Source organism: Bowmanella denitrificans (assembly GCF_002887595.1).
Lineage (GTDB): Bacteria > Pseudomonadota > Gammaproteobacteria > Enterobacterales > Alteromonadaceae > Bowmanella > Bowmanella denitrificans.
This window is the reverse complement of sequence record NZ_PEBU01000013.1, coordinates 57,672-115,342: the sequence shown is the minus strand read 5'-3', so window position 1 is coordinate 115,342 and position 57,671 is coordinate 57,672. Positions and strand designations below refer to the sequence as shown.

Below are 57,671 nucleotides of genomic sequence, written 5' to 3'. Positions count from 1 at the left end.
TATCGCCATGAATCTGATGGTTGCAATCATGGTGCTGGCATCCGGCCTGTATCAAAGACAAAACCAGGCTTATCTGTCTTTCTTCTTTCTGTGTCTGGTTGTCTCTCTCTATCAATGGTCAACCATTCATTACCACGAAGCACAACCTGTTGAATCCGCAGTCTATTGGTTAAAACTGCAAACCGCCTGTTATATAGCGGTAATGCCCACCGCATTCTATTGTTTTGCCGTCTGGACAAAACAGCATGGTATTAATGTTTGGCTCAAACTGTTGCTTATCTGGTCACTGATCTTGGCCATACTTAACTTTATGCAGCCATATGGCCTCAAATTCAGTCAGATTAACGCAGTAATCACCTGGCAAAGTGCAGCAGGGCAGCAGTTGCAAAACTTTGTCGGCCCCTTGCATTGGTCCGGGATCCTCTTACACCTGACGGGTCTGGTGATGATTATCTGGTTACTGTGGCGCTGCTGGGAGTTAAAGAAGCAGGGCAAGAGCGTAATGGCGATATCTATTCTGATATTTGTGCTTCTGCTGTTTGCCAGTTGGATGGTGGCGGCGGCCATTCAGACCGGTCGCATCAACTCAGTACAATTGGTTGGTTTTACCTTTAATTATTTTATGTTGCTGGTGTGCATCAATGTGGCATCACAGCTGCACCGACAACGCAATCAACTACAACAAGCGCTGACAACCAGCAAACGTGTCGCCGGCGCCTTGCGTGGTTTGGTAAAGAGCATGGAAGCACAACAAGGCTGCAGCTTCTATGACAGCCAGGTCATGCAATTGCAAAAGCTCTACCAGGCAGATTTATGCTTTGTCGGTCTGTATAAAACCGACAGTACCGATGATGCGGTAGTACAGGCGTTGTCAATGTACAAAGACGGGGAAAAATCGGAAGGGTATATTTACCCGCTTAAAAACACCCCCTGCCAATCCATTAAGGACAAACGTATTTGCGCGCACTACCGGGATGTACAAAAACAGTTTCCCCATGACGCCATGTTAGTAGAGCAAAATTTCCAATCCTATATCGGCGCACCAATATTGGATACAGATGGCCAGCCGTTAGGTTTAATCGCTTTACTGTTCAGACGAGAGCTGGAAGCGATCCCGGAATATGAACAAACCCTGATGATTTTTGCCCAGCGTACGGCGGCAGAGTTACGCCGCGAACGAGCAGAACTGAGCCTGAAACAAGCGGCCTTTACTGATGGTTTGACCGGGCTGGCCAATCGCAAAACATTGTGGGAGTGGTTAACCTGCCAGCCAAAGGAAGTCTGGCGAGGTTACCCAACCTTACAAGTATTGATTGTTGATATTGACGGTTTTCGAGAGATCAACAAACTACATGGCCAGGCCGTTGGTGACAAAGTGCTACAAGCTATCAGCAAACAGCTTAAGGCCTACGTGAAACAAGGGGATTTGCTTGCCCGTTATACCAGTAACAGCTTTGTGGTGATTAAAGAGGGTATCGAAAGCCCCGATGATCCGATGCTGAAGTTGCATGGTGAAATGCTTGCCAGTCTGGTCCGCACGCCCATACGTCTGGCCAACCGACAACTTAAACTGAGTGCCAGTATCGGCTCTGTACTGGCATGCCAGGCCAGAAATATTGAAGAGCTGCTGCGTTATGCAGAATCGGCCAAACAGCAGGCCAAGCAACAGGGGCCTGGCAGTATACGGCGTTTTGATCCGGCTCTGCAGACATTGCTGGATAGCCGTCAGTCGTTAGAAAAGGAATTGGCTGACTCCATAAAAGAAGGCCAGTTTTTTCTGCTTTTTCAGCCTCAGACCAGTGCTGATGGTCAACTGCTTGGTGCAGAAACGCTGATCCGCTGGGCTCATCCAGTCAAAGGCATGATCCGACCTGACCTGTTTATCAGCGTAGCAGAAGAGACCGGCTTAATTCGTCAACTAGGTCAGTGGTTGTTTGAAGCGGTATTCAGGCAAATTCAGATTTGGCGGCGACAGAAGGTAAATTATCCCCATCACTTAGCCATCAACGTGTCCCCTTTGCAGTTTGTTGATCCTTCCTTTGTTGAGAACCTGAAAAAGCAGGTGCTGTATTACGATATAGAACCCTCAGAGATCGTATTGGAACTGGTTGAGACAGGGTTACTGGATAACAAACATGAGACATTGGACAAGCTACATAAACTGCGGGCAATGGGCTTTAAACTGGCCCTGGATGACTTTGGTACCGGTTATTCGTCCTTGTCTTATTTGAAGGATCTGCCGCTGGATATTCTCAAGATAGACAAATCCTTCGTCGATGACTTACAAACACCCAGCACACTCAAGCTGGTGCATGCCATAGTTGACATCAGTCACAACCTTAATCTGGACGTAGTTTGTGAAGGTGTTGAGCACCAGTGGCAGGTTAACACGCTCAAAGAAATGGGTTGCCGCCGGTTTCAGGGCTATTATTTTGCCCGTCCGCTGCAGGCTGACACTCTGGTCGACTGGCAGTTTACGCCAGCAGAGCAGACTCAGAACCAGCGCGCATAGGACAGGTTAAGAAAGTCCATGCCGGGATTATGATCGTTCAACCCACCATTGGAATAGTGCATATAGCGCAATGCAACAGATTGTTGAGAGTCGGTTTGCAGTACCAGCCCCAATCTGTCCTCAAACTGATAATGGGAGCCGATATCTTTGCCAGCAAAACGTGTGTCATCCACAAGGGATACACCAATACCAAATTCCCACTTCAGCGGATAACCATAAAGGGTCGCAAACTGCTGGCTGATAACGGGCGACAAAGCCAGCGCCAAATTAGTCTCATGACGGTTTTGCGCACCGTATTCCCAAAAGTTCAGGCTGAATTCGAAATACACTTCCACATCGCCTAACCACTGCACTTTGCTTAAGTGCCCCTGGTAGGGCCGATATGCCAAGCGCAGGCCAGTTAAATCGCCCTCTCCCAAAAGCAGGTCCAGTGCTGCGCCTTGCCTTGCCTGAGTGGCGGATGACAAGGTTAACGTCAAGCAAAAAAATAAAAACACCAAATACTTCATAGCAAATAGCATCACTAAAATGAATGTTTACTGGATAATGGTGACGACCTTTAAATATTCAATAATCAAATGAATAAATATTTTTATCATCACCACTAGTGATGCGAGTGAGAGTAACCGTCAATGAAAGAGATGAATATGGGATTTTTTTGGCAAAATCATTCTATTTAATTGAATGACCCGGCCTTACCTTAATGTGATGGGCAGTGGACAAGCGTAACAAGCAAGAGAATAGATTAACTACCATCAGCCAATAGCTGACGGTAGCTGATGGCATAGCGAAGGGGTGCAGACAGGTGACAAGGGTGCGCTGCTTTACGCGTTAGTTATCAACCCAACGGGACTTGATCTGCAGGATTTCGTCCAGTTCCTGCTCAAGCAAGGGCACCAGCGCGGGATCGAAATGCTTGCCTTGCTGCTCACGAATATACTCAAGCGCCTCTTCAACCGGCCAGGCTTCCTTATAGGGCCTTTTGCTGGTCAGTGCGTCAAACACATCAGCCAGTGCCACAATTCTGGCTTCAATGGGAATAGCATCACCTTGTAATCCGTGAGGGTAACCACTACCATCCCACTTTTCATGATGGTACAGCGCGACAATACGTGCCAGCTTTAACAGGCTTGAATCACAATCACCAAGGATTTCCGCACCGATTTGCGGATGGTTCTGCATCTCTGCGTATTCTTCTTTGGTCAGCTTGCCCGGTTTAAGCAGGATTCTGTCGGGAATGCCAATTTTGCCAATATCATGCATCGGCGCCGCATGTAACAGCTCGTCAGCATGAGGTTGGCTAAAGCCGTACGCCAGGGCAATGGTTTTAGCATAGTGACTCATGCGCAATACATGGGTACCTGTTTCATTGTCTTTATATTCAGCGGCACGCCCCAAGCGCTGAATCACCTGCAAACGACTTCGCTTTACTTCATCAGCTTGTACCAAAGATAAATGGGTTTTGACCCTGGCCCTGACCACCGCGGGGGTCACAGGTTTGGTAATGTAATCCACCGCGCCCAGTTCAAACCCTCTGGTTTCATCCACTTCCTCTTTCAGAGCGGTGACAAAAATCACCGGAATGCGTTTCAGGCTGTGGTCAGATTTAAGCTGCTGGCATACCTCAAAGCCGGTCATACCTGGCATCATCACATCCAGTAAAATAAGGTCCGGAAACTCTCGCCTGGCGATGGTCAGGGCTTCTTCACCGGATTTGGCAAAAATCAACCGATATTGTTCCTGCAATACCAACTTAAGCACTTTGAGGTTGGCTGGTTCATCATCCACCAGCAAAACACTGGCTTTATCTGTCGCATTCATTTGGACTCCTTGCTTAAGGTTGCCATTAGCTGCTCCAGCAAGTTGTTGGCGACAGCAAAATCAAAATCATTGAAGGCATCAACAATGGCATCAAGATCCTGATCCGCCATATTGGCACAATACCCGGATAACAGCTCCAGCGCCTCATCATCCAGCTCATTGGCTTGGGCAGCTGTTTGCAGCCGCACTAACAGTGCCATACAGGCATGGCTATCCGCTTTGGCAACAGACGCTGACTGATCCTCTGGGTTGGATTGCCGTTCCCCCAGCCAGGATGCCACACCGGCAATACCGTCACGAAGGTCAGTATACAAAGGCTGCCACTGCAGATCCTGTGTCTGTCGGGCACCTCGTTCCACCTGACTGAACAGGTCTGCCAGTTGTATCAAGGCGAGGTTGCCACACAGGCCTTTAAGCGAATGAGCTCGCTCCGCCAACGCGGTGTAATCGCCTTTTTGCACAAGTTGCTGCATTAATTCGGGTACTTGCTCATAACGTTCAAGGAACCGTTGCAGCTCTTTACAGTAAACGGGTTCGGTGCCCCACAGTTGCAGCGCCTTATCCAGATTTACCCCTTGTGCTGGTAAAACCTGGGCTAAAACTTCGGTTTGCGGCAACGCAACATCCAGTTCCAGCACCCTGGCAATTTCCTGTATCAACACCGGCATATCTACAGGTTTACTGGCAAATCCCTGCATGCCTGCTTCCCTGGCAGCCTGCTTGTCTTCTTCCAGCACACTGGCCGTCAGGGCTATAACAGGTAACTTGTCCCTGCCCTGCAGCCGCTCCCATTCCCGAATCGCCTTTGTCGCGGCCAGGCCATCAAGCTCGGGCATTTGAATATCCATCAATACCAGATCGAAAGCTTGCTGCTTAACCCTATCAACGGCCTCTAATCCGTTGCCAGCCAAGTCAACCTGATGGCCTGCATTGCCCAATAACAGCGCCAGCAGATCCTGGTTTTGCTGAATATCATCGGCCACCAATATCCTTAACTTTGGTAACTGCAGGTAGCTGTTTTTGTCAGTGCTGAGTACTGGCTGACCAGGCTTTAGCGGCAAATGAAAGCAAAATTCGCTGCCACGGCCTGGTTCACTGCTGGCCCAGATACGTCCGCCCATCAACTCCACCAGTTGTTTGCTGATAGTCGTGCCCAGTCCCGTGCCACCAAATCGCCGGCTCATCGACGCATCAGCCTGAGTAAAGGGGTCAAAAATACGCTCCAGACGCTCTGCATCTATGCCCATGCCGGTATCTTCGATGCAGAATTGGATTAGGTCTTCTTGCGTCTGACGCACTTCCACCCTGACAATCCCCTGTTCGGTGAACTTAATCGCATTGCCAACCAGATTGGTCAGTACCTGGCGTATTCTATCCGGCGCCCCGCGATAAAATTCGCTAAGGCCGGGTTCCAGGTGCAGTGCCAGTTCCAGTCCTTTTTTACGCGCCTGTAACCAGAGTGTGGATACCACCTCATCCATTAATTCGGTCAGTGAAAAGTCCCGCCACTCCAGCTCAAGTTTGCCTTTTTCAAGCTTGGCGCTATCGAGGATATCGTTCAGCAAATGCAGTAACGAACGTGCCGACTGGTTAATCGTCAACAGATGTTTGCGCTGGTCCTGCTCCAGTTTGCTATTCATCAGCACTTCACTAAAGCCAATAATGGCATTCATCGGAGTACGAATTTCGTGGCTCATGTTGGCCAGAAAGGCGGAACGTGCCGCCGCAGCCTGCTCGGCACGCTCTTTGGCAAGCACCAATTCCTGTTCCATTTGCTTACGGCTGCTGATATCCATCAAAAAGCCGTCAAGCCACAGTACTTCCCCTTGTTCGTCCCGCACGGCACCACCGTTATCCAGGATCCAACGGATGTTGCCAAACTTATCGATAATACGGTATTCAACACAGAAATGGCTTTGATACGCGGCCATTTCCAACAACCTGTCGCGATCTTCTGGATGAAACAGCTCAGCAAAATAGCGATTTGGCTCAGGCAACATAAAGTCACTGGCCGGGTAGCCGGTTATCTGTTCCACGGCTTCACTGATAAACAGCATGGGAAAGTCGGTGCTGGGCTGGCATCGGTATGCAGCCCCTGGAATATTGCTGATGAGTGAACGGTATTTGGCCTCATTTTCTTTAAGCGCCTTTTCCATCTTGAGGCGCTGACTTATATCAGTGACAAAGGCAACAAACACATCCTCATCAGGCAATCTGGCATGGCCGATGGCCAGTCGCACCGGCACATGCCAGCCACTTTTGTGTAATGCCTGTACATCGCGACCGGTGCCGATAATCTTCGCCACACCGGTTTGCAGATAACGCGTCAGATAATCATCGTGTTCAGTTTGAAAAGGCTCGGGCATTAACATGCTGACATTTTTGCCCAGGACTTCTGTTGCCTGCCAACCAAAGATGCGCTCTGCCGCCTGATTTAATCCCATTAATTTTCCGTCGGCACTGATGGTAACCACACCATCCACAGCGGTGTCCATCATGGCCTGCAAACGCGTTTCATTGCGTCTGGCCACCTGACTGATATCCCGATACTTAAACAACAGGTTGGCAATCACCACCAAGGTTGTTATCAGCACTGTCATAATCGCGATACCCAGTGCCAGAACTTCGGATTGGTGAGTTTGCGCGGTATTTTGCATATCGGTTGGCGGAACAAAACGCGCTGCGGCCATTCCGGTATAATGCATTCCACAAATGGCCAGCCCCATCACTGTGCCCCCAGCCAGGTTCAGCGTTAAGGAAGAAAGCTTGCCAGCCTTTAAGGCCTTAATACCAAAACGTACCCACAAAGACAGCCAGGCCAGCAAGACCGCGACAAGGATAGACAGGGCAAACAGCCAGAGATCGTATCTTAGTGCTGGTGCCATCTGCATGGCCGCCATACCGACATAATGCATCGTGCCGATACCAGCCCCCATCAGCACAGCGCCAAGGCTAAGTTGTCCAATACTGACCTGTCGCCGACCAATAAGGGACAATGCTACCCACGACGCGCCAATACTGGGCAGCATAGAAAATAGCGTCAGATCGGTGGCGTAATCCACTTGCGTGCAAAGGTCAAAGGCCAGCATACCGATAAAGTGCATCGACCACACACCGGTGCCCAGCGCCAGACTGCCTACCAGCAATACCAAAGCACGTCGCGAGCTTGCCTGCGCTGCCTGACCAGCCATCTGCATCGCCATAGTGGAAGAGAACACCGCCACCAGAATAGATAGCAACACCAACCAGATATCGTAAGTGCCATACAGCAGCAGATTGTCTGAGGGATAGGTAAAAATTTGCTTCAGCCAGTCCAATTGCATGACATCTCGTAACCCGTGTTACTGCAAATCATACGCACCCAAGTCAATCTGGCAAGCAAGGTTTGGTGCCAGTGGGATGAATACCGGACGAAATTCTGCCAATCACAGTTTAAACTTTGATGCTTTCGTCTATTCTGAATTCAGGCAAACTATCTGATTGGAAACATGTTCTTATGCAAGCTACAGACTACGCCCTGGCAGTAACGGATTCTTTTGCCCTGCCCGACGCCTGCACCCGTATCAAAGAACTTCTTGAAGACCCCAGCTCCACTGCCAGTGATATCGCAGAAGTGGTGTCGCTGGACCCGTCCTTAAGCAGTAAACTGCTCAAGCTGGCTAACAGCGCGCTTTATAATCTCAGCACGGAGATCAGTACCATCAGTCGTGCGGTTAATGTTATTGGCGGAAAAGCTCTGTATAGCCTGGTGATGACAGAAACCGCCCGCAGTGCATTCAAACATTTTGAAAATAATGCCATTGACCTGGAACGATTCTGGCAGCAGTCCGTATTTGCCGGCCTGATTGCAAAACAATTGGCCCAGGAAACCGGTCAGAAAGATGCAGAACGCTTCTTTTTGCTGGGACTGCTGCACAACTTTGGCGAACTGGCAGTGGCAAACCGTTCTCCCGAATTAGCCAGCCAGTGCCAGGACGTCGCTGCAGATATTTTGCCCTGGGATTGGCAACAACAACAGTTGGGTTTCACCTACGCCGAATGCAGTGGACAGATTCTGATGCTTTGGAATCTACCCTCGACATTGTTCACCCCAATAGCAAACCAGCATAATCTGGATTTGTCACTGCAACAGACCGACGTAGCCATTGTCTATCTGGCGGTAAGACTGGCGTTAATGACCATCTTCAAAGACCAATATAGTTACGCCAGACTCATTAATGCAGACATACTGCGAAATTTGAAACTGACCGAGGCGGAATTGGAAAATGCCATGCTGAGTGCCCGGGTTGAAGCTTACAAAATTCTGGTAGTGATGAACCCTGAGCTGTTTGTTATCCCTTAGAGCCTGTCGACTTTTTGAATAGGGAGTTTGTTCAAATCCAGCCCTTTTCAATTTCGGCATAACTGACAGGCCTGGCAAACAGGTAACCCTGCCCCAGGTCACAGCCCATTTTTAGCAGAATGTCCCGTTGCCGCTCGGTTTCTATGCCCTCGGCCAGCACCTGCATACCTACTGCATCGGCCATGGCAATCATGGCGTTCACTAAGCCAAAATTTTTCGGATGCTCTATGTCCTGAATAAATGCGCGGTCAATTTTCAGCAGTTGCACTGGTAAGTCTTTGAGATATGCCAGCGACGAGTAGCCGGTGCCAAAATCGTCAATGGCAATATTGACTCCTTTGTTTTTAAACGCCTGTAAATTGTCCAGGATCACCTGGGAATTCCCCATTGCCACGCCTTCGGTAATCTCCAGTTCGATACAGTCCATGCTGAGATCCAGGTGGCTGACCATCTCAGCAACCCGGTTAAAGAGTTCCGGCTGCGAAAAGTGCGCCGCAGTAATATTCACGGCAATGGGTTTCACCTGGTAACCGGCCTGACGCCAAGTGGCAATCTGTTGCAACACATTGGACAACACCCACAGATCCAACTCTTCTCCCAGGTTGACCCGCTCCGCAATGGCGACAAACACGTCGGGCGGTACAGTGCCCAATTCCGGATCATGCCAGCGAATCAGGGCTTCATAACCATTCAGGTGCATGTCTTCCAGGTTGTATTTCGCTTGCAACACCACTTCAAACAGATTTTGATCCAGCGCCCGGCGTATACCCTGTTCTATTTCCAGCCGTTGTGTCAGTTGCTGGTGAATGTCCTGATGAAATACTCTAATCGCTTGGTTGCTGGCTTTAGCTTCAAACATAGCGGACTCGGCCTGACGAATCAGCAGCGGTAATTCTGTTGCACCATCGGGGTAAAAACTGATGCCAATGGCTGCTGAAGGCACCAGTTTCTCACCGGCCAGATAATAGGGCTGAACAAAGCTTTGCAGCAGTTGCTCGGCGAGCAGCAAAGCATCTGCTTGCTCACGTAATGGCAGCACCAGCACAAAGTCATCGGCCCCAGGGCGACATGCCAGACAATCAGCCGGCATCACGGATTTAATGCGCTGAGCCGCTTCCATCAGCATCAAATCCCCAACGTCCTGACCATATTTCTCGTTAATCAACCGGAAGCGGTAGCAATCACTGAAAAAAACCGCATACAGGCGCTGCGGAACATGGCTTTTGGCAAAAGCCTGCATTAACCCGTCTTTGTTAAAAAAGCCGGTCAGGCTGTCGTACTCAGCCAAAAAACGAGCATGTTGTTTGGCTTTTACCTGCTCGGTAATATTATTGCCAATAACTTGTATTTCATGATGAAACTCCGAGCTTGCTGGCACAGTTCTGAAGGTCCATTCGATAAAGTGTGTGCCGCCCATGTTGTCCAACACCGCACTGGCAACACTCAGACTTGCTTCACCACGTTCATGGCGCAGCGTCTGCAATAATCTGTCGACTTTGCTTCTGTCATCTTCATGAATAAATTCAGCCAGCGACACGCCGATAACTTCGGATTCCTGATAGCCCAGTTGCTGGCAAAATGCATTGTTGACAAAACTCAGTCTGAAGCTGCTGGTGAGCCTGCAAATAAACTCTCGCTGATATTGAACGATATCTTTGTAGCGTCTTTCTGCTGAGCTGAGTTGTTCCATCAGCGCCTTATATTCGCTGAGATCATGACAAATTCCGACAAACAGCCGCCCTTGCTCTGTTTGTGCTTCGCCAACACTTAAATGCATGGAGAAGGTACTGCCGTCCTTGCGACGCCCCTGCACATCGCGGCCGATACCAATCACTTTGGCTCGGCCACTGCTTTTATAACTTTGGATATAGCCATCATGCAGTTTGGCATCTTTGGCTGGCATCAGCATATTGATATTGTTGCCGATCACCTCTGCCCGGTTAAAGCCGAACAATCGCTCGGCCGAGGGCGAGAAAAAACGCACTATTCCCCGGTCGTCAATAATGACAATGGCATCGACTGCGGCATCGGTGATGGCCTGTTGAATAGCGTCGAATCTGAGTTGCAGAGTGGTCAAATGTCCTCCTGAATGTCCAGTCTGACGGCTCCCTGAGGGGATCTATCGGGAAAACCCATAATTTTACCCACACAAAAGATATGGGTAAGTATGAGTGCGACGGATGAAGTACCTGACGCGTCAAGATGGTGCTGTTGCCTGAAGTTTATTCAGGTGGTGCCCCCCATTAATTGCACCGGTAAGCTGTAAAGTATAGAAGCGACTATAATTACAACAACTTCGCTTCTTTACGCCTGTGCTCCGTCACAACCACCACGGCGCACAAAAGGAGGAAATGTCATGTTACGGTATTATTATCTGAGCAATGATTTGCATGATCTGGCCAAGGTCGAGGAGGACATGCAGCGCCGGGGATTCAGTAAGCCACACTTTCATGTTCTCAGTGAACATGATGCAGAGGTGGAACAGCATCACCTGAATGCCATTGAGCCGGTATTAAAGAAAGATGTGGTGCATTCTACTGAAACCGGTGCACTGTTTGGCATATTGGCCGCGGTGTTTATTCTCGCCATGGCCTATTGGCTGGGTTGGACAGATACGGCTGCAGGCTGGCTGCCTTTTGTGTTTCTGGCCGTTGTGGTACTGGGCTTTTGTACCTGGGAAGGTGGCCTGATAGGTATTCAGGTGCCGAATCGTCGTTTCAAACGTTTCCAGACATTACTGGCCAAAGGGCATCACATATTGTTTGTCGATGTGGATCAGAGCCAGGAATTGGTTCTGTCGGAAATACTTCAGCAACATCCCGGGCTGAAGCAAATTGGTACGGGTGAAACAGCGCCAAGATGGGTAGTCAAGGGGCAGGAAAAGTTTGACCGTTTTATGAAGGCCATGCCCTGAATATTTGCGCTGATGCAGGAGCGGTTGACACCGCTCCTGTGTTCAAAAATGCCATTTCACCAACAAGTTGGCATTGCGCTCATGCACGCCCTGAATACCGTATTTATTATTCCAGTACGCATACTCCATGCCCAGGTACAAAGGCGACTTGAGCCCCAGATAAGTCGCCAGATTCCATTTAAGTTGCGACGTCCAGTTCATGCTGGCTGCGGTTCCCTGTTCGCCTATGGCCGAGCTCCAGTCCAGAAAGCCATCGAACAGCCATTGGCTGGAAGCCAGTTTAAACGGCACTGCCCAGGTGATGGTGGTTTGCCAGTTGTCTTTACCACTGTCGTTATTGCGGCGATATAGATCAACATTCAGATAGTTAAAACCAGCGGGCTTTAAGCCAATACCTGCCCCATAAAGGTAATGGGTGAATTCTTCTCCCACTTCGATAGTGGCTGCCGCAGATAGGCGCTTTACCCAGCCAGTTCCAGCAAATTCATGCAATGTAAATTTTGGGGAAAACTCCCCGTAGGTTTCTTTATCGCCATTATCCGAATGCAATCTGTCAATAAACAGAAATGCTCCCCCCCAGCTTGTGCCCGTGGCATATTCGAAGGTCGCCACTTGTCGATCACTGTCCCCTACCTGATAGTGACTGCCGTTTAGGTATGAGAGACTAAAATCCGACCACAGGGTTTCAGCTTGCACCGGCAAACTTAGAGCAATAAACGGCATTAGTTTTTTCATCAATTGATTACCTTAGAGGTCGCCGATTAGATAGCGAGTTTCAGCTGTCATACCAACAGTTGCTGGTAATCAGGCAGAGATCCGCTCAGCTAAAAATTATTCACTTTAATCATTTGCTTAACTCCTCACACCATGAGGTTTAGTCAGCTTAGTAGAGAAATACTGACAATTCATAGGCTGGCGGTAATAACTGTCTGATGATTGACCAACATCAGCCACGCTTTTTTAATAAAGCTGTCACAAATGCGACATATATTAGGGGCTGTTTATCTTTCAAGTATGATTTTGCAGCAGTTTGTAGGCCCTTTATACAAGGCAGAGTGAACGTGGTGTAGTGATTCTACATGAGTGAGCAATAACGCCGTAGAAAGGGCCCACAAGCACTGCCCAAAGGGTTCAACCCAGCCCCTCCTGCTCGGTGTTGCCGGACTTTGACTTAGGCCCACTAGGCCTGCAGCCCGACGCAGTGACCAGAAAGGGCTGGATTTGAACAAAATCTATACTTGAAAGATAAACAGCCCCTAGCTCTTTATTGACAGGCCCACTTTTTAACCATGTCATCGCTGTTTCTTCTGACCAGACCTGCCTATCTGATTTGCCTGTCAGCCATGCTGATACTTCTGATTGTCGTCACCTTACCGTTTTCCGCTCAGCAGGTGAGCACCTTAGCACTTGGGCATTATCATCGTTATCAATGTCAGACCAGCAATCCGCAGGCTGCGCAGCCAGCATTTCGTATTCTTACCGTGACATCCATGTTGGCTCAGGACATTGCCGATCAACTCTGCGCATCTGACGTTATGGCACAGCACTACAGAAGTATCATTATTTCCTGGAAGCCCAGAGGACAACTGAATGCAGCGCAAATTCTGAATGAGGAATACGACCTGATCTGGAGCCGAGAGCACAATATGCAGGGCTTGGTACCTGAATTTGCCAACTACTATGACACCTTGCTGCAATACGATCATTATCAGGTTTATTGGTTCAGCCGCGGGGATGCCCCTGTCATCAGTCAGGCAGGATTTGCCGACAAAAAGATAGGCTTGCTTAATGACAAACTCAGCCACACCCATTACTTGCTGCCGCTGACCTCAATAAAAGAAGCCGGCATTGAGGTCAGCGACAATCAACTGGTTTATTTTGATGATGGCGTCAGCCTTTTCGAGGCGTTTTCCCGTCAGCAAGTAGATTTGATAAGTGGTGGGCTTTGGCTATTAGGTGAAATCGATTTGCCATTGCAACGCACTCTGATCTCCGACCATGCCATTGCCGCCACCCTTTTTATTCGAAAATTAAACAACCCGCAAATAAACTGTGAGGCCGCCAGGGCCATGAATCAGTTTGCCGCCGTGCTCAGTGACACACATACAAACTGGGAACATCTTGAGGGATGTGATGGCAGACCATAGTCGTTGGCTTGCAGTGTGGCTGAGTATAACCACGCTACTGTGTGCACTGACGTGGGGGTACAGCCGCTACAGCCTGACACAGTCCGTTAGTCAGCAATTACAGGAAGTACTTCCTTCCAGGCTCGAAGAAGCCTTGCATAACAGATTCAATGATGAGCGACTGTTCCATCTGATTAGCCAGCAAATCAATGCCGACCTGGCCCGGCTACCTCTGACCGGTCCACTACCGCTGCTGTCAGAATGTCAGGCACAAGTCGTACAGCTGTTTAATCAGGATAATCAGGGGAATGTACAAGCAGCACAGATCCATTTGCAGTGGCCACTGGCGGGAAAAACACAGCACACCCTTCTCAGTCTCGACTGTCAGACAAATTGGACAACCTTGGTAGTTAGTCAGTCTGTCTTTGGGCTGCTGTTGACCATTTTGGTTGTTTGTCTTCCAAGGCCTCTGAATAAAAACGGCCGCTATTGGCAACAGCGTCTGCAGGCCATGGGTTTGTCACCCCGCCGAGCCAGACGTTTTGCGGTTAACACGGAGCATTTCTCTGCACAACAAAACCAGTTCTTAGAGCTACTGCTGCGCCGACAAGAATGGCAAAGTACCCTGGATTGGCTTGCCAGACCGGACTTAATTGAGCTGAATAACCAACAGCTTCAATGGTTTCAACTGGCTCTGACAGCCACAAGTTGCATAGATACTGCACTGGCCATCGCCAGCAGTGAAGATGGGCTGCATTTTGATTTGCGCAATCACAGCCTGACCGTCCACGGCTTGCCCATTAGTTTGGGCAAGACGCCGTTTTTCTATTACCTGTGGTATGCCAGGCTTCGCCTTACAGGTGATGGTTGGCAACTCAATCCTGCCGTTACGCGCCCCGACCATCATGCCGCAACGTCTTTGATTGAACTAATGGAAAAATACGGCGGGCATGCCAAGGCAATTAACGATCTGAAAGAAAATGGTCTGCGCGGCAAAATACTCGACCAGAACCGCAACAAGATAAAAGACGATCTGATTGCCCAACTTGGGGAGTCTCTGGCCCGGCAATACTTGTTTGAAACGGAGCGGGATATGAAAACCAGCCGCTATCGTTATCGCTTAATGCTGCCAGCAGAACATCTGACCTTCTCCGCTGAGTAAATTTCCTTTCTCCTTAGCGTCAACGCACGCCATATCTATCCTGATGAAAAACAAGACGTTAAGTTTTAGAGATATCTTATTTACCAGCAAAGATGTCCTTTTCACCTGAGTGACATATTGGCTTTGGATGATGCTCAGCGCTTAGCACAGCGAATTCAACAATCAGGAGCACCAACATGGTCAATACACAACCTAAGCGGCTTGCTTTGTTCGTATCTTTAAGTCTGCTGTCGCATACCTTGCTGGCACAGAACGAACAGCAGACGATGGAAGAAGTGATCGCCCTTGCCTCTCCCATTCGTGACAGTCAGAAAGCCGCCATTGAGGCCAAACAACACGCCAGCAACTTTGTTGACGTGGTATCTGCCGACACTATTGGCCGTTTTCCGGATCAAAACCTGGCCGATTCACTGGGCCGTATTCCCGGTCTGGCCATTGAACGGGACCAGGGCCAGGCCCGCTACATCAATTTTCGCGGCGCCCCGTTCCGTTATACCACCCTGGCGATCGACGGAATTGCCATTCCTGGTGCGGAAAATGGCCGGATCCCCCGTTTTGACAGCTTCCCTGCGGTAATAACCCGCAAGATAGAAGCCAATAAAGCGGTGCTGGCCAGCATGCCAGCCGAGTCCGTCGCGGGCTTTATCAATATTGAAACCTTCAACCCTTTTGAAACCAAAGGTTTTACTCTGGCCACCGACGTCGGTTACGGTCAACAAAGTCTGGGTGGCGGTACCATTGACAAAGTGTCTCTGCGTACGTCCTGGTCCAATCAAAACATTGGCTTGTCATTGTTCGGCTCTCAGAACAGCCGCGAACAAATCACCGACAACCGCGAATTCGACCTGGAACAGCAGGATGGCGAGCTGGTAGTCAACAAAGTCGACATGCGCAGCTACCAGGTAAAGCGTGAAGACAGTGCCTATGGTGGTCGCCTCGAATACCGCCCACAGGACAGTCTGGATCGCTTCTTTTTCAGCAGCCTGTACAGTGAATTTCAGGACCACGAACAGCGTAATCAGTACGTACTGGATTTTAAAGCCGGTGCAGAGGCCATGGGTAGCAGTGTAGCGCCAGGCACTAAAGGTCAGGGTCTGGTGATTATCAACCGTTTGCTGGAGGATGGTCTTTACGAAAACTCCACCTGGGCCAATACCCTGGGAGCAGATATTCAACTGGGCACCTGGCTGGTGGAAGGCCGTATCAACAAAACCAATACCCAAAGTGAATTTTTCCTGCCGATTCCATACAGTGCAGGCGGTAATAGCCTTGCCAGCTACGACCTGACTAATATCCATGACCCTCTGATTGAGCTTAAAACCGATAGTGGCAGCATCAACGATATCAGCAACTATGCGCTGGATTTATTTATTCTGTATGGCTCGTCGTTGGATATCGACGCCTGGAAATACAAACTGGATGCCAAGACCGATGTCCGCGTTGCTGGCCTGTCTGCCCAATTACAACTTGGTGCTATGTATGACACCCGCTCGGCACAGGGTCATGGCACCGACGTCAGCCAACAGTATCATCTATGGGGGGTGAACCCTGCTGACTTTTTAACTGATGACGCCTGGGATACCGATTTCACCAACAGTATCCATGCAACCAACTATAACAACCAGGCCCTGCGCCAGGCTTTGGAAAAGGCGTCGGGTGGTTTACGCTTTACCCCAACTGAGGCAAACAGCATTAACATTGATGAAGACATCAGTGTCGCTTATGCCATGCTTAGCACCGATTTCGCCTGGGGCTCACTGGTCACGGGGCTACGCCTGGAAAGCACGGATTACGCCAGCACCGGCCCCGAAGGTCAGCACAGTGACCGCTTTACCGATATCCTCCCCAGTGTGCATCTGAATGTGGACGTCGCGGAAGATGTGAAGTTCAGAGCCTCACTGTCTAGCGCGATTAGCCGCCCGACTTATAACGAATGGCGTGCCTCGGCCAACATCGACACCACCGAGAAGCAAATCTCCGGCGGAAACCCGGCGCTGCAAGCCGAAAATGCCTACGGCGGCGATCTGTCTCTGGAATGGTACGCTGGGGATGCCAGCTTACTGGCCATTGGCGCCTTTTACCGGCATATCGATAAGGTTATCTATGCCGACAGTACCAAGGTGGATGCTGGTCTGTATGTCCCTGCCTTTGCAGGCGAACAGTGGGATTACAGCGGCTTTGTTAACGGCCAGGAGGGCCATTTTCAAGGCCTGGAACTGAACCTGATTGCCCAGGCGTCCGACTTTATCGGTCAGCACCTTGACGGGATCGGTTTCAGTGCCAACCTGACCATACTGGACAGCGAATTTACTACCTTAAGCGGCAGCCGTTTCAGCCTGCCGGGTACCTCGGATTTAATCTACAACGCCTCGGTATTTTACGAAAACGATAGCCTGTCGGTGCGCCTGAACTACCAGTTCCGTGATGACTGGTTATCCACCACCGAAAATGACGCCATGGGCGAATACTGGAATGCCCAGAAACGCCTGGATCTGTCCCTGAGCTACACCCTGCCTAGTCTCGGTGACATGGACATCAGCCTGTACGCCAATGCCAATAACCTGACCGACGAAATTGACATTCGCTATCTTGGCAGCGAAGCCACGCCAAACCAGATTGAGCGCTATGGCCGCCGCTATATGGCCGGTGTGCGCGTTAACTTCTAAATCATCCGGGAGCGCCATCGAGCGCTCCTGACATTCCCTATTAAGACAAAGGAAATTACCGTGAAAAATTATTCTCTGCTGATGGCGGGTCTGCTGACCGTCAGTCTTGCTGGCTGCGCTCAGACTCCGGCTAGTCTGTCAGACCTTGAAGCCAATTTCAGTGAACAGCAATATCAGCTTAGCTGGCAGCCCCTGCCCGGTGACGCCGAAGTTGATATTCTGGTGTCCCAATATCCGGATGCCGGCAAAGCCAGGTTGCTGGCCAAAGATGTTAAAGCCCATCAATACGCCTGGACACCAGAACACGCTCACCAACGCTACTACTTTTTTGTCAAACCCGAAGGTGGAGAGCCAGTGATGACAGCCAACCGCTTAATGCCTCTGGAAGGGGGTCGCAACTTCCGCGATTTGGGCGGCTATCAGACTCAGGATGGCCGCACTGTCAGGTGGGGCAAGATTTACCGCTCCGGAGTATTAGCCAACCTGACCGAGGCAGACTATGTATTTGTCGACAGTCTGGGTATTGAAACCGTCGTGGACTTTCGAGCCAACAGTGAACGCCAGTCTGAAAGCACCCAATGGCGTGCCGCTGAGGTAGAAATCATCAGCACCGACTACGAAATGGACTTTGACATGGGTGAGCTGGGCAAAATATTGCGCAGCCCTGATTTATCCAGGGACAAGCTGGAGGCCATGATGGCACAGATGTATCCCCATATACTGGAGGATCAGAAGCAAAATTATCGCGCTATGTTTGACCGCCTGGTAGATAAAGACGGTGGTCTGCTGTTCCACTGTACCGCCGGGAAAGACCGCACCGGCATTAGCGCAGCATTGGTATTAAGCGCTTTGGGCGTCGACAGGCAAACGGTGATTCGGGACTACCTGGCAACTAATCAATATCTGGACTTTCAGTCTTTAATCCCCAAAGACAGTAGCAATATGGATCCAAAATATGCAGCGATGATGAAGTTCTTTGCCAGCTTACCCCAGGACATCACACAGCCGCTGATGGGGGTAACACAACCCTTAATTGAATCGGCTATAGCTGCCATGGAAGCTAAGCACGGCAGCGTACTGGAATACCTGAAACAGGAACTGGACGTGTCCGAGCAGGACATTCAGATACTCAGGGCTAAGTATCTGCTGTAAGTGTGCCACTGCCGGGTAGTCTGACTACCCGGCTTGAATAAACCCTGTTACACCCACCGCATTGACTAACTTATCCGGCCACAGGCAGAATCTACGCCTGAGGATGTCAACGGATGCGTCATGAGCCAAATTCTATTTACCAATCAGTCACTGTCAGTGCATAACCTGGCGGATGTGACAGCGCTTGAAATGCAAAGGCTAAGCCCCCGCTATGCGCCCCTTAACCTGTTGTGCGGCACAATTTTTTTGTTATTCTTACTGACAATACTAGCCGCGATTCGTTGGCAGACTTGGTTGACTCTGCCTGACTGGTATCTGCATCTGTTTCCGCTGATATTCGGTGGCTTGGTGGCAGTCGGTCTGCTGTGGCTACTGTATGATTACCTGGCAGACAAGCGCAAAGGCTATGCCGTACGAGAACAGGATTTGAGCTATCAAAGCGGGCTGTTTTTCCAAAGCCTGGTCACCCAACCAATCCTGCGTGTGCAACATGTGGAATTAAAACGTGGCCCCATCGAGCGCAAAGCCGGGCTGGCCACGTTGCAGGTATTCAGCGCCGGTGGCTCGCTCTATACCTTTGCGATTCCGGGGCTGCCCGAGGCCGACGCGCGTAAGTTGAGACAGTTTATTCTCAGCCATTCGGATGTCAGCCAGGATGGATAACAGTGCCACTGCAACGCTGAAGCTGGCCGCAGAGCCCGGGCAATGGCAACGTCTGTCCCCTGTGGCCATTATGTATTTTGCGGTCGCATTTATTCGTGCCCTGGTGGGCAACTTTGTCTATCTGCTGCCAGCCTTATTACTCAGCTATAACAAGATAAAGCAAAACCCACAGTTATGGCTGCCTGCACTGGGTGCATTACTGCTGCTGTGCGCCACTGTTGGCTGGCTGAAGTTTCATTACTATCGCTACCGTTTGTATCAGGGCAATTTACAAATAAAAAGTGGCGTTCTGCAGAAAAAGCATTTGGATCTGCCATTTGAGCGGATTCAGAATATTCGACTCGAACAACCACTGTTTTACCGCCCCACCGACCATGTGTGCATGTTGCTTGATACGGCAGGGTCGGCCAAACAGGAAGCCAAGATTTACGCACTGCCCAAAGCCTTCGCCGAGCAGTTAAAAAGCCGTATCTTGAACAACAGGGCCGGCGCAGAACACCAGCAACCGCAAACTGATGCGGTGGAACAGCAGGAACAGCTGTTAAACGCCCGCTCCACTAAAGATTTAATCATTCATGGTATTACCAGCAACCGTATCTGGTTATTCCTCGGTGGCCTGGCACCTTTCTACGACAATATGTTTGACAGTGCGGCTATCTGGCTTGAACGCTTGGGCGTGGATTTACAAGCGATGTTTGACCCGGCCACCCAGGCCTGGTGGCAATATGGCATTTATCTGGTCAGTCTGGTACTGCTGCTGATGCTGGGACTGACGCTGCTATCCATTGGCGGATCGCTGCTGACCTTTCATGGCTTTCGCCTGACCCGTATAGATGACAGGTATATTCGTCGCAGTGGCTTGTTAACCCGTCACGAAGTGTCAATGAAGCTGTCCCGCCTGCAAATGATAGTGGCCAAGCAGGACTGGCTGGATCGGGTGCTTGGTCGTATTAACCTGAAGTTTGAACAACTCAATGCCAGTTTTGAGCATGCCGGTGCGGTAGCGGTAACAGGTAAGCTAATGGTGCCGTCGGTTAAAGCGGATGAATGTGAATTTTTAATGGCCGATGCATTGCCTGGCAATCAATTGGCCGATATCACTTTTACCCCTATCAGCCGCCGCCACATTCTGCGCACTATGCTGCTGCCAACCCTGGTTTATCTGCCGCTGGCATGCATCATGGCGTATAAACAACTCTGGCCGGAACTAATGATTGCCAGCCTGGCCTTGTTCACCAGCGCCGCATTACTTACCCTGCGCTGGTGGCGCTGGGGCTATGCCAGCGACGCCGAATTTATGTATATCCGCAAAGGTCTGCTGGGCATCGACCGCTATTGTCTGCCCATACATAAGATTCAACAAACCCGCTTCTCGCAAAGCCTGTTAATGAAACGCTCCGGCCTGTGCAGTATCAAATTAGTGCTGGCTTGCGGTGCCCAGACGATTCCCTATATTCCAAGCCACATTGGCCATGCGCTGATTAATACCGCGCTGCACAAGGTAGAGCGGGAAAAACGCCCCTGGATGTAACGCAAAACAGTTTACGCTTAAAGCGCACGTTGAAACAGTGCTGCAGCCTGTTGGTACATGGTCAGTGCCAGGGCTGGATCATAACGTTCGCCCTCGTCCCGCATAAAGGCATGCTGCGCATTGACTTCCTGCCAGTGGAAGTTGATGCCGCTGGCCAATAACTGCTGATAGATTTTCAGGCGTCCTTGTGCCGGAACATGCGGGTCCTGACGTCCCCAGATAAAGTGCACTTCAGCTTGAATATCCGCCATACGCCCGAAGGACTGGTTGCCCGGCTGCGCTGGCAGGGTATCGCTGTGAATATCAGTGGCATACAGACAAAATGCCGCCTTAATGGCAGGATTCAGGGCCGCTCGATAAGCCAGATGCCCGCCAATGCACACACCCATAGCACCGATATTGCCATGGCAAAATGGTTGACTGGCGGCAAAATCGACCAGCGCCTGCGTATCGCTGTCATGCTGTTCAAGAGGCTTACTCCATTTGTCCTGATTGCCTTTGTCTTTTCCCGCATCATCGTAAGCCAGTACCGTACCTGATGGGTTCAGTTCATGAAAAATCTCTGGCACCAGCACCACAAATCCTTGTCCTGCCATTATCGCGGCACTGCGGGCGATAGGCGCGGTGTGTTGAAAGATCTCTGAATAAAAAATAATGGCGGGAAATCGACCAGACTGCTGCGGACGGTAGATAGCAGTGCGCATGGGGCCACTGGCCGTCTCTATATCAACGAACGATTGCTGGATGAGCATGGCAAATCCTCAAAAAGCCTTATGGTATAGCAAAGGGCTGTTATTGCCGACCAAATCCTTGCTCTTCCTGATCAGTCTGGCAGGCTCTGCTATGCTCGAATAACCACTGCCGCCAAACAAAAATACAGGTTGAAACATGGCGAAACCTCTAACATTCACCAGCAAGATCAGTCTGGCAGCGTCCTGCATACTGGTTGCGGTTCTCGGCGCATTTACCCTTAACAATTATTTTGTGATGCGCGCTCATACAGAAGCCCAGGTTGAGCAATCGCTAAAGGATAATTCGTCTGCGGCCGCCAGTAATATTGCCACCTGGCTGAATGGCAAACTGGCACTGGTAAGCTCCATAGCTGATGAATATCAGCCGTCCGACGGCAGAGAACTACTGCTAAGAAATGTGCAAAGCCGCGCGCAGGCCGGTAATTTTAAAAACACCTATATAGGAGAAAAGAGCGGCACCTTTACCCTGGACGACCAGAGCATCGCTTTGCCTGCAGATTATAATGCCACCTTAAGACCCTGGTATCAGTTGGCAGAAAAAACCCGCTCCCCCGCTTTTACCACGCCTTACATTGATGCCACCACTGGTGATCTGACGATTACCGCGGTCGTGCCCATCGTCAGGCAAGGCCAGTTATTGGGCGTGGCTGGTGGCGACATCGACATGCTGTCCATCGCCAATCAGATAAAGTCCATTGATTTTTCCGGTTATGGCTATGCTTTTCTGGTCGACGCACAAGGCAAAATTTTAAGCCATCCACAAAAATCACTGAATGACCAACACATCCAACAGGTATTTGGTCAATCCCTTGCTATCCAGCCAGCTTATTTTGAACACCGGACAGACCAACAGGAACTGCTGGTTTTATTGACTCCGGTTGAAGGACTGGAAAATGTTAACTGGTATCTGGTGGGCCTGGTGGATAAGCAGCAAGCTTATGCGGCCCTGCAGGCTTTTCGCAACCGGGCCATTGTGTACATGCTGATTGGCATTGCCGCCATCGCGCTAATGATGAGCTTGCTGTTGAAGTATCTGATGAAGCCGCTTAGGCAGTTAACACTGGCCATAGAAGATATTGCCGCCGGCGAAGGCGACCTGACCCGCCGCTTACACATACAACGGGAAGATGAATTTGGCATGCTGTCTAAAGATTTTAATGCCGTGATTGATAAACTGCATCAGTCATTTATTCAAGTAAAGATAGCATCGGACGCCTTACAACAGTCAGTGCAAAGCCTGCTCACCCACACCCACTCAAGCATGTCGATGCAGGAACAACAGACTGGCTATGTCGAGCATGCCGTCCAGACCATTCAGTACCTGGCAGACAGCGCTTCTGGCATCGCAGACAGTACCACACAGGCCACGTCACTGACACAGGATGCCAAACAGAAATCCCAGCTAAGCAACAATGCACTGGGCAGCAATATTCAGGCAATCCAGTCTCTTTCCGGCAAAATGCATCAGGCTCAGCAGGCAGTGGACAGTCTTGAACAACACACCACCAGTATTAATCAGGTATTAGAGGTTATTGAAGGTGTTTCTGAACAAACCAACCTGTTAGCCCTGAATGCCGCCATAGAGGCAGCCAGAGCTGGTGATGCGGGTCGCGGTTTTGCCGTGGTAGCGGACGAAGTCCGGCAACTGGCGCAACGCACACAAGAATCTACCCAGCAAATACAGCGAACCATCAGTCAATTGCAGGACGGGGCTAGCGGGGTTGTCAGTATCATGAAAACCAGCATAGAAGATTGCGAGCAGAGCGTCAGCCTGGTCAGTCAGGCAGGCGATCGGGTGGAAGATGTTAACCAAGCCATACAGTCTCTGGAATCGGTCAATATTCAGGTTGCCAATGCCACCGGGCAACAGAATCAGCTGATAACCCAGCTCAACGACACTATTGTCCAGGTCAACAGTTTGAGCGAACAGGGTAATGCCAATCTCAAGGCCACCCTCAAGGAATGTAATAACCTAAATATGCAATTCGGCAATCTGGAAAAAATGCTGGCCCGTTTCAAAGTATAAAAGACCTCTCGCCAGGCGGCGGGATTCAATAAATATGGCGAAATTCCAACCCGGTACGCATCGCGAAGTTTTCATACAAGCGCTGCTTATGCGCCCCTTCAGGTACCAGTATATGGGCCTGTTTGGCCAGGTTGTTGTCGCCCATTTCCTGACGTAATGGCGCCAGCGCTTCCAAACCAGACAATGAATATAGCTCCCCCCAACTGTTGGTATAAATAACCCGAACCGTTTCCACATCCGGTTTTAAGCGACGACTTTCAAAATTCAGCACGATAAGGCAGTTCAGCACCTTGGCAGGTTCAAGTAATGCCTGCCGAGGCAACTCAGACACCCGCCTGGGCGGAAACAGCCGTTCGGCTTTCCCCACCAACTTGTATAAATCCTCTTCTGTCACAGGTTCGGTATGGTAGTCCAGTTGAATGCGCGTCTGGCTGTCCATTATGCGGTTCCATACTGCCCACACAATCAGATCGATTGGGTTATAGCTGGATTTAAGGTGTTCCTTTCGCAGCAGTTCAGCCCTGGCTGAAATCTGGTCTCCGGCAAACATGGACCAGTTACGTTTTGACAAGGTATCCGGATCGGCCTTAATGGTGACGGTGCGACAATATAGTTCGTTGTCGAACACACTGCGCAGGTACTCAACTTTGTGCGGTTTTTTCGAGTAGAAGGTATCCAGTTTGCGCCCAATCACCGTCATGTCCTCCTGACTGACGGTTTGCTTCTGGTTGGCTATACGACTGGACATACGCCGGTAACAGTTAATTAAGAATGCATGCACCTGGCGGCTGAGCTGAGACTTTTCGCTGAAGCTCCAGCTACTTAGATGGTCGATTTTACGAACTTTGTCCGGCGTCCAGCCCCATTCCCAAACATAATGACTAATGATCTCGCGCTTAAAGTTATTCTGCGCCTCGCTGGTGTCACGGCTCAGTGCACAACCACATTTCAGATATAGACAAAGTTGCAGCAGTTGCACCACCTGCTGATGTTCGGTTTTCTGGTAATGGCCGATTAATTCATCAAACATCAACCCGTATGGATCCACGTGTTCCTGCTGGGCCATGGGGTTGGTACCTGTGTGCACACATTTTTTCAATAAGTTACATAAGGGCTGCTTGTGCTCAATATTCTCCAGAAACACTTCCAGCTTGGCCATCTTCAGCACAGATTTAAACGGTGAGTCCACGCCTTTGGCAATCTGCCAGATAGCCGCACCAAAAAGTTCGTTTGGATCCATTTCCTGCAAGTTGCCAAAATCCATAAACAACTTAGGGTCTGGTGCCTCTCCTGGTTTCAGGCTGGCCATCAATTCCTGATATTGGCGATCGCTAATTTTATCCGGCATCAGCCACCAGAATGGCAGCTTGCCTGCCACCACCAGGTTGGTGGTATAAAATTCGGCTTTAAGAAACACCGCCTGGGCTGATCCTGAACTTTCACCGTCTGCTTCACCAAAGTCGTTGCGTCTGACCTTATCAATATCCGACAGGAAAAAATGCACTTCCAAGCCATGTGACTCCGCCCAGCTTTCCACTTTATGCAGTTTTTCCTGCAGCAGTATCCTACCCCGTTCAGATACCTGCTCTGCGTCAATACACACCCAGTAGTCAAAATCTGAATCATCGGTTTGCGCTATGGTGCCGACACTGCCCATCAACACCAGAGAATCAATATTTCGTTGTTTGGGCCATAGCTGGCGAATGTCCTCCAGCAGCGTTTTGTGCTGCGGAAATACCTGTAATAGTGCCTCGTTCACGGCTTTTCTCAGTGAGTAATTAGTCAGGCCGAAGGCAATTTCGTCATCATCAATGTAGCCGGGAAGAGCGGGGTGATTGGTATGCAGTAAAAACGGCAAAATATGGAAAAACGGACGCTTGTCAGCAGGCAGCAAGGCCAGCGCCCGTTCGTATCTGGCCTTGTTGTAGCGCAGTACCCGCAAAAGCCTAATGGCAAGGTTCTGTTGTATATTCATCTGGACAGTGAAACGACTTAAAACTTACAGGCAAGAAACTCACGGTGACTGCAGTAATGCCGCAAGCTTGCTGAACTCATTATTCAGCCTAGCAGGCTTTCGTCTGCCCGCCTATAGATTAATACAGCAGATAGGGTGATTTATCCCTTACTTCGCACTATTGATAACAGGAAGATGGATCAAAGGCGCTGATGTGCTGTGGAGATACGAGAAAAGGCACATTGATGGTGACCCGCAAGCCACCATCTGTGAGATTAATCGCCGAATGAGCCAGCAGCGCCGGGGAACACCACAGGACTTTCCAGGCCATTTTCAGCCACACTGGCCACACCAAAGAAGTAGTTGTCGATCACTACATTCTCCAGCGTAAAGCTGTTGACCTTGCCCACATAACGGCTGAACTGCCACTGCGGCTGGTCGGTGTAACGCCAGTAGATCTTGTAGCCTTTAATCAGGCTCTGCTCCGCCTGGCCAGCAGGTGCCCAGCTCAGGGTAGTGGATGGCTGCACCGCCCCTTTGATTTCTACCTTAGCCGGCGGACTGGGCGCCCAGGCCATACTGGCTAAGCTTACGGCATTCAAGGCGGTAAGTTTGGCCGCATAGGCAAAATTAACACCATCCAGGGTGTCACCATACACAATGCCGTTTTCACTACGCAGATCCTGGTGCTGGCGGTCATAATGCTCGTTGGTTTCCATAATACGGATAGCTGGAAAACCGGCATCATTGAAGGGGCGGTGATGGCCGCCACGGCCAAATCTGTCCAAACGATAGACCAGCATAGTATCCAGATTAGGGATATAGGAATCGGCAATTCTATCAATATAACGGGCCAGGTTGCGCGACGGTGAATCCACCTCTCCACCGGTAAAGCGCCGCTTGTGGGCTTGTTCCGGGGTTTCTACCACTCGGGTACCTTCAGAGAACAATCTGGCGGTGGTGTTGTTGATCACCCCATTTATGCCGGCAATATTGCCAATCATATCGTTGTTCAGCACGGCCTTAACCCGCCAGCCGTCTTTAAGCGCCTGTTCGGCCATAATCTTACCGCCAAACAAGCCCTGCTCTTCACCAGCCAGTGCCGCATACACCACAGAGCCATGGAACTTATGCTGGCTCAGCACTCTGGCGGTTTCCAGTACCCCGGCCAGGCCGGAAGCATTGTCATTGGCCCCCGGTGCGTCCGATACTGCATCCATGACATCAGAAACTCGCGAGTCGATATCGCCGGACATCACCACATAACGGCTGGGGTCAGTCTGACCTTTTTGTACGGCGATGACACTCACCACTTCAACAGGCTCAGGAATTCGCTTTTCGCCCTGAATGGTTTGCGACTGATAATACACCTCAAGACAGCCACCACATTGGGCGGAAATTTTATCAAATTCAGATTTTATCCAACGCCTGGCCGCGCCGATACCACGGCTGTCTGACTCAGTGTCAGACAGGGTATGACGGGTACCAAAACTCACCAGTTTGCGAACATCCTGTTCAATACGGCTGGCCGAAACCTGGCTGGCAATATTATGCAGCGCCTGCTCATCACCGATTTTATCAGCAGCCATCACTGGCACGGCCAGCACTGATACCAGCATCACTATCGTTCTTTGTATGTTCATCTCATTGTTGCCTGTAGTTATATTAAGCCATCAGTGGGGCCAACTTGCCGATGGGAGAATCCAGTGAATCAGCCGGTTCGGTAAACCAACAAGGGCCTTGCTCTGTCATATAGATACAATCTTCCAGACGCACGCCAAACTCACCCGGCAGATAAATGCCCGGTTCGTTAGAAAAACACATACCGGGTTTTAGCAGCGCGGTTTCGCCACGCACAAAATTGACCGGCTCATGGCCCTGCATGCCGATGCCATGCCCGGTGCGGTGCGACAAGCCAGGCAGTTTATAATCTGGCCCCAGCCCCTGTTTAACGTAGTAGGCCCTTACCGCATAGTCCACTGCCCCGGCTGCTTTACCAAGCTGTGCAGCAGCAAATGCCACATTCTGCCCTTCCCGCACGGTATTCCAGATCTTACGTACCTTGGCCGAAGGTTCACCAAAAACAAAAGTCCGGCTGATGTCCGACTGATAGCCCTGCACAGAACAACCGCAATCCATCAGCACCACTGAACCTTCCTTCAGCACATGCTGCTGTTTGGTGCCATGGGGGTAGGCGCTGGCCTGGTCAAACAAAGCCATATTCCAGATACCGCTGCCTCCCAGCTTGGCCTGAGCACTGTGCATCAGGGCCTTAACATCCTGTTGTGTCATGCCCAGTTGCAGGTTTTTCCAAACATGGGCATAGGCGGTCAGGGTGATTTCATTGGCTTTGTGCATCAATGCCAGTTCATGGGCAGTTTTGTACATACGACAACCGCGGGTAACCGGGTCGGCACTGGTATGGGTAAAATTGCCAAGCTGGCTCATTACCCCATCCAATACAAAGTAGCGCACCGACTCTTCAAAGCCGATTTGGCCTTTGCTCAACCCTCTGTGTTTAAGCACCTGCACCACTAACGCAAAAGGACTCTCATGCTCCTGCCAAACTCTGACATCATCACCGACTTCCAAGGACTCGCGAATGCTGGGCTCTTCAAAGAACGGGCAAATCACCGCAATATCGCCCTCGGCGGGGATCACCACAGCAGTTAACCGCTCACTGCGCCACCATTGAATACCGGTGAAATAATCCATGGCCGGGCCTGGCTCCAGCACTATTGCGCTCAATTTATGTTGTTGCATCAGGCGTTTGGCTTTAGCGATACGTTCAAGCCGCTCTTTTGCACTGATGGCTTTGACCTCTCCGGTCAGATCGGTCAGCTCCGCTAATGGTTGTGTTGCCGCCTGCTTTGGCTGTTCGGCCGCAATACTCAAGCTGGCAAAGGGTAAGGCCCCCAGTGCGCCAGCACTGACTTGAAGAAATCGACGTTTGGATAATTGCATGACTGTTCCTGTTGTTGTTATGGTCATGCCTCTATCCTAAAGCCGTTGCGTTTAAAATACACGGCTACCCATCTACGCCAGTGACTCAATGGTCGGCGTGCTACTGGCTATCGCCCCACAATGACGGAGACGTTTAGTGCAGAAGCAAACTAAATCTGCCGACAACCTGTTCTTAGGTTCGGCCATCGCATTCTGTGTTTCGGGCTTTTTGACAGAGCAGCCCGCCTGCTTTGGGGTGAGTTTGATGTTTGTGGCCTCAGGCCTGCGGTATATGTACAAACCGCATTAAAAAAGGGGGCGAAATTCGCCCCCCTTTAGCTTATTCGTTTAGCTTATTCATGCCGCAAAGCGTAAATAGGATTGGCTCTGGCCACCCTGGCGGCATTGCCCCCAACAGTCAGCCAGGCAATACACACTGATGACAAGGTCGCCAACAGGCATATGGGGATCAGCCACCAGCTATCGATACGATTCACAAAGGCCTGCAGCCAATTGAGCATCAACCACACCGACAGCGGCCAGGCAATCAGGTTGGCCAGCACAATGGGTCGCGAGAATTGCCATACCAGCAGTAGCATAATTTGTCCGACACTGGCTCCCATCACCTTGCGAATACCAATTTCACGGGTTTTACGCTCGGCGGTGAAAGCCGCCAGGCCATAGAGTCCCAAACAGGCCACCAGTACCGCCAGCAGCGAAAACACCGTGAACAATTGCATCTGTATTTTTTCACTTTGATACTGAGCCGCCAGCATATCGCTAAGGTGCTGTATATCAATGGGTTGCATAGGAACCACCTGCTTCCACACCCGCTCGATATCGCTTATCACCCGGCTAGCTGCACTTTGATCATAGCTAATAGTGGCCACGTTGAAACGCTCAGGGTTTAACATATACAAGGTAGGGCGGATAGCGAATTTCACCGAGCGGAAATAGATATCCGGGATCACGCCTACGATTGTAAGCTGATTCAATCCATCGCCGCTGGCGCTGATCTGCAAGGTTTTACCTATGGCGTCCTGCGGCGAATCTAAGCCAAGTTTGCGCACCGCACTTTCATTTAAGATGGCACTGGCCTGGGTGATCTGCCCCTCTTCGGCCAGTGTCAGCGTATCTGCACCATAAGCCTCGTCAAACAAGCGACCGGCAAGAGGCTGAATGTCATAGGCCTGGAAAAAGCCATAATCCATATTGTGATAATTAAGTAATTCTTTTACCGGCTTATCGCCCTGCTGACTGCCCAGCAACGTAACAAAATTATTGTTTTCATTATCCTGGGTGGGGGCCTCAGAGGAATACACCACCGATTGCACGCCGGGAATGGCTTGCCATTGTTGTTTAAGGCTGTCCAGGCGGTCACCCGCGCTGCGGATAGTCACCACCAGTTTGCGCTCTGCACTATACCCCAGATCCAGATTACTGGCGTGGCGAGTTTGCATATACACCACTGCGGTGCACACCAGCAGCGTCACCGACACGGCAAACTGGAAGATCACCAACACATAACGCAGTTTTGCAGAGCCACGACTTTCGTTACTTTTGCTGGCCTTAAGAATTTGTCCGGGCAAATACCCGGACAGCACTAACGCCGGATAACTGCCTGCAATCAGGCCCACCAACAAACCCAGTCCGAGTAGAGCAAACAGCATGCTTGGTTCACTAAAGAGGCGAAAGTGGATAACCTTGCCTAGCAATTGGTTGTACCAGGGCAATACCAGCTCCACCGCCACCATCGCGAATAGCAGCGAAATCATCACCAGGCCGATGGCTTCCAGCAGAAACTGGCCTGCCACCTGACGGCGGCTGGCACCCAGCACTTTACGCATGGCCACTTCCTTGGCGCGCTGCCCGGCTCTGGCGGTGGCCAGATTCATAAAATTGATGCAGGCAATGATCAGGATCAGCAGCGCCACCAAACTGAAGGTCGCCACCAGATTGCGGTTCCCCATGGGTGTCAAATCGCCCATATTGCCAGCGTCTTTATGGGCGTCCAGATGCAGATCCGCCAGTTTCATCAACTTGTGTTTCAGGGTGTCTGACACCTGAGTGCCTGGTTGCATCATGCCAGCATTTTGTTTGGCGAATTCCAGAAACGGACTTTCATTGTTTACCCACCAGGTTAAACGCTGCTGAGCCTGTTCAAGAGAAACGCCGGGGCGCAGTTTGAAGTAGGTATAGACGTTGACGCTGGTCCAGGTATCCAATATGCCCGGGAACTGGGCGAATAGCTCAGTATCCATATACACCAGTAAATCCAGGCGCATATGTGAATTGTCTGGCAGATCTTCCAAAACGCCGCTGACGGTTAGTTCCACAGGCTGATCGTTGAGACAACAGAGCGTCAGGGTTTTGCCCACAGCGTCTGTGCTGCCGAAATATTTGTCCGCCATCGCCCGGCTAATCAAAAGATCATTGGGCTTATTGAAGCTGCTTTGGGCGCTGCCGTTAACAAAAGGCAGATTCAGCACATTAAAAAAGCTGCTGTCTGCAAAAGTCACCCGTTCAGCAAAGGCCTCACCGTTTTGTTGAATAGTGGTTCCCCAGAAAACCATTCTGGTACCGTCTTCAATTTCAGCACTCAGGTAGTCACGCACTGCTGGCATCATACGTCCGGCACTGCGCACGGTCAGAAAAGGGGCGCGCCCCGGTGACTCATAAGCAGTGTGCAAACGCACCACCCGCTCATGATCCGGTACCCACTGGTCATAGCCGCTTTCGGCTTTGACATACAGCATGATCAGAATACAGCTGGCCAGGCCAACAGCCAGGCCAATGATGTTGATGGCCGAGAACACTCGGTTTTTCAGCAGATTGCGCCAGGCGGTCAGAAAATAATTAAGTAACATCAGGTACTCCTTAGCCTCAGGCTGCTTTAACGTCTTCGGTCACTACCTGACCGTCAAACAGATTGATGGTGCGCCGGGCATAATCAGCATGGGCCGGGCTGTGGGTCACCATGACTATAGTGGTTCCTTCCTCATTCAAGCCCTGCAACATGGACATCACTTCCTGACCATGAGCACTGTCCAGGTTACCTGTAGGTTCGTCTGCCAGGATCATAGACTGGCCCCCCACCACGGCCCTGGCCACCGCCACCCGCTGCTGCTGCCCACCGGAGAGCTGGCTAGGCAGATGGTTGGCCCGGTGGGCAATACCGACCTTATCCATCATCTCTTCAACCCGGCGGCGGCGTTCAGCAGCCGGCACATCGTGGTATAGCAACGCCAGCTCGATGTTTTCCCGCACGCTGAGTTCGTCTATCAGATTAAAGTTCTGGAAGATAAAACCAATATGGTGCTTACGAATGGCCGCCAGTTGCTTTTCTTTATAGGCCGCCACATTTTCACCATTAAACCAGTATTCACCGCCGGTCGGGTTATCCAACATACCGATGATATTCAGCAGGGTGGACTTACCGCAGCCACTGGGGCCCATAATGGCAACGAACTCACCGGCATCAATTTGAATATTGACGTGATTCAGAGCCTGGGTTTCCACTTCGTCGGAAAGATAAGAACGGCACAGATTATTTAATTTCAACATAACAGATTCCTTAGTCTTGAATGTGGAGTTGCTGGATGTCCCGGTACTGGCTGTAAGAGCTGATCACCACCTGCTCTCCTTCATTCAGCCCGTCCAGCACTTCGATAAACTGGTTGTTGCGACGGCCCATACGCACCGCCCTGCGCTCGGCCACTTCGCCATTGCGGCTAACCACAAAGATCCAGTTGCCGCCGGTGTCCTGATAAAACGCGCCATTGGGTACCAGCAACGCGCTACTGGCATCGCCCAGTGTGAGTTTCAGTTGCATGGTCTGACCGCGGCGAATCGCTGGCGGTTGTTCATCAATAAATGTAAGGTCTACTTCAAACTGGCCATTACTGACCTGCGGATAGATTTTGCTGATTTGCAGCTTATAACCGTCCATTTGCGCAATCTGTCCGGGTGCCACGCGACTTAAGTAGAACTCGTCAATCTGGGCAGTAAGCTTGTAATCATCCGGCGTATCGATTTGGCCCAGACGCTCCCCACGGCCGATGCTTTGTCCCACTTCCACATTAAAGCCGGACAGCTTACCGGCCACCGGCGCACGCACGTTCATATTGGCCAGGTTCTGGCGTGACAATTCCAGATTGTGCTCAAGCCTGGCACCCGAATCCTGCAAAAAGGCCAACTGCTCTTCCTGCATTCTGGCATCCGACGCCTGGCTTTCTTTGGTTAACGCCAGACGCTGCTGATACCAGGTCAGGGTATCCTGGGTATCGTCATACTGTGATTGGCTGATAGCCTGAGTCTTCAGCAGTTCGGCTTCGCGCTGAAGTTTGCGTTGTAATAACTTGATCTGATACTGAATATCCACAATATCGCGCTTATGTTGCAGTCGGTTTTGCTCCAGACTCAGCTCGATGCTACGGATGTTATTAAGTTGCTCAGATACCCTGGCTTCATTGCCCAGTACACTGAGTTGTAAGCTGGCATTAGACAACTCCACGATCATTTGTCCGGCCTCCAGCATGGCGCCGTCTTCCACCAGAATGCGCTCAACCCGGCCACCTTCTACCGCATCCAGATATAAGGTTTTGGCCGGTGTCACCCGCGCCCGTACCGGAATAAAGTCCTCAAAGGTGCCGCGGCTGACACTGGCCAGCGCAATACGTTCACCATTCACACTTAAGGTTTTACCTGAGAAGCCTGGCATCATGTAAAGCGCCAAACCTATTAGCGCGGCGCTACCCGTCCCCACCAGCCAGGGTTTCCAGGCTTTTCGCGGTCGAACGACCTTGCGGTCCATTCCCGCACCGGACACGGCCTGAGTGGTGGGCTTATGCACGGCACTGAGTTTTTGCATGGACATAGAATTCCTTGATGTTGTCGGTTACTGCCAACAACTAAACAAGTTCCGTTCCAAAATTAATAATTCATATATTTCAATTGGTTAGACTTAACCTTCAACATAAAGTCAGATTCAAACTGTACGAATATGAACACTGACTGTACGCTACTGAACAGTTTTAAGCAGAGGAACAGGCCATGCAGCAAACGGCACAGATTCTGATAGTGGACGATGACCAGGATATTCTGGTGGCAGGCAAGATGCTGTTAAAAAGGCATTTTAGCCAGGTAGATATCTGCAATACTCCCGATCAGATCCCTAAACTACTGGCCGCACAACGTTACCACGCTATCTTACTGGATATGAATTTTGGTCCTGGTGAAAGCAGTGGCGAGCAGGGCTATCGCTGGCTGGAAAAAATTCTGTCTTTGGAACCGCAGGCCGTGGTTATTATGATTACCGCTCATGGCGATATGGATGTGGCAGTGGAGGCCATGAAACGTGGCGCCACTGATTTTATTGCCAAACCCTGGCACAACGACAAGGTGCTGGCCACCGTATCCTCTGCAGTGAAGTTATCGCACTCTCGGGCAGAGGCCAGTGAGCTGCGCAGTGCCAATACCTTGCTCGCCGAAGTGACCAGTCAGAACACTCAGCCCATTATTGCCGATTCCGACGCGATGCAGCAGGCGCTGACAATGCTGGAGCGCAGTGCTCCCACCGATGCCAATGTGCTGATATTGGGGGAAAACGGCACCGGCAAAGAACTGATTGCCCGTGCCATTCATGCCCAAAGCCACAGACACCATAAAGTATTTATGGCGGTGGATTTGGGGGCGGTGGCCGAAACCCTGTTTGAAAGTGAACTGTTTGGCCATCGCAAAGGCGCCTTTACCGGTGCTAATGAGGAACGTATCGGCCGTTTACTGGCTGCCGATGGTGGCACCTTATTTCTGGATGAAATCGGCAACCTGCCGCTGCATTTGCAGGCCAAGTTGCTGACCGTACTGGCCCAGCGCCAGGTCACCCCTCTTGGCAGCAATCAAGCCAGGACCTTTGATGTCCGGGTTATTGCCGCCACCAATCTGCCATTGGAACTACTGCATGACGAACAGCGTTTTCGCCAGGATCTGTTGTTTCGCCTCAATACCGTGGAGATCACACTACCGCCGTTACGTGAACGCCGCGAAGATATCGCCCCTATCGCCGAATACTACCTGAAACATTATTGCCGCAAATACCAGAAGGACGACAAACGTTTGCACCCTTCAGCACTGGCCCAATTGCAGGATTATCATTGGCCGGGCAACATCCGCGAATTGCGTCATACCCTGGAACGGGCGGTGATTTTAAGTCAGAGCCAGATACTGGAAGGCGAGGACTTCCAGTTAACCAGCAAAGCCAAATTGCCGCAGCCCGATACCCAAGCCGCTGTAGCCACTTTTAATCTCGAAGAACTGGAACGCCAGGCGGTAGAAGGGGCGCTTAAAGCCCATCGTTACAATATCAGTCATGCCGCCAAAGCCTTAGGGCTAACCCGCGCCGCCTTGTACCGCAGGATGGAAAAACATGGTCTTTAATCGCTTCTCTCTGCTGCTGAGTGGGCGCATTACGCTGATTGTGCTGTCTGCCTTGTGCAGCGCCTGGCTGTTACTGCAACCCGGGTACCACGCCACGCAAATTTTACTGCTGTTGGTGCTGGCTTTACTGGTTTTGGAAACCCTGAGATTTGTGGGTAAAACCAACGCTGAGCTGAAACGTTTTCTGGATGCCATTCGTTATGGCGAGTTTACCCAGCGCTTTGACTACAGTCAGTACGGCAGCGGCTTCGAGCAGTTGGGTGAAACATTTACCGCACTGATGCAGCGTTATTTGCAGGAGCGAGAACAACAACAACAGCAGCTTCGCCACTTTAGAGCCATGGTGGAACATGTGCCCATTCCGCTGATTAGCCTGTACAACAATGGTCATCTTAACCTGTGGAATAACAGTGCCAGGCGTTTGTTTGGCTCTGCTCAGATCAGCAACCTGGAAGATTTAGCCGCCTTTGGCGAAGCGCTGGCTAGTCAATTACATGAACTGAAACCCGGCGAGCGCCAGCTTTGCCGGTTTGTGGCTGACGGCATGCCGCAGCAATTACTGGCCTTCGCCACACAAATAACATTGGCCGGCCAGCAGGAGAAACTGCTTAGTCTGCTGGATATCGGCAGCGAGCTGGATTCAGCACAGCTCAGTGCCTGGCAGGATCTGGTGCGGGTGCTCACCCATGAAATCATGAACAGTATTACCCCAGTGGCCTCCCTGGCCGCCACCTCAGCCGATATGGCCCGTGATGCCGCTAAAAAGTGTACAGACGCCACATTAAAGGAAGAATTAACCGATATTCGTGATTCCATCGCTACGGTAGCCAGACGCAGCGACAGCCTGATGCAGTTTGTCAGCAGTTACCGGCGTCTGACCCGGTTGCCCCCACCGCAGCGCCAGTCCGTGGCCCTGGCAGCCTTGTTTGTGCAGTTGAAACAAATGACGGGTATTGATGATGCCAAGCGGCATCTGTCGGTCAATATTGATGTGCAACCCAGCTCACTTTGCGTAATGGCCGACCCACATATGTTGGAGCAAGTGCTGCTTAATCTGCTGAAAAATGCCGAGCAAGCGTTACAGGGAAAAAGCCCCGCGCAGATATGCCTTAAGGCCTACACCAATCGCCGCGGGCATGTAGTGATTGAAGTGACAGATAATGGTCCGGGCATTGATCCTGCCCAGCGGGATAAGATTTTTGTGCCGTTTTTTACTACCAAGCGCGACGGTTCAGGGGTGGGTCTGGCCCTGACCCGCCAGGTAATGATTGCCCACGGCGGACAAGTCACGGCCACCAATACAACACAAGGCGGCGCCTGTTTTACCCTAACGTTTTAATCAGAGCGCGGAATACTGCACTTGTCAGATGCCTGGCTGATGCAGGCCATTTTCACTGGCATAAGAGGCAAGCACAACCGGCATCTTGTCCGTTTTTTTACAACTTTATTACACCACCCTCTCTGGCGTAAATTAACTAACTGAAATATATAAATAATTATTGATGGCGCAATTTATGCTCAGTGTCTTTTACCCCGGTGAGCGCTGTTTAATAAAACACCAAGGTAACTGCTATTACCGATAATCACAACCTGAGGTCAAGCAATGTTTAATCCTAACATTTTAAGTATTGGGGCACTGAAAAGGCATTGTGTCGGGCTGCTGTTGGTTTGCATCAGTGGATTTGCAAACGCAGCCTACATCACTATTGATGAAATCGGTATGGACGCCATATTTTCACAAGCCAGCTTTGGAAACACCCCTGTTGATATCCGTATTGGTCCCTCCGTACAACACGTCGATGCGTCTTTGTTAAATATGGACTCGGCGGCCAAGTGGGCCACGCTCACCAGTGCGCATTATGGTGCCGCCAATGTGGTTAATTTCTGGTTTCTCGACGATCTTACCTGGTGCGGTAATATCAATGTGTTTTACGTAGGCTGTGGTGAAACACCAGGAAACGACTTCGTTGTTGAGTCGGTATTCGCTGACAGCGCTTCCAATGCCGAGCTACTCGCGCATGAGCTGGGCCACAATCTTGGCCTTGGTCACAATGGAGGAGCCACTAACCTGATGGACCCTACCATCAATGGCGGTACGGATTTAAGCGTAGCGGAAGTAGCCACTATTCTAGCCAGTAGCCTGATCCAAACTGACACTTCTGGCCGACTGTTTATTGAAATCATACCTGTTCTGGTCGTAGCGGCAGTTGATGTCCCGATCGTTTCTCCACTGCTATTAATGTTACTGGGCTTACTTGTTTTACCGCGCCACCGCCGTGCGTAATCTTGTTATTCTGTTAATCAGAGGTCTGTTGTTAACAGGCCTCTTGTTACCTTGCAAGGCAAGCATGGATAACTGGCAGCAAAGCTGCCCGGCGCAGATGTTTTGTTTTTCACATCCTTCGTCCTGGCAAAATCAACAGGCCAGCATGGTTGATTCAACCGCAGGTATGCTGGCCGGGGATAACCTGGTTATGCGCTATGACTTCGGTATCAATGCTGACAACTTCAGCCGCCTGAAACAGGCCCGTCGCCAATCCTTAGAGATTGATGGGTATCAAGCGGAAATGTTTATCGACGGAAACCTGGTGGCCCTCTACATTGGCAAGGTCCACTATGTTGACGTTATGCAAACCCATATGGCCTTGTCCATGTCTCTGGAATTCAGCGCACAGGTCAACCTTGAACTGGCAGAAAAGGTATTTAACTCAGTGCACTTTAATCCGCAGAACAGTTAACCCCATGTCATTCAACAGGCACCATGCCTGCAATTAAGGCCTTCTTCGCTTTGAGTGCGTCGGTATCAACTCCGCATCAATGCAACTAGACAACATTGCAAGTATTTGGTGCAGTTTGTTAGTAAGGCCTGACTAATCCAATTGCCCGGATTCCTGCATGGCATATACCGCAAAGCTTCCCAGCCAATGTGTTCCTTCGTAATTTTCGTCCACTATTGCAGGTAAGGAATGGCGGACGTGCGCATCGGCAATGGGGCGTAAATGCGCATACTTTGGCCCAAAGTCACGCACCAATCCATACAGGCACCAGGCACGACTGAAATTCAGACCGTCCAGATGCACCAATTTACCGTCGGCACGGTCACTGACTCTGGCGGGCTCAAGGGTAAAGTGCGTTTGCGCCAACTGCGGTAAGAAGTGATCCAGCCAGGTGCTGAATGCGGCTTTGTCCAGTACCTTGCGCATCACATCCAGCTCCTGCAAGCAGGGCGAGAGAAAGTCAAAGCCATTGGGCTCCCAACTGAGCGGACATTGATGGTCATTGGCAAACCAATCTTTGGCCCGCTGGCTGATCAGCGCTTTCAGTTCTGGATGCCCCAGGGTATTAGCATAGTCATAAGCCAGAGACAGGCCAAAAGCGGTGTTGGGATGTTCACCGGTACGAATGGGGTAGATAAGCTTGGGTAAAAATTCCAGATACTTAGTGACTATCAAATCAGTCAACGGCTGCAGATTTTGTGCCAGCTGGCGGGCAAGGGGATCGTCCCACAGATGCAGTTCTTCGGCCAGCTTCAACAGCCAGGCCCAGCCGTAGGTACGCTCAAAAGTGGCATTCTGCGGCATAAAAAAATACGCCACTTCGGCCTTTATGTTCTCAGCCGAGATATTTTCCAGCAATTTCTGGCGGATTTCCTGCTGATTGGCCAGGTCCGGAAAATGCCGCAGTAAATTCACCAGCATCCAGTGGCCATGCACACTGGAATGCCAGTCAAAGCAGCCGTAAAAGGCCGGGTGCAGGTCCTTCGGCCCTTTCAGATAGCTGGCATCGGCCAGTACCTGATTGAGTTTGTTAGGGTATTCCACCTGCATACAATGCAGCGGCATGGCCGCCAGCCGATTGGCTTCCTCCAGAGTCAGTTTTGGTGTGTTAGCCTGTACAGTTTGTCCCATCAATCCGCAACCAAAGAACAGTAAACAAGTAAGTTTTCGCAACATGGCGTTATCAGCTTCAACAAACAAAAGGCTACTATGGCAAAAGGCACTGAGGCTAACAAGCCAGGTGAAACCAGAGGCAATTTTTTTATTCAGGCCTTAGCTTAACTGCCGCCAGAATGGCCAGACACATGATCATTACCCCACTAATACCTGCTGCAATATTAAATCCTGTAGTAAAGGCTTCCCTGGCTTGTTCCAGCACCAGTGCGGGAATTTCGCTTGAAACCGAAACTGCGCCGGCCAGACTGTCCTGAACCACTGGCTCCATCCCATCGGTCAGCTCAATTGGTACAGTATCCATCAAACCACGATAAACCAATGTTGAAAGACTACCTAACATGGCGACGCCAACGGCCAACCCCAGTTCCTGCACCATTTCTGACATGGCCGATGCTGCGCCGGCCTGGCTGGCTGGTGCAGCACTGACGACTAAATCGGTCCCAAGGGACGCGATGGTTCCCAGTCCCAGATACACCAGAGAGAAGGCGACTGTGACCAGCACAATGCCTTGAGGCGAATTGTCCAATCGGGCCATCAGTACATAGCCGATTGCAGATAATCCCATTGCAAGGGCAATTATCCTGCCAGGCAGCATATGCCGGGCCAGCAACGGCGAGGCAATACCCGCCACCAACATCGCCAGTGCTGGAGGTCCCATCCACAAGCCGGCCGCCATAGGCGACAAGCCCACCACCAGTTGTAGATACTGAGTGACCAATAGCATGGTTCCACCCACGCCAATAAGACCAACTAGCAGTATAATCAAAGCGATATTGAAGTGACGACTGGTAAACAGGGAGAGTTCAACAAAGGGCTGCGATAACCTTCTCTGACGTTTAATAAATAACAGTATAAACAGCGCCCCCATGACCAATGGCAGCATCGCACTAACAACAGCACCGTATTTAGCAAACTGTTTGATTGCAAAAACCACAGGCAAAATGGCAAGCAATGACAACCCAATACTGAGTATGTCGATTCGCCCGCTAACAGGCGCGCGGTATTCAGGTAGCAATAAAGGCGCAAGGACCAGCAGGCAGGCTACCACCGGCAAGGCAACCAAAAAGGCCGCTCCCCACCAAAAGTGGGCCAGTAACAAGCCGCCAATAACAGGGCCTGACGCCATGCCCAATGCAAACATAGTCGCCCATACACCAATGGCCAAACCTCTTTGATGGGCGTTTTTAAACATATTGCTTATCAGCGCCAGCGTCGAGGGCATCAGCGTGGCCCCGGCAACTCCGAGCAAGGCCCGGGCAATAATCAGCATGGTGGCGCTGCTCGAATAAGCTGCCATTATCGACGCCAAGGCAAACATCAGAGCCCCCGCCAGCAATAACTTGCGCCGTCCGATGCGGTCACCCAACACGCCCATAGTGACCAGAAAACCGGCAATCATAAAACCATATATATCAATAATCCAAAGCGCCTGAATGCTGTTAGGACGCAAATCAATCGCCAATGCCGGCAGGGCCAGGTGTAGCAGGGTCAAATCTATGCCCAGAAGTAAGGTCGGTAAGGCCAGCAATGCCAACCCCAGCCACTCTCTCAGCCCGGCTTTTTGGTTGGCAGTCTCACCTGCCTCGCGCTGCTCAGAAATTAAATCAATACCTTGTGCCATTCTATGCTCCCCAAATACGTTGGATTCATTGCGAAAGGCACATCATCCTGCCAATATTATCCCAGTACAATTTAAGCAATTATCCTAGTATAAAAGGTAATAGCCATGACTGAACTGAGCGCTCAACGCACTAAGCATGAACTTGCAGAATTCTTGCGCCAGCAGCGAAACAGGCTCACCCCTGCCGATGTTGGTCTGCCGTCACACGGCACCAGGCGAACCCCCGGGCTGCGGCGCGAAGAAGTGGCCGCCTTAGCCGGTGTAGGCTTAACCTGGTATACCTGGTTTGAACAGGGTCGCGATATTCAAGTCTCTGAAAAGGTGCTATTAGGCATAGCCAAGGCGCTCAAGCTGGATGATGCACAATGCAGCTATCTATTTATGTTGGCCCATAAACGCCCACCGCCTCCTGAGGCGCATCAACTGCTAACTGTCAGCCCTCTCACCCAAAAGCTGATGGATGAGCTGGCCAGGCCAGCCTATGTGATAAACCTGGGTTGGGACGTGATTGCCTGGAATGCTGCGGCAGATAAGCTGTTTACATTCGGCGAAAGGTCGCATCAGGAGCGCAACTTGCTGCGTATGGTGTTTTCGGACCCGGATTTCCGCAATCGTATTGTTAACTGGCAGGACGATGCCCCGAAATTACTGGCGCAGTTCAAATATGACCGGGCCATCGCAGTAGAAGACAATCAAATGCAAAGCCTGGTCAGCGAGCTGACATTGTTGTCTGCCGATTTCAAACGTTGGTACAACAGCCCGGATAATCAACCACCGCGCCGGGGATTAATGACACTGATCACAAACGAATCAAAGCAAACAACTTATCAACATGAAACCCTGTTGGTGGATGAGCACAGGCATTTACGCATGGTGGTTTACTTTGCCCAAGATGAAAGAGCAACGTAAATCACAAACCTCAATCCGAACCGGTAATTATGGTGGCTCCTTAATCCTTAGCAAATAGCGGATAAAAGTCTTCTACCACCTCAAATCGATTGATACCCTCTTCCCAGCGCATTTTCTGGGTTCCTCCCCAGACGGTCTGGGGATTCGCAATAATCTGTTTAACCTGGTAGCGAATATGTGCAAGGTTAATGGTTTGCAGGGCCTCGGTAAGTGGCTGCCAGGCTATTTTGTCAATTCCTTCAGGAAGGATATCACCCTGGCCCTGAGTGTTGGCCAGGTATATCAAGCGCGTGGAAGGACTTTGCTCTTTTCCCATCCTCAGGGTAAATACCCCGCTCAACTTGAGATCGCTAATGGTTAAGCCATAACTGCCAGCCAGTTTTTCCAGCCCTTCTTTAACAGTTAGATTGTTGTCCTGATACCAACCAGGTGTTACCCACAACTCTCGGTCCTTAATCTTGACAACCAGCAGCTCCCCCTGCTGATTAAATGCCAGTAAACGATGGAAGACTGGCAGGCTTTCCGCCGCCATAGGCGAACTGGCTGCAAACCAAATCGCGACAACAAAGATTATTCGCAACATATGTTTCTCCTCGGTCTCTCAAAGGCTTTCTAGCGGCCATCCCCATGCCAGCGAAACAGCAAAGCACCCAAGCCCATAAACCCTAATGTCATACCCAGCAGCGCCCACAAGTGGTATTGGATGTCGGCCAAACCGGCACCGTCATTCATAATGGCTCTGGCGGCCTCAAGTAAATGGGTAAGAGGTAATAGCTGTGCAACCTGCACAATGGCTTGCGGGGCACCTTCCAGTGAAAACCACACCCCGGACAACAGCATCATCGGCCAGCTAATCAGATTCAGCAGGCCACCGGTCAGCTCTTCACTTTGGCTGCGACTGGCCATCAGCAGGCCCATGGCAATCATGGATGCCGCGCCAAGTGCCGTCACCAGCAGCAAGTCCAGATAGCTACCCAGCATATAAAAATCAAACAAGCTATTACAGGCAATAAATACAAAGCTGGTAATACACAGCACAATAAACAGCCTGGAGAGGATCTGCGCCCCCAGAAATTCCACGGCCCTAAGTGGCGTGGCTTTTAAGCGTTTCAGCACCGAACTTTTGCGATAGCGCACTATCACATAACCCACCCCAAACAAGCTGGAAAACATCATATTCATGCCCAGAATACCGGGCAGCACCCAGTCCAGGTAACGAATTTCACGCCCATCCAGTTCCTGGCGCTGATAATTGGGTAGCTTCCCTGTCAGCAGCTCGGCGGCAAAATAGCCTTGTGGCGATGAACGATTGACCCAGTAGGTTTGACTGGTGGGTTCCACCAATAAATCCAGCTGATGTTGCTTCAGTTTGTTCTGAGCCAGGATCAAGTCCTGATAATGAACATATTCCACATGCTTTAAGTGAAAGAAGCTGTTGTCTGTACCTTCCTGCATCACCCCGATTTTATAGGCAGCCCGGCCATCGCCACTGAAAATAAAGGCAAATCCCACCACCAATAGTATGGGAAAGGCCAGATTCCAGCCTAATGAAGAACGGTCGCGAAAAAACTCCAGATTACGTGCCTTAAATACCGCCCAGAACCTAGCCAGCACTTGCCACCTCCTGTGTTTCTGTATTGCCCTGCAGGCCATGCCCGGTGAGTTTAAGGAATAAATCGTCCAGGTTGGCTGACTTTACATGTAAACCGTCCATTTCCACCTGCTGTTCTACCAGCAGTTTCAGGGTTTTCTCGACCTTATCCGTATTGATATACCAATAAGCCCCATCCAGTCTCGGCTGGCATTGCTTCAGCACTTCCTGTGACAACGGCTGCTGACGCAAGCGAATCAGCACCCCGTTAAAATGCTCGGCCAACAACTCTCTGGGGGCACCGCGGGCAATAATCAGGCCTTTGTCCATAATGGCAATGTCATCACACAGGTACTCCGCTTCGTCCATATAATGGGTGGTAAGAACGATGGTTTTACCCAATGCCTTGATACGGTTAATCAGATCCCAGAAGTTACGCCTGGCATGGGGATCGAGGCCGGTGGTAGGCTCATCCAGAAACAGAATTTGCGGGTCATTAACCAGGGCAATAGCCAGCAGTAAACGCTGCTTCTGACCGCCGGATAATTTGCGGTGATCCTGATCGGCAAAATCGGCCAATTGGCAAAGCTCGATAAGCGCTTCCACCGCCAGAGCATGGCTGTAAAAACTGGCAAACATTTTCAGGCATTCACGACCTGTCAGATGGTCCTGTAAGGCGGTATGCTGGAACTGTATGCCAATTCGCTGATTCATGGCCCGGCTAAGGGGCTCGCCGTCATATAGAATCGCACCGCCATCCATACCGACAATGCCTTCCATCATTTCAATGGTGGTGGTTTTACCCGCGCCATTTGGCCCCAGAAGTCCAAAACAAATTCCTTTCGGCACGCTAAAGCTAATCCCTTTCACTGCATGCAGTTTCTTAAAGGATTTACTCAGGTTGTTGACCTGGATAAAGGCTGACATCTTGCTCCCTGAATCAAAACTAGGATTTTCCAAGCAGCGCAAAATAACCGTTAAGCTGGCTTCTTTGCCACCATAAAAACGCTGGGGCTTTTTTCCTGCTGCCACACATAATCTACTTCGAATCCGGCTGCAATGATACTTTGTTGCAGTTGCGCCAAAGTAAACACATAAACCGGCGGCATTAACCCCAATAACCGGCCAAGGGGTGCAATCAGGCCGATACATTTCCAGGCACTGTCCCCCAGACAAGCGGTGCTGGTAATAAACACTCCACCTGGCTTCAGCCAGTTAAATGCTTGCTCTATCATACTTTTCCGATCTTTCACCAAATGCAGTAGATTCAGTGCCAGCACCATATCCAGCGGCACCTGCGGATTTAAATCGTCACAGCTACCCTGCTCAAAGCTGATATTGCCGACACCTGCAGCAGTGGCTTTTTCCCTGGCAATCTTCAGCATATTAGCTGCAATATCCGTGGCCAGAATATGCGCCACATAAGGGGCATGCAGTAGCGCGGTTGACCCGGTACCACAGCCAAGTTCCAGCACCCGGCTGTCGGGGCGAAAATATTGCCGGGTTACCGCCAGTTTGTGTTCATAAGATGGGATGTCGGCAATGGTACTTTTGGCATACTTCTGTGCGACCTTATCCCAGAATCTGACACTTTCCTGCATGGTTATCTCGTATTTGTTGACAAAACACCATCATAGCCATGCATAAAAGACGTTAGAATGGCGAAATATTCACTTCAGCTATGCAAAAATGTATGACTTGGCAGGACAGACACTTTGACTGGAACCATGCGAAAGCCTTCTTGATTACCGCCGAACAGGGTTCGTTCTCAGCAGCGGCCAAAGTGTTAAAGATCACGCAACCGACCTTGGGCAGGCAGGTTAGCGCATTGGAAATGCAACTGGGGGCGACCTTGTTTGAACGCTCAGCAAGGGGGTTATTGCTGACCCCCAGCGGCCATGAACTGCTGGTCTATGTGCGGGCCATGCAGGAAGCTGCCGAGAAACTGTATATGGCAGCCGGTAGTCATGCCAAAAGCCTGGTGGGTAAAGTCAGTATCAGCGCATCTGAATCCGCCGCTGCGCATATTCTGCCGCCAGTCCTGAGCAAACTGCATCAACAGGCACCAGGGATCCAGATAGAGTTGCTGGCAACCAATGAAAGCAGTGACCTGCTAAGGCGTGAAGCCGATATCGCCCTGCGCTCATATCGCCCAACCCAGCCTGATCTGATTGCCAGAAAACTCAGGGATGAACGAGCCCATTTATATGGGGCCAAAAGTTACTTGCAGAAATTCAGTCGCCGCAGTGTGCCAGCAGATTTAAACCAAGCGGACTTTATGGCTTTTGAGCACAGCACCATCATGCAGGACGAGCTGAAAAAGCGCGGCTTTACCCTGACTGCTGCCAATTTTCCCTTTGTGGTGGCCAATCACTTGGTGCAGTGGCAATTGGTGAAACAAGGCGCCGGACTGGGCTTTATGGTGGAAGATGTGGGCGACAACGAGCCTTTGGTGGAACGGGCCTTACCGGGTATGGCGGCCTATGATGTGGAATTGTGGTTGGTGATCCACCGGGAATTGCATACCAGTGCCCGTTTGCGCCTGGTGTTTGACTTTCTGGTCGAACAGTTGGGGCAATAGTGCTAACCACTGTTTTTTTATACTTCTGCGCAGCTAGATTTTCACCACAGAGGCGCAGAGAACACAGAGATTTCACAGAGGTTTAAGGGCTTGCTATTGGCGAACTCTGCGGCTCCGCGAGAATGGCTTGCGTGCCTTTCGTGGTAATAAATTGTGCGACCACGAACTACACGAAAAGACACGAACTGGCCTTCGGCCGATCCGATACCTGGATACTTCTCGCGGTGACGCTGAAGGCGCAGAGAAAAGCTCGCAGTGACAATGTTTTCAACCACTCTGTGATCTCTGTGCCTCTGTGGTTTTTAAACATCTGCGCAGTTAGATTTTCACCACAGAGGCGCAGAGAACACGGAGATTTCACAGAGGTTTCAGGGCTTGCTCTTGGCGAACTCAGCGGCTCGGCGGCTCGGCGGCTCGGCGGCTCGGCGGCTCGGCGAGAGAGTTTTCGTGTTTGTTGTGCCTTTCGTGGTAATAAATTGGGTGACCACGAACCACACGAAAAGCCACGAACCGACCTTCGGTCGACACCAGGATACTTCTCGCTGTGACGCTAAGGCGCAAAGAAAAGCGCGCACTGACAATACCTTCACCCCCTCCGTGTTCTCTGTGACTCTGTGGTTTTTTATACTTTGCGCAGATTAATTGTCACCACAGAGGCGCAGAGAACACAGAGATTTCACAGAGGTTTAAGTACTTGCTCTTGGCGAACTCAGCGGCTCCGCGAGAGAGTGGCTTTCGTGATTTTCGTGCCTTTCGTGGTAATAAATTATGCGACCACGAACCACACGAAAAAGCACGAACTGGCCTACGGCCAATACCGGGATACTTCTCGCTGTGACGCTAAGGGCGCAAAGAAAAGCTCGCCGTGATAATACCTTTAACCACTCTGTGATCTCTGTGTCTCTGTGTTTTTTTATACTTTGCGCAGTTAGATTTTCACCACAGAGGCGCAGAGAGCACGGAGATTTCACAGAGGTTCTAGGTAATTATCTTAGCGAACTCAGCGGCTCGGTGGTGAAACGCTAAAGCCAATCAATGCTCAGCGATAAATGCCTGGCAGTCTCCCTCAAAGGTCACGTCAATCAGATATTGAATCTTCCAGCCTTGCTCGCTCTTAATCAGAACAAAATTATTAACACCGCAATGACTTAGCTTATTATCCAGATAAAAAGCAAAGGGCGTCCAGACGTTGGCCAGATTGCCATGCTGCTGCACCTTAACGGCCAGTAGCTGTTCGTCCAGATAGGCCTGGCTGGTGGCGATACTGTTAGCAAATTTCTGCACATCCGACGTTTTTATCAGGCCATCGGCTGTCACTCGCTGCAATTGTGCCATTGGTGCAAACTGTGCCAGCAGGGCGGCTTCGTCATGGCTTCGCATGGCATCAAACAAAGTATTCACCGGCTTTAGCAGCTCTTCATTCGCCAGGGGTTGAGTGCCCATGGCCAATACTGCCCCGCTAGTCAATGTCAGAGCAGCAAACATTAGCGCACGCATGGTATCTCCAAATCAGCTATCTACAAACAGGCCAATCTACACCGGAATACCTGTGGAACAAAGGGGCATAGAACAGCCGCCGCAGGCAACTCCTTTGTTATTTAGCCCTTTTACCCAGTAGCAATCCCCGTTAGGATCAGCCATTTCCTTGTATAGCACACTCCATGTTAGATTGGCTGAACGCTTCCCTGACTCGCAAGATTGGCGGGTTGTCGACAATGCTGTTGTCATTTCTGTTGGTCGTAATCCTTTATTCCGTTGTCAAACTGCAAGTCATTAATGACGAAATGCGAGAGGTGGCAGAGATAGATATTCCACTGTCAGAAACGATGGCCGAAATTGAGATGCTACAGTTACGCCAGCACCTGCTGATGGAGCAAATAGGCCAGGCTCAGACCTCGGCAACCAACATGCGACCGGATCAGGTTAATCAATACAGTCAGCAGTTGAACGTGCAGATTGATAAGGCAATAGAGGTAATCCGAAACGCTCTAGATAATGGTGCAGTGCAGGAGAAAGTGACTGAACATCAAAGCGTGCTTGCATCATTGCAGGCCTTGCACCAGCACCGTGATAAATTTGCACAGGGATATAGCCGTTGGCTTGAGGCACACACAGAGCAGCGCCTGATTCAATGGCAAAAATTGCAGGACCTCGATACACAGCTGGATGATGAAGCTGCCGGTCTGTTATTAGCAATGGAACAGCTTACCCTGGAGATTGCTGCTTATGCCGAAAAGCACGAACGCGAATTTATGTGGGTAAATTCCACTCTAGGCGTCAGTGCCCTGGCCATTGGCATCTATTTAACCCTGTATATCATCCAGTCTTTTCGTCGACGTATCGGCCATATCCAGCACCAGATAGGGGATTTTCAACAGTCACTGCAACAACAAAACACCATGTCACTGTGCTCAGATGTAACCCGTACAGGCCAGGACGAATTGGCCGAGCTGGAAACTGACATAAAAACCCTGATGGATAGCCTGTCAAAAGAGATGCACAACCGAGTGGAAGTGGAAAAGCGGTTAATTGAACTTGCCACCCTCGACCGCCTGACAGGTGCGTTTAACCGACATAAATGGGAAGAGCAAATCAGCGAAGAACTGGCGCTGGCAGATCGGGGCGCACCGCTGAGTTTACTGTTACTGGACGTGGACCACTTCAAATCCATTAACGATGGTTTCGGTCACGATATGGGAGATCAGGTACTGATATCGCTGGTCACAAGCCTGAGACAACGACTGCGTAGTACCGATATGCTGTTCCGCATCGGTGGCGAAGAATTTGCCATATTGCTACGCCAGCATGACAGGCAAGCCGCGACCTTGGTGGCTGAACAGTTACGTATGCATATCGAACAAATAGCGCTACCCGATTTGCCCCAATTTACCGCCAGTATCGGCGCCAGTACCTTCCGTAGCGGCGATGATGCACAAAGCCTGATGAAACGTGCCGACCAGGCTTTGTATGACGCTAAACAAGGTGGTCGTAACCGGGTGATGGCTGGGTAGACAACTCAGCCCGGCATTGAGCTGCATCCAGCTTGCAGCGAAATAAAGCACGACTTGCGCATTAAGGTGCCCTGCCAAGCAACTTTTGCGCTTTGCGTGCCAACGCTTTGTTCGGGCTCTCCTGTACTATCCGCTGGAGTAGCTTCCTGGCAGAATCGGTCTCTTCAGAGTCGGCCAACGTCATTAATAAGCTGGCAATATCAAAATTCACCTCCGTTGGCAGTGAATAGGCATTAAGTAATATGTTCAACGCTTTGATGCCTTTATCCATGCCAATTTGCTTGTCATTAGCAAACTCACCAACCTGATAGCAGGCGTTGTACCATTTAACCTGCAAATGCCATGTCATAGCAGGGCGATGCTGGCAAGCCTGCAGAAAGTAGGCCTGCGCCTGTTCATAGCTGCCGATGGTCCAGTACCACTGGGCCACCCTTTCCAATACATCAAAATCCTGCTTAAACGCACTCGCGGCTTGTTCAGCCATAGATTCGCCAAGAGCAACATCATCTTCATTCTGGGCAAGATTAATCCGGGCGATATACCCCCATTTTTTATCCAGTGTCGCAATCTTGTCAGTAAGCGGCTTTTGCGCTGCAGCACTGCCGCCATAACTGTCCCCCTGCCCCAACGCTGAAGCCTGTAAAGTCAGATAATACGGATTTTCCGGAGCCAGCACTCCCGCCTGAATTTTAGCTTTAACCGCTTTTTTGTAGTAACCACGTTTGGCAAAGATACTGGCCTGATGACCAATGGAACGCCACACCTCAGACGAAAATGCAAAGGTCTCGGGGTTGCTGGCAAACTGTTGCTCAAAGGACGTTAGTCGTGCATCTGCCAGATCCGTTGCAGATGACGCCAGCAGATACAAAATCTCCAGCGCCATCAGTTCATAGCTCCTTTGCGGTGCTGTTTTGTCTAGCAGTGCTGCGGCTGGCCTTTTGTCCCCTTGCAACAGCGCCTGCGTTGCCTGTTGCATCTCTGCAGATACAGGTACCGGATTTACTGCACTGGCCAGGCTGTTACTAGCCAACATTGCACTGAACGGGATTAACAACAGTAAAGATATTGCTGAAATACGCATACCACTTCCTTGCTGAGGCCGATTTAAAGTAATCCCGACACATTGTTCCGGTAAGCCTTACCCATTTTAATCTTCTGACCACTGCGCAATGTAAGTTGCTCTGTGTCCTTGGCCACCACCCAGGCCTTATTGACCAGAAAGGATTTATGCACCTGCACAAAGCTGCTTTCTGGCAGGATTTCGGCAAAGTGTTTCAGCGTTGCAGCCGTCAGCAAACAGCCATCCTCCAACCAGACCTTGACATAATTACCATAGGCTTCAACACAGCACACTTTGCTAAGCTCAACTTTACGGTCTTCCCTGTCCACCCTGATAACAATATGACTGGTCATCTCGGGTGGCGGCAATACCATGCCACTACGGCGCCGCACTTTGTCTAAGGCCTGGGCAAAGCGTTCAGCACTGACAGGCTTCAGTAAGTAGTCGGTAACATCCAGTTCAAAGCCCACCAGTGCATGTTCCTGATAAGCGGTACACAGCACCACTTGTGGACGGTTCGCCATCACCCTGAGCATATCCAGGCCGGATAACACCGGCATATGGATGTCCAGCAGTATCAGGTCAACCTGCTGACTGGCCAGAAAGGCCAGCGCTTCGGCAGCGTTATAGCACTGCCCCACTACATCAATGTCTGGATGCATGCGACTGTGGTGTAACAGCACCTCATGGGCCAGTGGCTCGTCATCAATGATCAGGGTTTTCATAAGTCCATCTCCAACCGCGCAACCCAGCGCTGGCCTTGCCGTTCACTGCGTAACGTAAATGCCTCGGCATAGCCCAGCTGTAAACGCCGCTGCAGATTTGTCAGGCCTATGCCGGTTGGCGCATCCGGCGTTGCTTCAGGCAAGCTGTTACTGCACTCAAAGGCTAAATGCCCGGCTTGTATACGCAAGCTTAGGTGAATATCGCACTCACCTTGACTGACTTCCGCGCCATGTTTAAAAGCATTTTCCACCAGCATAATCAGCAGTAACGGGGCGATTTGCCAGTCGCCTTCGGCAATTTGAATATCCGTGACTATCTTGCAGCGTCTGGTTACCCTGAGTTGTTGCAATTCAAGATAATTTTGCAGGTAGGCCAGATCATCGCGCAGTGCCACCCTGGACTTTTGCCCCTGATACACCACATAACGCAACAAATCCGCCAACTTCAGCAACATAGGCGCGGCCAGTGCTGACTGGGTCAGACACAGGGCATACAGGCTGTTGAGGGTATTAAACAGAAAATGCGGATTGACCTGCTGCTGCAGCATTTTCAGCTCGGCCAGGGTTTGCACCTGGGTAAGCTCAGCCACTTCACGGGCATTGTGCTGGCGCTCAAAGGCCAGAATCAACGGCGTACTGAGGGCCCAGATAATGCCAGCCACCAACAGATTCAAGGTATCAAACGGCAGATGATTCTCTGAAGGTAATAAACTTTGTTCGGCAATATTCAGGGGCAATTGCAACACCAGAACACCGAACAAGGGATAAGACAGCAACAACCAAACGGCACTGCACAGCAGAAACGGATACACGCCCTGATTCGCCAAAACCCGGCGGACCAGCACATAGCGATTAACCCAATAATAAACAAAGATGATTCCAGCCAGCAGCCCAAACTGCCAGCCATAGTATAAAGTCAGTGGCCATTGGCTTAACATCTGGCCGGGGTCAAGTCGTGGCTCAAGGGGCTGGTTATGCATAGGATCGGGGTTATACACAAACATGCCACTCATCAGCAGCACCCAGCCACCCAGGCACAATAATAAAGCAGCATCCAGTGACAGCATATAACGCCACCATGCTTGTCGCTGATGCAGCGTGGCGCTTTGCTGATAAGCCTTATGTAGCCAGTACGTCAAGGATAATCCGGCCGCAAGCAACCAATACTGCACGCCCATCAACAGCGGCAGAGCCTCAGGCCAGCCACCTTGTAACATCAGACTGAATGCGGGATAGATCGCAAAGCCCGCTAACCAAACAAGATAACCACGCCAATCCGAATGGCCTGCCAGCCACCACTGCGCCGCCATCAGTGGCAGACTTTCCAACAGCAGCTGCAAGGCTGTTTGCAGGTAAAGCGCCCAGCCACCGCGCAACTGGATATAGTCGTCGTATTGCTCTGGCGCATAGCCGTGCAGCCTTACCAGGGCCTCAACCAGAATCGCTACCAGAACCGGTAATACAGGCTGCAGTTTATAAAAGGGTTGGAACGATAACGCTTTCAACATAATGGCAATAACGGGTTCGGGTGGCTGGGTTGTCATGGTTGGTCAATTGGCCGAGCTTGTCAGCCGAATCATGACAAACCCGCCGTTTTTACTGATAAACGTCAATTTACCCTTCGAAATCAATCATGTCATAAAAATCAGCGCCTTTGTCATTAAAGCCTTTATCACCTAAGGCATGCCCCGTAGCCTGCCAAAAAAATTTGGAGACCAACCATGCTGGAACTTCACAACATTCACAAAACCTACCCCGACGGCACGCGCGCCCTGCAGGACATCTCTTTGCAACTGGGCACGGGCATGGTAGGACTACTTGGCCCTAATGGTGCAGGCAAATCCAGTTTAATGCGCACCATCGCCACGCTTCAGACACCAGACAGTGGCCACATCCTTTTCAATGGCCAGGATGTGTGGCAACAACCAACCAGATTGCGCAACAAACTGGGATACCTGCCGCAGCACTTTGGCGTTTATCCCCATATATCCTGCCAGGGGCTGTTAGAACACCTGGCCATTCTTAAAGGCCTGAACAGTCGGGCTCAGCGTCGTCAGCAGATTGAACAGGTGTTAGCACTGACCAACCTTACAGCACATGCTCAGCGGCAACCCAGTCATTTTTCCGGGGGCATGTTACAACGCTTTGGGGTGGCACAAGCTTTGTTAGGCGATCCGCAGGTATTGATTTTTGACGAACCAACGTCGGGCCTGGATCCCGCTGAGCGTCTGCGTCTGCACCAACTTCTGCACGACATTGCGCAAACCCGTTTGGTGCTGCTGTCTACGCATATTGTTGAGGATATCGAACATCTGTGCCGCCAAACCGCCATATTGCTGGACGGCAAGATAGTCGCCAGTGGTCAGACCGGCGCCCTGTTCAGCGGTCTGTCCAACAGGATATGGCAAGGACCGCAACAGGGCGTGATACCCGAGCATGCCATCTTACTCAGCCAACGGCTGCACTATGGCAATCCAGTGGTCCGTTTGTTCTGTGAGGAGCAACCCGGAAGTCACTTTGAACCAGCCATCCCCTGTCTGCAGGACTGCTATTTTCTGCACCTTGTGCAACAAGTGCAGGAGGCAGCCTGATGCGGACCCTGATGTTAAATGAGATACGCTTGGGGCTTCGCCAGCCGCTGTATTGGATATTGACAGTTGTCGCTGTGCTGTTTGGCTATTTTGTTGGATGCGGCATCCATACCAGCCAGGCTGAGCTGTTCACCCAGGCGCATTTACAGCACCTGGTCGGTGCCTTGTGTATGATGGCGCTGCCCTGGGCCACCGGCCTGCTGGCGGTTTTCAGTCTTTACAGGGCAGACAGCTATAAGATGCGAGAGCTGGTACTGAGTGCATCTTTGTCACAAACCCGGCAACAGATGGTGCAGGTCGCCGGCCTGACCTGCCTGACGATACTGCTGGGTATAGTCGCTGCAACGGGTTTGCTGGCGGGACTGCTCAGCAGCGCAAATCAACTTCCTGAATATCAGGTGATATTGAGTGTTGCCCTCAACCTGCAAGGTCTGCAGTTGCTCATCGGCCTGCCGGCCAGCTTACTGTTTGTCGCGTTTTTCTGGTTGCTGCATAGCCTGAATTCTTCTCCGGTACTGACTTATCTGGCAACCTTTTTATGCTTTGTCAGCTATACCCTACTGGCCACGGCCAGTGGCTCACCACTGATGGCAGGCGCGCAAACACCCGCCCCGTGGCTGGTCAGTACAATGAACTATCTGGATTGGTTTGGCTTAACGCCGCTTATGGCTAAACAGCCGGACCTGGCCTTAGTCATGCTGAACAGGTTACTGATTATTCTGGCCGCCACACTTTTGGCTTACTGTGCGGTTCGCCTGAAAAATCGCCGCGATAACACCAAAAAGCCGGCATGGGATTTGCCATTAAAAAGCCAGGATTCAAATGTCACAACCTTTCACTTCATTCCGGCACAGCCAGGCGCCTGGCATCAGCTATACGCCCTCACCCGTATGCAAGCCGGGCAAATTTTCAAGCGCCCGGTAATCTGGCTGATAGGGCTTATCTGGTGTGCGCTTGTTGCTGGCGAAACCTACCCTTCCATTCATCATAGCGAACCCGGCGCTGAACTTACCGGTCTGAGTTTTGATGCGATAAATCGCTTTATGTGGGACATACTACCGCTGTTTGGCTCAGCCCTGCTGTTGTATTTCAGCGATCTGTTAAGCAGGCGAGACAAACAGCTCAATATTGCTGGCATCGTACAGGCCCTGCCAATTGCACCATGGACCGTGCTATTGGCCAGACTGGTGTGCCTGCAAGGTTTGCTGGTGAGCATTTTATTACTGGCGGCCAGTACCGCCATTTTTTGCCAGTGGCTAGCACAAAGTCCGGTGCAACTGACGGAATATGGGCGCTTTATGCTGTATGCCGGACTGCCCCTGGCGGCACAAGGTACGGTATTTCTGGCCATTCAGGCCGGCATCGGGCACCGTCTTGCTGCCTTGTGTCTATGTGGGCTGCTGCTGATTCTGCACTTTACGCCACTGGCCGCACTGCTCGACATTCATCATCCGCTGGCCCGGCCTTTTGCAACACCGCTAAGCGCAGCGGACGGCTTCTGGGGTTATGCCCCTAATCTGGATGGCTTCTGGGCGTTCACGCGATTCTGGTGGCTGTTTGCTGCGGTGCTATTGATTGGCACCCTGACCCGCATTCAAGGCCGGGGTTGGCCGCCACAAAGGCTCGCTGCCGGGCTGACCTGCCTGCTACTCAGCGTGCCTCTGACCTTGCAGGGCTATGCCATTCAGTCCGGGCTGGAATTGAACGGCCAGTATTTCTCCCCCGACCAGCGCGCTGCAATGCTGGCCAGCTACGAGAAAACCTATAAAGGTTTTGCCAACTTGCCAATGCCAGACATTCAGCATATCCGTACTGAAGTGGACTTTTACCCTGACCAGCGACAAGTGCAGATCCATGGCCAGTATCAACTGCTGAATAAGCAGAATCAGCCAATAGAGCAGATTCTGGTGGGTGAGAACTGGCAGGTCCCGCTGCACAGTATCAGCCTTAATACCGATAATCACCTGATGTACGATCAAAGGTTGGGACAACGTATTTTCAAGCTTGCAAAGCCGCTTCAGCCAGGCCAGTCGCTGACGCTGGATTTCAGCCTGACGCTTATGCAAAGCGGTTATAGCGCGTTACCTCAGCATAAAATATTGACCCGGGAATTTAGCTATCTGCGCGCTATCCCCTATTTTCCGGCAATAGGCTATCTGCCCATTCGTGAACTGCAAAGCACGGATCTACGTCGCGAGTACGGCCTGCCCGTGAAAGCCGAACAGTCTGTAGAACAGGCGCTGGCAGCCAGAGACAAAAGCCGGGATGGCTATCAGTGGAGCAGCATGGACACGCAGATTTCCACACCACTGGGCTATCAGAGCTTTACCCAGGGTGAACTGATTCGCAGCTGGCAACAGGATAATCGTCAGTACCGCCGTTTTGTGACGAACCAACCTGTTCGTAATATACAGGGGTTTATCGCCGCGCCCCTTAAATTAAGCAGCCGTGTTATTCAGGGGCTGACCCTGCAGGTGGCCTATCAGCCCGACCATCAGGCCAATGTGCCCATGACACTTGATGCTATGGCGCAAACCGTGGAATTTTTATCTACCCATATCAATCCGTACAACGGTAAGACCCTGACGCTGATTGAAAAACCCGATCTAAGCCCTACGGGTTATGCCCTGCCCCAGCTGATTCTGATTGGTAGCCGGGTAGGATTTCGCAGCCTGCAAAATAATGTCATGCCCTACAGTCAGGCATACCGCCGCGCAGTGCACGAAACCGCCCACCAGTGGTTTGGCCATGCCCTGGGCAACGGCATTGAGCAGGACAGTGCGTTTTTGGTTGAGTCGCTGGCTAAATATATTGAATTGGTGATGCTCGAGCGGCAGCAAGGCCAATCAGCCATGCAGGCCCTGGTTAACTATGAAAAACAGCGTTACCTGAATGCCGAGCAGCATAACCGCCAGCCAATGCGCAGTTTAATTAGTGCCGAGTCGCCACACGATCAGTATTCACGCGCCACTTTGGTTTTTGCCAGACTGCGTCAGGCTATCGGTGACCAGCCCATTCTTGCAGCACTGCAAACCCTGGGCCGCGAATACAGCTATCCCAAACCTCCGGCCGGTTCCATCGATTTTATTCAGGCGCTGATTAACCAGGTACCTGAACAACGCGCACTGATAGACATGCTGTTTACCAGCCAGGTGGAACCGGTGAAATGGTTGGAACAGCTGCAACTCAGCAAGGAGGAAAAATGAAACACAAACTACTAGGGCTGGCAGCCGCATGCTGCCTGTTCAGTTTATTTGTTCAGGGCCAGGATAATCTGCAAAATGCTTACTATCTAAGAGACTACATGCAAATGGAACGTTTGCTTCAGGAGCAGACACTTTCACCCGAACAGCAGGCTATCTGGCAGTCTGCCCTGGCCGTGGCAAAGGATGCCGACGATCAGGACAAACAGCTGGAAGCACTGACCCGACGTTACCCTGACAATGCCGAAGTACATTATCAGGCAGGCCGACTTTGGTATGAAGTGAAAGAGCAATCCAGTTTTATCAATAAAATGGGCTATATAGACCGTCACGTAAAGCACATGCTGCGCGCTTATGAGCTAGAGCCGGATAATCCTAAATATATGCGCGAAGCAGCTAAAGCGCTGGCCTGGGACAGTTTGTGGGGCTGGGACAAAGAGGCAGCCAAAGCGCTGGTTGAGCGACTTGCACAACTCAATCAGCATTACCACCTGCTGGCCGCGATGGATTACGCCCAAAATACCCAGAATCAACCAGAGGGCCACAAGCTGATAGCTGAGGTGCAGGCCAACTTCAGCGAAAATGTGCCACTGATGGAGCGCGCCGCGCAGTTACAACTTACCTATGATCAAAAGGCAGACGCACAGCAGAGTTTTTATCAAACCTGCCTGCTGACACCTAAGCAGGCAACATCATTACCCATATGGCGGGATGCCTGCCAGTGGAGCGGCTATCTCAGCCTGGAGGGCTATGGCAGTCAGCAGCAAGGTCTGCAAGCCTTAACCCGACTGCTAAGCGAAGATCGGGTTTATGACGACTATTATGTGCAATCCCTGCTGCTGCAGGCCGAACTGGCTGAGTCAGCCAAAGAACACGTACTGGCCAGACAAAGTTACTTACAAGCACAACAGCTCAGTACAGATCAAAGCGTACACAAAGACATACGCAGGGCTTTGAAGCGCCTGAGTCAGATTGGGGATGCTGAATAGGTTGAGCTGGTAAAGAGCGGGTAAGCAGATTGAGAGGGCGTAATCTGCCTACCCGCCTTGTACTTGGTCTCGCGCTAATTTATAGCTGCGCCATCAGCAAGGCACTTTGTAAAAGCAAGGCAATACTGTTGGTGACAATAATGGCCGGGCGCTTAAAAAACAGCCCGTAAGCCAGCCAGAAAGCAAACACCAACCAATAGCCGATAACAAAGGCCAGCGACATAGTGGCAGGTTCACTGCGCTGCCATTCACTGACGACTTGAGTAAGTTGCGCCAGGCAGCCCATCAGGCCAATAACAATGCCCGCGATATCCCAGTATTTTTCCTGGCTCTGTAATCTGGTGACATTTTCCATTGCTGTGTCCCGTATTAAGCCTGCGCCGCCAGCAACGGCTGATAGTCCCGCAACCTGGCCACAACCTGCTGTGCTTGCGCCGA

Annotated in this window: 44 protein-coding genes (2 of these 44 cut by a window edge); 20 read left to right on the top strand and 24 right to left on the bottom strand. The window is 50.9% G+C overall.

Annotation, left to right across the window (positions count from 1 at the left end; all coding sequences use genetic code 11):
* Positions 1 to 2,512 carry the 3' portion of a putative bifunctional diguanylate cyclase/phosphodiesterase gene (locus CSR04_RS20485; protein ID WP_172449445.1) on the top strand. It extends 44 nt beyond the left edge of the window, so 2,512 of the gene's 2,556 nt are visible here — the last part of the coding sequence; the start codon falls outside the window, past its left edge; the stop codon is at positions 2,510 to 2,512.
* Here the strand turns inward: CSR04_RS20485 and CSR04_RS20480 are convergent.
* The 3 genes from CSR04_RS20480 to CSR04_RS20470 all read right to left on the bottom strand — a co-directional run bounded on the left by CSR04_RS20480 (position 2,494) and on the right by CSR04_RS20470 (position 7,656).
* On the bottom strand, positions 2,494 to 3,021 hold the full coding sequence (locus tag CSR04_RS20480) for an acyloxyacyl hydrolase (protein WP_102798202.1): 528 nt from the start codon (positions 3,019 to 3,021) through the stop codon (positions 2,494 to 2,496). The two genes, CSR04_RS20485 and CSR04_RS20480, sit on opposite strands and share 19 nt — an antisense overlap.
* Positions 3,022 to 3,343: 322 nt before the next feature.
* Positions 3,344 to 4,333, bottom strand: a complete 990-nt coding sequence (locus CSR04_RS20475; protein ID WP_102798201.1) for a response regulator — start codon at positions 4,331 to 4,333, stop codon at positions 3,344 to 3,346.
* Positions 4,330 to 7,656, bottom strand: a complete 3,327-nt coding sequence (locus tag CSR04_RS20470) for an MHYT domain-containing protein (RefSeq protein ID WP_102798200.1) — start codon at positions 7,654 to 7,656, stop codon at positions 4,330 to 4,332. Before CSR04_RS20470 ends, CSR04_RS20475 begins: the two co-directional genes overlap by 4 nt.
* 173 nt (positions 7,657 to 7,829) lie before the next feature.
* Between CSR04_RS20470 and CSR04_RS20465 the strand changes: the two genes are divergently transcribed.
* The gene (locus tag CSR04_RS20465; RefSeq protein ID WP_172449444.1) at positions 7,830 to 8,675 is read left to right on the top strand and encodes an HDOD domain-containing protein; all 846 of its coding nucleotides are present in this window, start codon (positions 7,830 to 7,832) and stop codon (positions 8,673 to 8,675) included.
* 31 nt (positions 8,676 to 8,706) lie between these two features.
* Here CSR04_RS20465 and CSR04_RS20460 read toward each other — a convergent pair whose 3' ends face one another.
* Complete coding sequence (locus CSR04_RS20460) at positions 8,707 to 10,752, bottom strand: putative bifunctional diguanylate cyclase/phosphodiesterase (protein ID WP_102798198.1); 2,046 nt, start codon at positions 10,750 to 10,752, stop codon at positions 8,707 to 8,709.
* Between the two features lie 279 nt (positions 10,753 to 11,031).
* On the opposite strand from CSR04_RS20460, the gene CSR04_RS20455 reads away from it, so the two are divergent.
* Complete coding sequence (locus tag CSR04_RS20455; protein ID WP_102798197.1) at positions 11,032 to 11,589, top strand: NAD/FAD-utilizing enzyme; 558 nt, start codon at positions 11,032 to 11,034, stop codon at positions 11,587 to 11,589.
* Between the two features lie 42 nt (positions 11,590 to 11,631).
* Here the strand turns inward: CSR04_RS20455 and CSR04_RS20450 are convergent, their stop codons facing one another.
* On the bottom strand, positions 11,632 to 12,324 hold the full coding sequence (locus tag CSR04_RS20450; protein WP_216362609.1) for a nucleoside-binding protein: 693 nt from the start codon (positions 12,322 to 12,324) through the stop codon (positions 11,632 to 11,634).
* Between the two features lie 554 nt (positions 12,325 to 12,878).
* On the opposite strand from CSR04_RS20450, the gene CSR04_RS20440 reads away from it, so the two are divergent.
* The 6 genes from CSR04_RS20440 (at position 12,879) to CSR04_RS20415 (ending at position 20,889) form a co-directional block, all read left to right on the top strand.
* Positions 12,879 to 13,736, top strand: coding sequence for a hypothetical protein (locus CSR04_RS20440; protein WP_102798196.1), 858 nt, complete (start codon positions 12,879 to 12,881; stop codon positions 13,734 to 13,736).
* Positions 13,723 to 14,877 carry a hypothetical protein gene (locus CSR04_RS20435; protein ID WP_102798195.1) on the top strand — a complete coding sequence of 385 codons (1,155 nt, stop codon included), beginning with the start codon at positions 13,723 to 13,725 and terminating at the stop codon, positions 14,875 to 14,877. The genes CSR04_RS20440 and CSR04_RS20435 overlap by 14 nt, the downstream gene beginning before the upstream one ends.
* 176 nt (positions 14,878 to 15,053) lie before the next feature.
* Positions 15,054 to 17,543 carry a TonB-dependent receptor gene (locus tag CSR04_RS20430; protein WP_102798194.1) on the top strand — a complete coding sequence of 830 codons (2,490 nt, stop codon included), beginning with the start codon at positions 15,054 to 15,056 and terminating at the stop codon, positions 17,541 to 17,543.
* 60 nt (positions 17,544 to 17,603) lie between these two features.
* Positions 17,604 to 18,695 (top strand): tyrosine-protein phosphatase, encoded by a 1,092-nt coding sequence (locus CSR04_RS20425; RefSeq protein ID WP_102798193.1) that lies wholly within the window; start codon positions 17,604 to 17,606, stop codon positions 18,693 to 18,695.
* Positions 18,696 to 18,815: 120 nt separating this feature from the next.
* On the top strand, positions 18,816 to 19,358 hold the full coding sequence (locus CSR04_RS20420; protein WP_102798192.1) for a PH domain-containing protein: 543 nt from the start codon (positions 18,816 to 18,818) through the stop codon (positions 19,356 to 19,358).
* Positions 19,339 to 20,889 (top strand): PH domain-containing protein, encoded by a 1,551-nt coding sequence (locus CSR04_RS20415; protein ID WP_245921788.1) that lies wholly within the window; start codon positions 19,339 to 19,341, stop codon positions 20,887 to 20,889. Before CSR04_RS20420 ends, CSR04_RS20415 begins: the two co-directional genes overlap by 20 nt.
* Positions 20,890 to 20,906: 17 nt before the next feature.
* Here CSR04_RS20415 and CSR04_RS20410 read toward each other — a convergent pair whose 3' ends face one another.
* Positions 20,907 to 21,641 carry a dienelactone hydrolase family protein gene (locus CSR04_RS20410; RefSeq protein WP_102798191.1) on the bottom strand — a complete coding sequence of 245 codons (735 nt, stop codon included), beginning with the start codon at positions 21,639 to 21,641 and terminating at the stop codon, positions 20,907 to 20,909.
* A gap of 136 nt (positions 21,642 to 21,777) precedes the next feature.
* Here CSR04_RS20410 and CSR04_RS20405 point away from each other — a divergent pair, with 136 nt between their 5' ends.
* The gene (locus CSR04_RS20405) at positions 21,778 to 23,667 is read left to right on the top strand and encodes a methyl-accepting chemotaxis protein (protein WP_102798190.1); all 1,890 of its coding nucleotides are present in this window, start codon (positions 21,778 to 21,780) and stop codon (positions 23,665 to 23,667) included.
* 25 nt (positions 23,668 to 23,692) lie between these two features.
* Here CSR04_RS20405 and CSR04_RS20400 read toward each other — a convergent pair whose 3' ends face one another.
* From CSR04_RS20400 to CSR04_RS20375, 6 genes are all read right to left on the bottom strand, one after another.
* Positions 23,693 to 25,642 (bottom strand): class I adenylate cyclase, encoded by a 1,950-nt coding sequence (locus CSR04_RS20400; protein WP_102798189.1) that lies wholly within the window; start codon positions 25,640 to 25,642, stop codon positions 23,693 to 23,695.
* A 254-nt stretch (positions 25,643 to 25,896) separates the two neighbouring features.
* Positions 25,897 to 27,210 carry a M28 family metallopeptidase gene (locus CSR04_RS20395; protein WP_245921794.1) on the bottom strand — a complete coding sequence of 438 codons (1,314 nt, stop codon included), beginning with the start codon at positions 27,208 to 27,210 and terminating at the stop codon, positions 25,897 to 25,899.
* 76 nt (positions 27,211 to 27,286) lie between these two features.
* Positions 27,287 to 28,585, bottom strand: coding sequence for a M24 family metallopeptidase (locus tag CSR04_RS20390; protein WP_102798187.1), 1,299 nt, complete (start codon positions 28,583 to 28,585; stop codon positions 27,287 to 27,289).
* A 332-nt stretch (positions 28,586 to 28,917) separates the two neighbouring features.
* Positions 28,918 to 31,431 carry an ABC transporter permease gene (locus CSR04_RS20385; RefSeq protein ID WP_102798186.1) on the bottom strand — a complete coding sequence of 838 codons (2,514 nt, stop codon included), beginning with the start codon at positions 31,429 to 31,431 and terminating at the stop codon, positions 28,918 to 28,920.
* 16 nt (positions 31,432 to 31,447) lie between these two features.
* Positions 31,448 to 32,128 (bottom strand): ABC transporter ATP-binding protein, encoded by a 681-nt coding sequence (locus tag CSR04_RS20380; RefSeq protein ID WP_102798185.1) that lies wholly within the window; start codon positions 32,126 to 32,128, stop codon positions 31,448 to 31,450.
* A 10-nt stretch (positions 32,129 to 32,138) separates the two neighbouring features.
* Positions 32,139 to 33,434, bottom strand: a complete 1,296-nt coding sequence (locus CSR04_RS20375) for an efflux RND transporter periplasmic adaptor subunit (protein ID WP_172449443.1) — start codon at positions 33,432 to 33,434, stop codon at positions 32,139 to 32,141.
* Positions 33,435 to 33,616: 182 nt separating this feature from the next.
* On the opposite strand from CSR04_RS20375, the gene CSR04_RS20370 reads away from it, so the two are divergent.
* The 4 genes from CSR04_RS20370 to CSR04_RS20355 all read left to right on the top strand — a co-directional run bounded on the left by CSR04_RS20370 (position 33,617) and on the right by CSR04_RS20355 (position 37,737).
* A complete protein-coding gene (locus tag CSR04_RS20370; protein WP_102798183.1) occupies positions 33,617 to 34,999 on the top strand; it encodes a sigma-54-dependent transcriptional regulator in 1,383 nt (460 codons plus the stop codon).
* Positions 34,989 to 36,338: a sensor histidine kinase gene (locus CSR04_RS20365; protein WP_102798182.1), complete on the top strand. Its 1,350-nt coding sequence runs from the start codon at positions 34,989 to 34,991 to the stop codon at positions 36,336 to 36,338. Before CSR04_RS20370 ends, CSR04_RS20365 begins: the two co-directional genes overlap by 11 nt.
* Before the next feature lie 264 nt (positions 36,339 to 36,602).
* Positions 36,603 to 37,283, top strand: coding sequence for a matrixin family metalloprotease (locus CSR04_RS20360; protein ID WP_102798181.1), 681 nt, complete (start codon positions 36,603 to 36,605; stop codon positions 37,281 to 37,283).
* A gap of 64 nt (positions 37,284 to 37,347) precedes the next feature.
* Complete coding sequence (locus tag CSR04_RS20355) at positions 37,348 to 37,737, top strand: hypothetical protein (RefSeq protein ID WP_102798180.1); 390 nt, start codon at positions 37,348 to 37,350, stop codon at positions 37,735 to 37,737.
* A 132-nt stretch (positions 37,738 to 37,869) separates the two neighbouring features.
* Here CSR04_RS20355 and CSR04_RS20350 read toward each other — a convergent pair whose 3' ends face one another.
* On the bottom strand, positions 37,870 to 38,907 hold the full coding sequence (locus CSR04_RS20350; RefSeq protein WP_216362608.1) for a DUF2891 domain-containing protein: 1,038 nt from the start codon (positions 38,905 to 38,907) through the stop codon (positions 37,870 to 37,872).
* Between the two features lie 130 nt (positions 38,908 to 39,037).
* Complete coding sequence (locus tag CSR04_RS20345; protein ID WP_102798179.1) at positions 39,038 to 40,573, bottom strand: MFS transporter; 1,536 nt, start codon at positions 40,571 to 40,573, stop codon at positions 39,038 to 39,040.
* Between the two features lie 105 nt (positions 40,574 to 40,678).
* Here CSR04_RS20345 and CSR04_RS20340 point away from each other — a divergent pair, with 105 nt between their 5' ends.
* Positions 40,679 to 41,482: a helix-turn-helix transcriptional regulator gene (locus CSR04_RS20340; RefSeq protein WP_102798178.1), complete on the top strand. Its 804-nt coding sequence runs from the start codon at positions 40,679 to 40,681 to the stop codon at positions 41,480 to 41,482.
* 40 nt (positions 41,483 to 41,522) lie between these two features.
* Here CSR04_RS20340 and CSR04_RS20335 read toward each other — a convergent pair whose 3' ends face one another.
* The 4 genes from CSR04_RS20335 to CSR04_RS20320 are packed head-to-tail and all read right to left on the bottom strand — an operon-like array spanning position 41,523 to position 44,674.
* On the bottom strand, positions 41,523 to 42,065 hold the full coding sequence (locus CSR04_RS20335; protein WP_102798177.1) for an NUDIX hydrolase: 543 nt from the start codon (positions 42,063 to 42,065) through the stop codon (positions 41,523 to 41,525).
* Between the two features lie 29 nt (positions 42,066 to 42,094).
* The gene (locus tag CSR04_RS20330; RefSeq protein ID WP_245921786.1) at positions 42,095 to 43,096 is read right to left on the bottom strand and encodes an ABC transporter permease; all 1,002 of its coding nucleotides are present in this window, start codon (positions 43,094 to 43,096) and stop codon (positions 42,095 to 42,097) included.
* Positions 43,086 to 44,000 (bottom strand): ABC transporter ATP-binding protein, encoded by a 915-nt coding sequence (locus CSR04_RS20325; RefSeq protein WP_102798175.1) that lies wholly within the window; start codon positions 43,998 to 44,000, stop codon positions 43,086 to 43,088. The genes CSR04_RS20330 and CSR04_RS20325 overlap by 11 nt, the downstream gene beginning before the upstream one ends.
* A gap of 50 nt (positions 44,001 to 44,050) precedes the next feature.
* Entirely contained in the window at positions 44,051 to 44,674 is a 624-nt protein-coding gene (locus CSR04_RS20320; protein ID WP_102798174.1) for a class I SAM-dependent methyltransferase, read from the bottom strand.
* A 92-nt stretch (positions 44,675 to 44,766) separates the two neighbouring features.
* On the opposite strand from CSR04_RS20320, the gene CSR04_RS20315 reads away from it, so the two are divergent.
* On the top strand, positions 44,767 to 45,654 hold the full coding sequence (locus tag CSR04_RS20315) for a LysR family transcriptional regulator (protein ID WP_216362607.1): 888 nt from the start codon (positions 44,767 to 44,769) through the stop codon (positions 45,652 to 45,654).
* A gap of 1,032 nt (positions 45,655 to 46,686) precedes the next feature.
* Here the strand turns inward: CSR04_RS20315 and CSR04_RS20310 are convergent.
* Positions 46,687 to 47,151 (bottom strand): nuclear transport factor 2 family protein, encoded by a 465-nt coding sequence (locus CSR04_RS20310; RefSeq protein ID WP_102798172.1) that lies wholly within the window; start codon positions 47,149 to 47,151, stop codon positions 46,687 to 46,689.
* 164 nt (positions 47,152 to 47,315) lie between these two features.
* Between CSR04_RS20310 and CSR04_RS20305 the strand changes: the two genes are divergently transcribed.
* Positions 47,316 to 48,665 carry a GGDEF domain-containing protein gene (locus CSR04_RS20305; protein WP_102798171.1) on the top strand — a complete coding sequence of 450 codons (1,350 nt, stop codon included), beginning with the start codon at positions 47,316 to 47,318 and terminating at the stop codon, positions 48,663 to 48,665.
* 61 nt (positions 48,666 to 48,726) lie between these two features.
* Here CSR04_RS20305 and CSR04_RS20300 read toward each other — a convergent pair whose 3' ends face one another.
* From CSR04_RS20300 to CSR04_RS20290, 3 genes are read right to left on the bottom strand one after another with little or no spacing between them, the layout of a single operon-like run.
* The gene (locus CSR04_RS20300; protein WP_102798170.1) at positions 48,727 to 49,746 is read right to left on the bottom strand and encodes a hypothetical protein; all 1,020 of its coding nucleotides are present in this window, start codon (positions 49,744 to 49,746) and stop codon (positions 48,727 to 48,729) included.
* A 23-nt stretch (positions 49,747 to 49,769) separates the two neighbouring features.
* A complete protein-coding gene (locus tag CSR04_RS20295) occupies positions 49,770 to 50,450 on the bottom strand; it encodes a LytR/AlgR family response regulator transcription factor (protein ID WP_102798169.1) in 681 nt (226 codons plus the stop codon).
* Positions 50,447 to 51,994, bottom strand: coding sequence for a sensor histidine kinase (locus CSR04_RS20290; RefSeq protein ID WP_102798168.1), 1,548 nt, complete (start codon positions 51,992 to 51,994; stop codon positions 50,447 to 50,449). Before CSR04_RS20290 ends, CSR04_RS20295 begins: the two co-directional genes overlap by 4 nt.
* Positions 51,995 to 52,171: 177 nt before the next feature.
* Between CSR04_RS20290 and CSR04_RS20285 the strand changes: the two genes are divergently transcribed.
* The 3 genes from CSR04_RS20285 to CSR04_RS20275 are packed head-to-tail and all read left to right on the top strand — an operon-like array spanning position 52,172 to position 57,233.
* Complete coding sequence (locus tag CSR04_RS20285; RefSeq protein ID WP_102798167.1) at positions 52,172 to 53,041, top strand: ABC transporter ATP-binding protein; 870 nt, start codon at positions 52,172 to 52,174, stop codon at positions 53,039 to 53,041.
* Positions 53,041 to 56,247 (top strand): M1 family aminopeptidase, encoded by a 3,207-nt coding sequence (locus tag CSR04_RS20280; RefSeq protein ID WP_102798166.1) that lies wholly within the window; start codon positions 53,041 to 53,043, stop codon positions 56,245 to 56,247. Before CSR04_RS20285 ends, CSR04_RS20280 begins: the two co-directional genes overlap by 1 nt.
* The gene (locus CSR04_RS20275) at positions 56,244 to 57,233 is read left to right on the top strand and encodes a hypothetical protein (RefSeq protein WP_102798165.1); all 990 of its coding nucleotides are present in this window, start codon (positions 56,244 to 56,246) and stop codon (positions 57,231 to 57,233) included. Before CSR04_RS20280 ends, CSR04_RS20275 begins: the two co-directional genes overlap by 4 nt.
* A gap of 79 nt (positions 57,234 to 57,312) precedes the next feature.
* Here CSR04_RS20275 and CSR04_RS20270 read toward each other — a convergent pair whose 3' ends face one another.
* Positions 57,313 to 57,588: a SemiSWEET family transporter gene (locus CSR04_RS20270; RefSeq protein ID WP_102798164.1), complete on the bottom strand. Its 276-nt coding sequence runs from the start codon at positions 57,586 to 57,588 to the stop codon at positions 57,313 to 57,315.
* A 14-nt stretch (positions 57,589 to 57,602) separates the two neighbouring features.
* A protein-coding gene (locus tag CSR04_RS20265; protein ID WP_102798163.1) for an HAD family hydrolase crosses the window boundary here: on the bottom strand, positions 57,603 to 57,671 show its final stretch. The gene runs 576 nt beyond the window's last position; the window shows 69 of its 645 coding nt (coding positions 577-645); its start codon lies off the right edge, out of view — the gene reads right to left on this strand; its stop codon occupies positions 57,603 to 57,605.

Excerpts from the sequence above, each read along its gene's own strand:
- CSR04_RS20480 (WP_102798202.1), bottom strand. The coding sequence starts at position 3,021 with ATGAAGTATTTGGTGTTTTTATTTTTTTGCTTGACGTTAACCTTGTCA.
- CSR04_RS20475 (WP_102798201.1), bottom strand. The coding sequence starts at position 4,333 with ATGAATGCGACAGATAAAGCCAGTGTTTTGCTGGTGGATGATGAACCA.
- CSR04_RS20470 (WP_102798200.1), bottom strand. The coding sequence starts at position 7,656 with ATGCAATTGGACTGGCTGAAGCAAATTTTTACCTATCCCTCAGACAAT.
- CSR04_RS20465 (WP_172449444.1), top strand. The coding sequence starts at position 7,830 with ATGCAAGCTACAGACTACGCCCTGGCAGTAACGGATTCTTTTGCCCTG.
- CSR04_RS20455 (WP_102798197.1), top strand. The coding sequence starts at position 11,032 with ATGTTACGGTATTATTATCTGAGCAATGATTTGCATGATCTGGCCAAG.
- CSR04_RS20450 (WP_216362609.1), bottom strand. The coding sequence starts at position 12,324 with ATGAAAAAACTAATGCCGTTTATTGCTCTAAGTTTGCCGGTGCAAGCT.
- CSR04_RS20440 (WP_102798196.1), top strand. The coding sequence starts at position 12,879 with ATGTCATCGCTGTTTCTTCTGACCAGACCTGCCTATCTGATTTGCCTG.
- CSR04_RS20435 (WP_102798195.1), top strand. The coding sequence starts at position 13,723 with ATGGCAGACCATAGTCGTTGGCTTGCAGTGTGGCTGAGTATAACCACG.
- CSR04_RS20430 (WP_102798194.1), top strand. The coding sequence starts at position 15,054 with ATGGTCAATACACAACCTAAGCGGCTTGCTTTGTTCGTATCTTTAAGT.
- CSR04_RS20420 (WP_102798192.1), top strand. The coding sequence starts at position 18,816 with ATGAGCCAAATTCTATTTACCAATCAGTCACTGTCAGTGCATAACCTG.
- CSR04_RS20415 (WP_245921788.1), top strand. The coding sequence starts at position 19,339 with ATGTCAGCCAGGATGGATAACAGTGCCACTGCAACGCTGAAGCTGGCC.
- CSR04_RS20410 (WP_102798191.1), bottom strand. The coding sequence starts at position 21,641 with ATGCTCATCCAGCAATCGTTCGTTGATATAGAGACGGCCAGTGGCCCC.
- CSR04_RS20405 (WP_102798190.1), top strand. The coding sequence starts at position 21,778 with ATGGCGAAACCTCTAACATTCACCAGCAAGATCAGTCTGGCAGCGTCC.
- CSR04_RS20400 (WP_102798189.1), bottom strand. The coding sequence starts at position 25,642 with ATGAATATACAACAGAACCTTGCCATTAGGCTTTTGCGGGTACTGCGC.
- CSR04_RS20395 (WP_245921794.1), bottom strand. The coding sequence starts at position 27,210 with ATGGCTGCTGATAAAATCGGTGATGAGCAGGCGCTGCATAATATTGCC.
- CSR04_RS20390 (WP_102798187.1), bottom strand. The coding sequence starts at position 28,585 with ATGCAATTATCCAAACGTCGATTTCTTCAAGTCAGTGCTGGCGCACTG.
- CSR04_RS20385 (WP_102798186.1), bottom strand. The coding sequence starts at position 31,431 with ATGTTACTTAATTATTTTCTGACCGCCTGGCGCAATCTGCTGAAAAAC.
- CSR04_RS20380 (WP_102798185.1), bottom strand. The coding sequence starts at position 32,128 with ATGTTGAAATTAAATAATCTGTGCCGTTCTTATCTTTCCGACGAAGTG.
- CSR04_RS20375 (WP_172449443.1), bottom strand. The coding sequence starts at position 33,434 with ATGCAAAAACTCAGTGCCGTGCATAAGCCCACCACTCAGGCCGTGTCC.
- CSR04_RS20370 (WP_102798183.1), top strand. The coding sequence starts at position 33,617 with ATGCAGCAAACGGCACAGATTCTGATAGTGGACGATGACCAGGATATT.
- CSR04_RS20365 (WP_102798182.1), top strand. The coding sequence starts at position 34,989 with ATGGTCTTTAATCGCTTCTCTCTGCTGCTGAGTGGGCGCATTACGCTG.
- CSR04_RS20360 (WP_102798181.1), top strand. The coding sequence starts at position 36,603 with ATGTTTAATCCTAACATTTTAAGTATTGGGGCACTGAAAAGGCATTGT.
- CSR04_RS20355 (WP_102798180.1), top strand. The coding sequence starts at position 37,348 with ATGGATAACTGGCAGCAAAGCTGCCCGGCGCAGATGTTTTGTTTTTCA.
- CSR04_RS20350 (WP_216362608.1), bottom strand. The coding sequence starts at position 38,907 with ATGGGACAAACTGTACAGGCTAACACACCAAAACTGACTCTGGAGGAA.
- CSR04_RS20345 (WP_102798179.1), bottom strand. The coding sequence starts at position 40,573 with ATGGCACAAGGTATTGATTTAATTTCTGAGCAGCGCGAGGCAGGTGAG.
- CSR04_RS20340 (WP_102798178.1), top strand. The coding sequence starts at position 40,679 with ATGACTGAACTGAGCGCTCAACGCACTAAGCATGAACTTGCAGAATTC.
- CSR04_RS20335 (WP_102798177.1), bottom strand. The coding sequence starts at position 42,065 with ATGTTGCGAATAATCTTTGTTGTCGCGATTTGGTTTGCAGCCAGTTCG.
- CSR04_RS20325 (WP_102798175.1), bottom strand. The coding sequence starts at position 44,000 with ATGTCAGCCTTTATCCAGGTCAACAACCTGAGTAAATCCTTTAAGAAA.
- CSR04_RS20320 (WP_102798174.1), bottom strand. The coding sequence starts at position 44,674 with ATGCAGGAAAGTGTCAGATTCTGGGATAAGGTCGCACAGAAGTATGCC.
- CSR04_RS20315 (WP_216362607.1), top strand. The coding sequence starts at position 44,767 with ATGACTTGGCAGGACAGACACTTTGACTGGAACCATGCGAAAGCCTTC.
- CSR04_RS20310 (WP_102798172.1), bottom strand. The coding sequence starts at position 47,151 with ATGCGTGCGCTAATGTTTGCTGCTCTGACATTGACTAGCGGGGCAGTA.
- CSR04_RS20305 (WP_102798171.1), top strand. The coding sequence starts at position 47,316 with ATGTTAGATTGGCTGAACGCTTCCCTGACTCGCAAGATTGGCGGGTTG.
- CSR04_RS20300 (WP_102798170.1), bottom strand. The coding sequence starts at position 49,746 with ATGCGTATTTCAGCAATATCTTTACTGTTGTTAATCCCGTTCAGTGCA.
- CSR04_RS20295 (WP_102798169.1), bottom strand. The coding sequence starts at position 50,450 with ATGAAAACCCTGATCATTGATGACGAGCCACTGGCCCATGAGGTGCTG.
- CSR04_RS20290 (WP_102798168.1), bottom strand. The coding sequence starts at position 51,994 with ATGACAACCCAGCCACCCGAACCCGTTATTGCCATTATGTTGAAAGCG.
- CSR04_RS20285 (WP_102798167.1), top strand. The coding sequence starts at position 52,172 with ATGCTGGAACTTCACAACATTCACAAAACCTACCCCGACGGCACGCGC.
- CSR04_RS20280 (WP_102798166.1), top strand. The coding sequence starts at position 53,041 with ATGCGGACCCTGATGTTAAATGAGATACGCTTGGGGCTTCGCCAGCCG.
- CSR04_RS20275 (WP_102798165.1), top strand. The coding sequence starts at position 56,244 with ATGAAACACAAACTACTAGGGCTGGCAGCCGCATGCTGCCTGTTCAGT.
- CSR04_RS20270 (WP_102798164.1), bottom strand. The coding sequence starts at position 57,588 with ATGGAAAATGTCACCAGATTACAGAGCCAGGAAAAATACTGGGATATC.